The organism is Roseofilum sp. Guam (assembly GCF_017746735.1).
Lineage (GTDB): Bacteria > Cyanobacteriota > Cyanobacteriia > Cyanobacteriales > Desertifilaceae > Roseofilum > Roseofilum reptotaenium.
The window spans coordinates 1-57,671 of the sequence record NZ_JAGHZN010000013.1 but is presented as its reverse complement, the minus strand read 5'-3'; the positions used below and the strand labels follow the sequence as shown (position 1 = coordinate 57,671).

Annotated in this window: 52 protein-coding genes and 1 pseudogene (1 of these 53 running past the window's edge); 30 read left to right on the top strand and 23 right to left on the bottom strand. The window is 45.1% G+C overall.

Going from position 1 to position 57,671, the window contains the following annotated elements; genetic code table 11:
- Nucleotides 1-20, top strand: the 3' portion of a protein-coding gene (locus J7529_RS06525; protein WP_318728321.1) for a DUF423 domain-containing protein. 364 nt of this gene lie to the left of the window's left edge; 20 of the gene's 384 nt are visible here — the last part of the coding sequence; its start codon lies beyond the left edge, outside the window; it ends in the stop codon at nucleotides 18-20.
- Nucleotides 21-32: 12 nt separating this feature from the next.
- Here J7529_RS06525 and J7529_RS06520 read toward each other — a convergent pair whose 3' ends face one another.
- Together J7529_RS06520 and J7529_RS06515 are read right to left on the bottom strand one after the other, a co-directional pair.
- On the bottom strand, nucleotides 33-842 hold the full coding sequence (locus J7529_RS06520) for a hypothetical protein (RefSeq protein ID WP_318728320.1): 810 nt from the start codon (nucleotides 840-842) through the stop codon (nucleotides 33-35).
- Between the two features lie 99 nt (nucleotides 843-941).
- The gene (locus J7529_RS06515; protein WP_318728319.1) at nucleotides 942-1,817 is read right to left on the bottom strand and encodes a sulfotransferase domain-containing protein; all 876 of its coding nucleotides are present in this window, start codon (nucleotides 1,815-1,817) and stop codon (nucleotides 942-944) included.
- A 116-nt stretch (nucleotides 1,818-1,933) separates the two neighbouring features.
- On the opposite strand from J7529_RS06515, the gene J7529_RS06510 reads away from it, so the two are divergent.
- Nucleotides 1,934-2,653: a hypothetical protein gene (locus tag J7529_RS06510; protein ID WP_318728318.1), complete on the top strand. Its 720-nt coding sequence runs from the start codon at nucleotides 1,934-1,936 to the stop codon at nucleotides 2,651-2,653.
- Between the two features lie 18 nt (nucleotides 2,654-2,671).
- Here J7529_RS06510 and J7529_RS06505 read toward each other — a convergent pair whose 3' ends face one another.
- Nucleotides 2,672-3,403 (bottom strand): class I SAM-dependent methyltransferase, encoded by a 732-nt coding sequence (locus J7529_RS06505; protein ID WP_318728317.1) that lies wholly within the window; start codon nucleotides 3,401-3,403, stop codon nucleotides 2,672-2,674.
- A gap of 141 nt (nucleotides 3,404-3,544) precedes the next feature.
- Here J7529_RS06505 and J7529_RS06500 point away from each other — a divergent pair, with 141 nt between their 5' ends.
- The 4 genes from J7529_RS06500 (at nucleotide 3,545) to J7529_RS06485 (ending at nucleotide 8,214) form a co-directional block, all read left to right on the top strand.
- A complete protein-coding gene (locus tag J7529_RS06500; RefSeq protein WP_318728316.1) occupies nucleotides 3,545-4,375 on the top strand; it encodes a Uma2 family endonuclease in 831 nt (276 codons plus the stop codon).
- A gap of 149 nt (nucleotides 4,376-4,524) precedes the next feature.
- On the top strand, nucleotides 4,525-6,195 hold the full coding sequence (locus tag J7529_RS06495; RefSeq protein ID WP_318728315.1) for a CTP synthase: 1,671 nt from the start codon (nucleotides 4,525-4,527) through the stop codon (nucleotides 6,193-6,195).
- A 21-nt stretch (nucleotides 6,196-6,216) separates the two neighbouring features.
- Nucleotides 6,217-6,645, top strand: a complete 429-nt coding sequence (locus tag J7529_RS06490) for a hypothetical protein (RefSeq protein WP_271939920.1) — start codon at nucleotides 6,217-6,219, stop codon at nucleotides 6,643-6,645.
- A 333-nt stretch (nucleotides 6,646-6,978) separates the two neighbouring features.
- On the top strand, nucleotides 6,979-8,214 hold the full coding sequence (locus J7529_RS06485) for an FAD/NAD(P)-binding oxidoreductase (protein WP_318728314.1): 1,236 nt from the start codon (nucleotides 6,979-6,981) through the stop codon (nucleotides 8,212-8,214).
- Nucleotides 8,215-8,278: 64 nt separating this feature from the next.
- Here the strand turns inward: J7529_RS06485 and J7529_RS06480 are convergent, their stop codons facing one another.
- On the bottom strand, nucleotides 8,279-9,142 hold the full coding sequence (locus J7529_RS06480; RefSeq protein WP_271939922.1) for a hypothetical protein: 864 nt from the start codon (nucleotides 9,140-9,142) through the stop codon (nucleotides 8,279-8,281).
- A 366-nt stretch (nucleotides 9,143-9,508) separates the two neighbouring features.
- On the opposite strand from J7529_RS06480, the gene J7529_RS06475 reads away from it, so the two are divergent.
- Together J7529_RS06475 and J7529_RS06470 are read left to right on the top strand one after the other, a co-directional pair.
- Nucleotides 9,509-10,060: a Uma2 family endonuclease gene (locus J7529_RS06475; protein ID WP_318728313.1), complete on the top strand. Its 552-nt coding sequence runs from the start codon at nucleotides 9,509-9,511 to the stop codon at nucleotides 10,058-10,060.
- Between the two features lie 91 nt (nucleotides 10,061-10,151).
- A complete protein-coding gene (locus J7529_RS06470) occupies nucleotides 10,152-10,661 on the top strand; it encodes a 6-pyruvoyl trahydropterin synthase family protein (protein ID WP_318728312.1) in 510 nt (169 codons plus the stop codon).
- Between the two features lie 205 nt (nucleotides 10,662-10,866).
- On the opposite strand, the gene J7529_RS06465 is transcribed toward J7529_RS06470, so the two are convergent.
- The 5 genes from J7529_RS06465 to J7529_RS06445 form a co-directional block, all read right to left on the bottom strand.
- Nucleotides 10,867-11,580, bottom strand: a complete 714-nt coding sequence (locus J7529_RS06465; protein WP_318728311.1) for a rubrerythrin family protein — start codon at nucleotides 11,578-11,580, stop codon at nucleotides 10,867-10,869.
- Between the two features lie 31 nt (nucleotides 11,581-11,611).
- Nucleotides 11,612-12,214, bottom strand: coding sequence for a hypothetical protein (locus tag J7529_RS06460; RefSeq protein WP_318728310.1), 603 nt, complete (start codon nucleotides 12,212-12,214; stop codon nucleotides 11,612-11,614).
- A 442-nt stretch (nucleotides 12,215-12,656) separates the two neighbouring features.
- The gene (locus J7529_RS06455) at nucleotides 12,657-13,226 is read right to left on the bottom strand and encodes a cytochrome b (RefSeq protein WP_318728309.1); all 570 of its coding nucleotides are present in this window, start codon (nucleotides 13,224-13,226) and stop codon (nucleotides 12,657-12,659) included.
- A 37-nt stretch (nucleotides 13,227-13,263) separates the two neighbouring features.
- Nucleotides 13,264-15,228, bottom strand: a complete 1,965-nt coding sequence (locus tag J7529_RS06450) for an amidohydrolase (protein ID WP_318728308.1) — start codon at nucleotides 15,226-15,228, stop codon at nucleotides 13,264-13,266.
- Complete coding sequence (locus tag J7529_RS06445; RefSeq protein WP_318728307.1) at nucleotides 15,225-15,743, bottom strand: GNAT family N-acetyltransferase; 519 nt, start codon at nucleotides 15,741-15,743, stop codon at nucleotides 15,225-15,227. Before J7529_RS06445 ends, J7529_RS06450 begins: the two co-directional genes overlap by 4 nt.
- Nucleotides 15,744-15,819: 76 nt before the next feature.
- Here J7529_RS06445 and J7529_RS06440 point away from each other — a divergent pair, with 76 nt between their 5' ends.
- Nucleotides 15,820-16,197 (top strand): MGMT family protein, encoded by a 378-nt coding sequence (locus tag J7529_RS06440; RefSeq protein ID WP_318728306.1) that lies wholly within the window; start codon nucleotides 15,820-15,822, stop codon nucleotides 16,195-16,197.
- Between the two features lie 15 nt (nucleotides 16,198-16,212).
- Here the strand turns inward: J7529_RS06440 and J7529_RS06435 are convergent, their stop codons facing one another.
- A complete protein-coding gene (locus J7529_RS06435) occupies nucleotides 16,213-16,818 on the bottom strand; it encodes a nitroreductase family protein (protein ID WP_318728305.1) in 606 nt (201 codons plus the stop codon).
- A 61-nt stretch (nucleotides 16,819-16,879) separates the two neighbouring features.
- Nucleotides 16,880-17,506 (bottom strand): isochorismate family cysteine hydrolase YcaC, encoded by a 627-nt coding sequence (gene ycaC / locus J7529_RS06430; protein WP_318728304.1) that lies wholly within the window; start codon nucleotides 17,504-17,506, stop codon nucleotides 16,880-16,882.
- Between the two features lie 222 nt (nucleotides 17,507-17,728).
- Between ycaC and J7529_RS06425 the strand changes: the two genes are divergently transcribed.
- Nucleotides 17,729-18,658 (top strand): LysR family transcriptional regulator, encoded by a 930-nt coding sequence (locus J7529_RS06425; protein ID WP_318728303.1) that lies wholly within the window; start codon nucleotides 17,729-17,731, stop codon nucleotides 18,656-18,658.
- Here the strand turns inward: J7529_RS06425 and J7529_RS06420 are convergent.
- The 4 genes from J7529_RS06420 to J7529_RS06405 all read right to left on the bottom strand — a co-directional run bounded on the left by J7529_RS06420 (nucleotide 18,622) and on the right by J7529_RS06405 (nucleotide 22,553).
- Nucleotides 18,622-18,972 carry a cupin domain-containing protein gene (locus J7529_RS06420; RefSeq protein ID WP_318728302.1) on the bottom strand — a complete coding sequence of 117 codons (351 nt, stop codon included), beginning with the start codon at nucleotides 18,970-18,972 and terminating at the stop codon, nucleotides 18,622-18,624. The two genes, J7529_RS06425 and J7529_RS06420, sit on opposite strands and share 37 nt — an antisense overlap.
- A gap of 36 nt (nucleotides 18,973-19,008) precedes the next feature.
- Nucleotides 19,009-19,359, bottom strand: coding sequence for a hypothetical protein (locus tag J7529_RS06415; protein ID WP_318728301.1), 351 nt, complete (start codon nucleotides 19,357-19,359; stop codon nucleotides 19,009-19,011).
- An 86-nt stretch (nucleotides 19,360-19,445) separates the two neighbouring features.
- Nucleotides 19,446-20,045 (bottom strand): dephospho-CoA kinase, encoded by a 600-nt coding sequence (gene coaE / locus J7529_RS06410; RefSeq protein ID WP_318728300.1) that lies wholly within the window; start codon nucleotides 20,043-20,045, stop codon nucleotides 19,446-19,448.
- A gap of 99 nt (nucleotides 20,046-20,144) precedes the next feature.
- Nucleotides 20,145-22,553, bottom strand: a complete 2,409-nt coding sequence (locus tag J7529_RS06405; RefSeq protein ID WP_318728299.1) for a phosphoketolase family protein — start codon at nucleotides 22,551-22,553, stop codon at nucleotides 20,145-20,147.
- A gap of 351 nt (nucleotides 22,554-22,904) precedes the next feature.
- Here J7529_RS06405 and J7529_RS06400 point away from each other — a divergent pair, with 351 nt between their 5' ends.
- From J7529_RS06400 to J7529_RS06385, 4 genes and pseudogenes are all read left to right on the top strand, one after another.
- Nucleotides 22,905-23,318, top strand: coding sequence for a hypothetical protein (locus J7529_RS06400; protein ID WP_318728298.1), 414 nt, complete (start codon nucleotides 22,905-22,907; stop codon nucleotides 23,316-23,318).
- Nucleotides 23,319-23,582: 264 nt separating this feature from the next.
- Nucleotides 23,583-23,738, top strand: a pseudogene (locus tag J7529_RS06395) (histidine phosphatase family protein); the annotation flags it as partial.
- Between the two features lie 42 nt (nucleotides 23,739-23,780).
- On the top strand, nucleotides 23,781-25,901 hold the full coding sequence (gene pta / locus J7529_RS06390) for a phosphate acetyltransferase (protein ID WP_318728296.1): 2,121 nt from the start codon (nucleotides 23,781-23,783) through the stop codon (nucleotides 25,899-25,901).
- The gene (locus J7529_RS06385) at nucleotides 25,898-27,109 is read left to right on the top strand and encodes an acetate kinase (protein WP_318728295.1); all 1,212 of its coding nucleotides are present in this window, start codon (nucleotides 25,898-25,900) and stop codon (nucleotides 27,107-27,109) included. Before pta ends, J7529_RS06385 begins: the two co-directional genes overlap by 4 nt.
- A gap of 105 nt (nucleotides 27,110-27,214) precedes the next feature.
- On the opposite strand, the gene J7529_RS06380 is transcribed toward J7529_RS06385, so the two are convergent.
- A complete protein-coding gene (locus J7529_RS06380) occupies nucleotides 27,215-27,814 on the bottom strand; it encodes a metal-dependent hydrolase (protein ID WP_318728294.1) in 600 nt (199 codons plus the stop codon).
- Between the two features lie 238 nt (nucleotides 27,815-28,052).
- On the opposite strand from J7529_RS06380, the gene dacB reads away from it, so the two are divergent.
- Entirely contained in the window at nucleotides 28,053-29,504 is a 1,452-nt protein-coding gene (gene dacB, locus J7529_RS06375) for a D-alanyl-D-alanine carboxypeptidase/D-alanyl-D-alanine-endopeptidase (RefSeq protein WP_318728293.1), read from the top strand.
- Nucleotides 29,505-29,774: 270 nt separating this feature from the next.
- Here the strand turns inward: dacB and J7529_RS06370 are convergent, their stop codons facing one another.
- Nucleotides 29,775-31,379, bottom strand: coding sequence for a 2-isopropylmalate synthase (locus J7529_RS06370; RefSeq protein ID WP_413038824.1), 1,605 nt, complete (start codon nucleotides 31,377-31,379; stop codon nucleotides 29,775-29,777).
- Nucleotides 31,380-31,642: 263 nt separating this feature from the next.
- Between J7529_RS06370 and J7529_RS06365 the strand changes: the two genes are divergently transcribed.
- The 5 genes from J7529_RS06365 to J7529_RS06345 all read left to right on the top strand — a co-directional run bounded on the left by J7529_RS06365 (nucleotide 31,643) and on the right by J7529_RS06345 (nucleotide 41,413).
- Entirely contained in the window at nucleotides 31,643-32,830 is a 1,188-nt protein-coding gene (locus J7529_RS06365; protein WP_318728291.1) for a hypothetical protein, read from the top strand.
- Nucleotides 32,776-33,426, top strand: coding sequence for a GMC oxidoreductase (locus J7529_RS06360; protein ID WP_318728290.1), 651 nt, complete (start codon nucleotides 32,776-32,778; stop codon nucleotides 33,424-33,426). The genes J7529_RS06365 and J7529_RS06360 overlap by 55 nt, the downstream gene beginning before the upstream one ends.
- Nucleotides 33,427-33,604: 178 nt before the next feature.
- Nucleotides 33,605-34,489 carry a hypothetical protein gene (locus J7529_RS06355; protein WP_318728289.1) on the top strand — a complete coding sequence of 295 codons (885 nt, stop codon included), beginning with the start codon at nucleotides 33,605-33,607 and terminating at the stop codon, nucleotides 34,487-34,489.
- Nucleotides 34,490-34,525: 36 nt separating this feature from the next.
- A complete protein-coding gene (locus tag J7529_RS06350) occupies nucleotides 34,526-35,920 on the top strand; it encodes a hypothetical protein (RefSeq protein WP_318728288.1) in 1,395 nt (464 codons plus the stop codon).
- Between the two features lie 129 nt (nucleotides 35,921-36,049).
- Nucleotides 36,050-41,413, top strand: a complete 5,364-nt coding sequence (locus tag J7529_RS06345) for a protein kinase domain-containing protein (RefSeq protein WP_318728287.1) — start codon at nucleotides 36,050-36,052, stop codon at nucleotides 41,411-41,413.
- Nucleotides 41,414-41,514: 101 nt separating this feature from the next.
- Here J7529_RS06345 and J7529_RS06340 read toward each other — a convergent pair whose 3' ends face one another.
- Entirely contained in the window at nucleotides 41,515-42,030 is a 516-nt protein-coding gene (locus J7529_RS06340; protein WP_271939944.1) for an NYN domain-containing protein, read from the bottom strand.
- A 354-nt stretch (nucleotides 42,031-42,384) separates the two neighbouring features.
- Entirely contained in the window at nucleotides 42,385-43,242 is an 858-nt protein-coding gene (locus J7529_RS06335; protein WP_318728286.1) for a sulfurtransferase, read from the bottom strand.
- A 155-nt stretch (nucleotides 43,243-43,397) separates the two neighbouring features.
- Between J7529_RS06335 and J7529_RS06330 the strand changes: the two genes are divergently transcribed.
- Complete coding sequence (locus J7529_RS06330) at nucleotides 43,398-44,312, top strand: tRNA (5-methylaminomethyl-2-thiouridine)(34)-methyltransferase MnmD (RefSeq protein ID WP_318728285.1); 915 nt, start codon at nucleotides 43,398-43,400, stop codon at nucleotides 44,310-44,312.
- 36 nt (nucleotides 44,313-44,348) lie between these two features.
- Here J7529_RS06330 and J7529_RS06325 read toward each other — a convergent pair whose 3' ends face one another.
- The gene (locus J7529_RS06325) at nucleotides 44,349-45,278 is read right to left on the bottom strand and encodes a formylglycine-generating enzyme family protein (protein ID WP_318728284.1); all 930 of its coding nucleotides are present in this window, start codon (nucleotides 45,276-45,278) and stop codon (nucleotides 44,349-44,351) included.
- 144 nt (nucleotides 45,279-45,422) lie between these two features.
- Nucleotides 45,423-46,340, bottom strand: coding sequence for a CoB--CoM heterodisulfide reductase iron-sulfur subunit B family protein (locus tag J7529_RS06320; RefSeq protein ID WP_318728283.1), 918 nt, complete (start codon nucleotides 46,338-46,340; stop codon nucleotides 45,423-45,425).
- Nucleotides 46,341-46,619: 279 nt separating this feature from the next.
- Between J7529_RS06320 and J7529_RS06315 the strand changes: the two genes are divergently transcribed.
- The 7 genes from J7529_RS06315 (at nucleotide 46,620) to J7529_RS06285 (ending at nucleotide 53,769) form a co-directional block, all read left to right on the top strand.
- The gene (locus J7529_RS06315; RefSeq protein WP_271939948.1) at nucleotides 46,620-46,865 is read left to right on the top strand and encodes an acyl carrier protein; all 246 of its coding nucleotides are present in this window, start codon (nucleotides 46,620-46,622) and stop codon (nucleotides 46,863-46,865) included.
- A 107-nt stretch (nucleotides 46,866-46,972) separates the two neighbouring features.
- Nucleotides 46,973-48,232 carry a beta-ketoacyl-ACP synthase II gene (gene fabF, locus J7529_RS06310; RefSeq protein WP_271939949.1) on the top strand — a complete coding sequence of 420 codons (1,260 nt, stop codon included), beginning with the start codon at nucleotides 46,973-46,975 and terminating at the stop codon, nucleotides 48,230-48,232.
- Nucleotides 48,233-48,376: 144 nt separating this feature from the next.
- Complete coding sequence (tkt, locus tag J7529_RS06305; RefSeq protein WP_318728282.1) at nucleotides 48,377-50,380, top strand: transketolase; 2,004 nt, start codon at nucleotides 48,377-48,379, stop codon at nucleotides 50,378-50,380.
- Between the two features lie 148 nt (nucleotides 50,381-50,528).
- Nucleotides 50,529-50,711 (top strand): hypothetical protein, encoded by a 183-nt coding sequence (locus J7529_RS06300; RefSeq protein ID WP_271939951.1) that lies wholly within the window; start codon nucleotides 50,529-50,531, stop codon nucleotides 50,709-50,711.
- Nucleotides 50,712-50,958: 247 nt separating this feature from the next.
- Nucleotides 50,959-51,627 (top strand): Npun_F0813 family protein, encoded by a 669-nt coding sequence (locus J7529_RS06295; protein WP_271939952.1) that lies wholly within the window; start codon nucleotides 50,959-50,961, stop codon nucleotides 51,625-51,627.
- A 128-nt stretch (nucleotides 51,628-51,755) separates the two neighbouring features.
- Nucleotides 51,756-52,700, top strand: coding sequence for a hypothetical protein (locus J7529_RS06290; RefSeq protein WP_271939953.1), 945 nt, complete (start codon nucleotides 51,756-51,758; stop codon nucleotides 52,698-52,700).
- A 127-nt stretch (nucleotides 52,701-52,827) separates the two neighbouring features.
- A complete protein-coding gene (locus J7529_RS06285) occupies nucleotides 52,828-53,769 on the top strand; it encodes a hypothetical protein (RefSeq protein ID WP_318728281.1) in 942 nt (313 codons plus the stop codon).
- On the opposite strand, the gene J7529_RS06280 is transcribed toward J7529_RS06285, so the two are convergent.
- Entirely contained in the window at nucleotides 53,766-54,023 is a 258-nt protein-coding gene (locus J7529_RS06280) for a lipopolysaccharide assembly protein LapA domain-containing protein (protein WP_318719738.1), read from the bottom strand. The two genes, J7529_RS06285 and J7529_RS06280, sit on opposite strands and share 4 nt — an antisense overlap.
- A gap of 295 nt (nucleotides 54,024-54,318) precedes the next feature.
- Here J7529_RS06280 and J7529_RS06275 point away from each other — a divergent pair, with 295 nt between their 5' ends.
- Both J7529_RS06275 and J7529_RS06270 read left to right on the top strand, forming a co-directional pair.
- Nucleotides 54,319-54,531 carry a DUF2839 domain-containing protein gene (locus J7529_RS06275; RefSeq protein ID WP_413038823.1) on the top strand — a complete coding sequence of 71 codons (213 nt, stop codon included), beginning with the start codon at nucleotides 54,319-54,321 and terminating at the stop codon, nucleotides 54,529-54,531.
- A gap of 185 nt (nucleotides 54,532-54,716) precedes the next feature.
- Nucleotides 54,717-55,103 (top strand): DUF1815 family protein, encoded by a 387-nt coding sequence (locus J7529_RS06270; protein ID WP_271939957.1) that lies wholly within the window; start codon nucleotides 54,717-54,719, stop codon nucleotides 55,101-55,103.
- A gap of 340 nt (nucleotides 55,104-55,443) precedes the next feature.
- On the opposite strand, the gene ligA is transcribed toward J7529_RS06270, so the two are convergent.
- The gene (ligA, locus tag J7529_RS06265; RefSeq protein ID WP_318728279.1) at nucleotides 55,444-57,486 is read right to left on the bottom strand and encodes an NAD-dependent DNA ligase LigA; all 2,043 of its coding nucleotides are present in this window, start codon (nucleotides 57,484-57,486) and stop codon (nucleotides 55,444-55,446) included.
- Nucleotides 57,487-57,671 lie beyond the last annotated feature (185 nt).

Here is a 57,671-nt window from a genome sequence, read left to right as displayed (position 1 = left end):
GGATGAAAACGGCTGTTTAAACTCAAGATTAATTACTTAAACGTTACCGACACTTCCCCCAAACCCTCATATCGCGCTCGAATTATCATGGCCTCTTTTACCGGAGTTAAGGGGGTAATGGTTCCTAAAGATAACAAATCTCCCGGTTTTAAATCAATTCCAGCAGCTCTCAAATCTTCTTTTAGCCATAATACGGCTTGCAAGGGATGCCCTAATAAAGCGCTACTGCTCCCCTCCGATAACGTCTCTCCTTTGCCATTTTCCATGACTACCGCAATGGAGCCTAACCGCTTTTCCCATTCGGGAGTCCCTTCGAGTGCTACCGGTTCCCCCAAAACCCCTAACCTGGCTCCGGTATTGATAGCGACTAAGGCGGGGCCATTTAAGGGTATGGTGCGATCGTACATCAGATCGGGCAATTCAATAAAGGGAATGACAGCATCTAAACTCTCTAATACCTCTTGGGGAGTTTTCGCTTGATTGATCTTCGCATCTCCCACGCGCACCATCAAATCCGCTTCAAATACGCCACGAGCGCCAAAGTTGACTGGAACAGTTGCACCACTCGAGAGTAACATTTCTTTTAATAAAGTTCCCCGCAGAGGATGGGAAACCCCGAAGCGCTCCTGAGCCACAGGACTGGTTAAAGCGGCTTTATAGCCGACAATGGGCCCAAGTTGGGGAATGAGGGCTTGTACAAATTGTTGCTGAAATTGAGCAGCTTGTTCTAGAGTGCCATTGGGAGCGATCGCCGAAACTGGAGTATGATTCATATAATCTCTTACCAAGCGCTCTACAGAACTCGGCATCGAACGCACTTCAGCCCAGACACTGCCGGTCAAAAGGATGCTCCCAGAAAGTCCTGCTACTAATGCTTTCCTCGATCTCCACACCATTATCATCTTGTCCTGTTCAAAAATGAATTAATCAAGGTGACCTTATTATAATCCAGAAAATAAGGATAATTCCCAAAGGCTCAAAGCGGCTGTTCCTGCTGTTTTTTCTCGGAACTTTTTCATCAATCTATTCTGTTGATCGGCAGAAAAATGACGTTTCCAATCTCCAATTTTACCTTTACGGATAAAAGGAGTAAGTGTGTCCGGACGTTCACTAGACCAACGACTTTGATCTTTACTCATTTGACTAAAGCTGGCATGGTAAATTATAGCCTCTAAGGTTTGTTCTTGTTCAACTATCTTCCGATAATCAGGGCTAATAAAATCAGCCATCTTAATCACTGCCAATCGGGTATCTTCTTGAATGGATTCATAGGTGAGGAAAAGAAGGTTTTCTTCATCTTTACGATCGACCCAGGACAGCAAATGAGCGAAATAGTCTCCCCAGTCCACTTCTCCCTTCATAAAACACTCAAAAAAGCTATCAAATGTACCTTCAGCAAAATTATAATGTTTGATAAATCCTTGGGTATGGTAATAAAAAGAGACCACACAATCAAAGGGATTACGAGCAATATAAATGTATTTTGCTTCAGGATGGTGGGGAGTTAGATCGTAGGGAAAATGCGTTTTAATAAATCGGGGTTGAGGAGAATTTTTGACAAAATCTGCACCAAATTCTTCAAGGTGAGGAACTTCTCGATTAATTTGTTTGCCCACTGGGAAGGGTTGACCTTGATGACTTAACATCCATAGTATGTTCTGTACCCAAGTAGTACCACATTTGGGATAGGTAACAATAAAAGTATCCCCTTTTTGGGCTTTATAATTTAGGGCTGAATCAAAATTTTCGGGAGGGAATCCCATCGGTAAGCGAAAATTACGATGTAGGGTATAGCTTGGTTTTAAATTAGGAATCATAAGAGTTAGTTTATTAACAGAGTCAATGATTGAGAGAGTAAGTTGACAATAACATCTATTTCATTTACAATATTTCTCCATCTCTTCTGTCAGTAACACTTCTGGGTATAATCAACATGGTTTTAGTGCAAAAAGCATATCAAGATTTTTCTGACTATTCAAGGCAATCTTATAACAATTGGCAACAGCTTTTACAAAAGCAGTTAGTTAATATTGAAGGGAGAGCAACCTGCTATTTTATGGAAGGATTAAAGAGTATCTTACCTTTAATTCAAGATATTCCTAATATTACAGTATTATCTGACTTTTTGTACCAGTCTATTGGCTGGCAACTCTGGCCAGTTCAAGGACTCTTAGAACCTGGTATATTTTTTTATTTATTATCCCATCAATATTTCCCTGTAGCAACAGTTGTGCGATCGCAAACGGATTTTACTTATTCTCCAGTCCCCGATCTGTGGCATGATATTTTTGGGCATATTCCTTTACTGTTTTTCCCTCCTTATTCTAATTTAATACAAAAAACAAGTCAAAAATACTTAGATTACCCCAAATTCAAATCAGCTATCGGCAGTTTATTCTGGTATACAGTAGAGGCAGGAGTATGCAATGAAAATGGCGATCGCCGAGTGTATGGAGCTAGTCAGCTCTCTAGTATTGAAGAAATTGGCTATGCGGTAAGTCATCATCCTGTTGTTATCCCCTTTGACTTAGGTCAAGTCCTCAATTCTCCTGTACAAATTGATAAATTACAAGATTATATTTTTGAAATTCCTTCCTTAGACTACCTTAATAGCATTCCCGATCGACTCGATCAATACTTATCTTACCAATAGTTGTCCCTTAATTCCACTCTAGCGATCGGATGACTGCTTTTGATACGTTATAAAGTTACGACAACACTTACTCTGGTCAATCTCAAGACCTACCTCTTGGAATAATGATGGATAGAGAGTTTGCTTAAAAAATAGCATTGTTAACTCTTCTTGAGCTAATAGTTGTCCATCTTTCTCAAAAGAATAACATTTTTTATGAAGACGGTACTCTGGGTTATCTTCTATGGGTTCAATAACTTGGGAATACGTGATTCCTCCAGGCAACTTTTTAGCGAAGTTAACTCCCGGTTTTTGTCGATTCAGTAATATCAATCCGCCTTCTCGCAGATGATGAACAATATTGTGTAACCCTTGCAGATTCTGTTCATAATCAGATAAATGACTGGCTAGTTCTAATCGATCGCCCCAATCTAGAAATACCCATACTCCCCCATTAGAAAGCATGGCATCAAACGTCCTATTTAGCTCCATAGTCAGGGCATTCGCCTCTCTCAAATCAACCCGATCGCCTAGACGATTCTGGGCCAGCTTCAGCATAGATGTAGTAATATCAATACCTGTAAACTGACAGGTTTCGTCTAGGGCAATATACTCTTCTGCTAGTAGCCCTGTCCCAACACCTAACTCAAGAATTTGACAACCTCTACCAAGAACTGAATAAGCCTCCTCAGCCAGGCTAGTATAATCGTAATAACCAGAATTCATTAACAGATCATAATAGTTTGTAATTCCTGTATATTGGTTGTTCATTGATCAATCATCCTCATCCTTTCAGCCCAGATACTTTCTGTAGAGAGAATACCACAAGAGCAGCTCCTCACTCCCCATTCCCTATTCCCCATTCCCTAGTGCCCAGCGCTATGATGAAGATTATTTCAACAAGTGTGAATTATGTTTTCTGGCGATCGCACCCCACCTTGGCAAAACCCCTTACCTACCATGTACGATCTACCTAGTGAAAACCCGGAGGAACCCGGTTTGCCCGACGAATTCCATGACCTTCAACCCCACCTCTTAAGCCTCACGTGCAAACCCGCCGAATACTGGCCCGATCAATGCTTCACTGCCACCGATCTAAACTTGTACTATGACTCCCGCCATACCAACTGGTACAAACGTCCAGATTGGTTTTTAGTTCTAGATAATGCTCCCTCCGCCGACCAAGAAACGCTACGTTGGAGTTACGTCATCTGGCAAGAAGGAGTCATTCCCTACCTTGTTGTCGAACTGCTCTCTCCGGGAACCGAAGCAGAAGACTTAGGACGCACCCAGCGCAAAAGTGGCGAACCTCCCACCAAATGGCAAGTTTACGAACAAATCTTGCATATTCCCTATTATGTGGTTTATGACCGCTATCAAAACCGGTTGCGGGCATTTCGCTTACAAGGCGCTCGCTACCAAGAACAACTCCTTCCCGATCGCCGTATCTGGTTTAATGAGTTAGACCTAGGCTTAGGCCTATGGCAAGGTATCTATGACTATAGAGAAGGACTCTGGCTCCGGTGGTATGATGCCCAAGGAAACTGGATTCCCACTCCTAGTGAGCAGCTCCAAGAGAGGGATGAGGAGCTAGAACAACAACGCCAACGCGCTCAAGATGCTGAACAGGAGCTAGAGCAACAACGCCAACGCGCTCAAGACGCTGAACAGAAAGCCGAGCAACTTGCAGCCTATATCAAGTCTCTAGGACTCAACCCAGAAGACATCAACCCTCCAGATTAAGGATCGATAATAGATGCTGTTGTATAAGTGGGCAGAAAATAAATAGCAATGGAGTAATGCCTATTCCCTGACTTCTCGAAGAAGTCTAATGATCGAGCACGATGTGGCACAATAAATGGGAAGCGAAAGAATAGGGTAGAGTTCAGAACATGACCAAGTTCGTATTTGTCACAGGGGGTGTAGTTTCCAGTATTGGTAAAGGAATTCTCGCCGCCAGTTTAGGACGACTGCTCAAATCACGGGATTATTCTGTTTCTATCCTCAAACTTGATCCCTATATTAATGTAGACCCCGGCACGATGAGTCCTTTTCAGCATGGGGAAGTCTTCGTTACCGAAGATGGAGCAGAAACTGACCTAGATTTGGGACACTACGAGCGCTTTACCGATACCTCCATGTCTCGCCTCAATAGTGTTACCCAAGGCTCTATCTATCAAGCTGTGATTAATAAAGAGCGTCGGGGAGACTACCACGGGGGAACGGTACAAGTAATTCCCCACATTACCCATGAAATTAAAGAACGCATTCATCGTGTTGCTCGCAACTCTACCCCAGATGTGCTGATTACCGAAATTGGTGGAACAGTTGGTGATATTGAATCTCAACCCTTCTTAGAAGCGATTCGCCAATTCCGCAAAGATGTAGGGCGCAATCAGGTGCTCTATATCCATGTTACCCTCGTACCTTGGATTCCTTCGGCGGGAGAAATGAAGACGAAACCCACCCAGCACTCAGTGAAGGAATTGCGCTCGATTGGCATTCAACCTGATATTTTAGTCTGTCGGTGCGATCGCCCCCTACCCGACTCCCTAAAATCCAAAGTCTCTGAATTCTGTGATGTTCCCGTCGGATGTGTGATTCCCGCTCAAGATGTTAGTACCATCTACGAAGTACCCTTGAGAATGGAAGAAGAAGGATTAGCCACCCAAGTCATTGACTTATTGCGTTTAGAGCAACGTCCTCCCCAACTCCAGAAATGGCAAAGCCTCGTCGAGTGTCTCTCTAATTCTACTCGCTCCCTGGAAGTTGCGATCGTCGGTAAATATGTCCGCCTCACCGATGCCTATCTTTCCGTCATTGAAGCCCTACGCCACGCCGCCATCACCATTAACTCCCATGTTAATATTCACTGGGTCAACTCTGAAGACTTAGAAAAAGACGGAGCCGAAACCCATCTCCAAGGTATCCATGGCTTAGTTGTTCCTGGAGGCTTTGGCATTCGCGGTGTAGATGGCAAAATTAAAGCCGTTGAATATGCCCGTTTCCATCAAATTCCCTTTCTGGGATTATGTTTAGGAATGCAATGTTCCGTCATTGAGTGGGCGAGAAATATCGCCCAATTAAACCCTGCCCATAGTGCCGAATTTGAACCCCAAACGCCTAACCCCGTCATTAACCTATTACCCGAACAAGAAGATGTGGTGGACTTAGGCGGAACCATGCGTTTAGGACTGTATCCTTGCCGCATATTGCCCAATACCTTAGCTGCCCAACTCTATGAAAAAGAAGTGATTTATGAACGCCATCGACATCGCTATGAATTTAATAATGCCTATCGCAACCTTTTCTTGGAAACGGGATATGTGATCAGTGGAACTTCTCCCGATGGACGGTTAGTGGAAATTATTGAATATCCCCAACATCCGTTCTTTATTTCTTGTCAATTTCATCCTGAATTTCACTCTCGTCCTAGCCATCCCCATCCCCTATTTCAAGGGTTTATCAAAGCTGCCCAAGACTATACAGGAGAACCTTTGGGAACTTCAGAAATACAGGAAGATTTTACTCCTAAAACTCCACTTCCAGCCAATTTAGTATAAGCACGATCTGGAGGCAAACTGGTGGCATTCTGGGCTAAAATTCCATTTGAACGTCAAATCTATGTGATCGATTTAGACCGCATAGATACGTTTATTTGTGCCACAAATGGTAAAATTTCCTTTTGGTTACCCGATAGTCAAACGCCCATTGTCCTGACTCCCCAAGGGGAATTGGAAAGTTACTTGAAAGTTCAAAAGTATATTCATAACTGTTTAGAGAATCGGAAGGATAGAAATTGGCTCAAGTTCCACTATGAGCGCAATGACTATTTTATCAATTTGATTCAGATCAGTTTATTTGCTTATCATCCAGGGAATAAAAAGTTGACCTTTTGGTTGCCCAATAGTCAGACAGAAATTGTCCTCAATCCGAAATTTCATGAGCAAGCCTATCATGAAGTCATTGAGTATATTCGACAACAAACTCATTATTCTTTGGATGATGAATAAGCAATATAGCGCTTCGCGCTAGGCTTGCTTTGCAATAGCTTGTATGGCTTAGGTTCTAAGGCTTCAAGCTGTACCTCATAGAAATATAGACCTCTTGACATCAGTGAGCAGGAAATAAATAGTAATTCAGTCATCCTGTCTTCTTATGGTTATTCCTTCTAAAAAAAAGGTCTCTCAAACCTTAAGATACTCAAGTGGAAGAGAAAATTTTTTTCTCCCCTACAGCATTTTTCTTCTGTTGAGAGAGGTTCTTTATCTTTTCTTAAATTTTAATCCGACCAGACTAGGTTATTATAGTATGCTAAAAACTGTTTCAGCATAGATCGAGAAATTATGGTAAATTTAACCCATCATCAAATTGTAATTGTTGGCGGAGGTTCCGCAGGAATTACAGTAGCAGCCCAGCTCTTAAATGCAAACTCTAATTTAGATGTGGCGATTATTGAACCGTCAGAAAAGCATTATTATCAACCGGCTTGGACATTAGTCGGTGGTGGAGCATTTGCCGCAGAAGATACGGTCAAACCCGAAAAAGAATGTATTCCAGAAAAAGCAACTTGGATTAAAGCCTATTGTCAGGAATTTCAGCCCGATCAAAATCAAGTGGTTACCCAGGATGGAAGTGTGGTTTCTTATGATTATTTGGTGGCTTGTCCTGGGCTACAAATCCATTGGGATTGGGTGGAAGGGCTACCCGAAACATTAGGGAAAAATGGGGTTTGTAGTAATTATGCCTTTGAGCAAGCCCCCAAAACTTGGGAAATGATTCGCAATTTCAAGGGCGGTACCGCGATTTTTACTTATCCAGGTACGGCGATTAAATGCCCCGGTGCCCCCCAAAAGATTATGTATTTAGCCGATGAAGCGTTCCGGAAAAATGGGCTTCGCGATCGCTCTAAGATTATGTATTGCACGGCAACCGGTGGGATTTTTGGCGTTCCTGCCTATGCCAAACCGTTGATGGAAATTGTTAAGCGCAAAGATATTGAGATGCGGGTTAAATATAACCTGAAAGCTATTAAAACCGATCCCAAAGAGGCCATTTTTGAGGTGACGACAGATGAGGGTGTGGAGTCGGTGAGTATTCCTTTCGATCTCCTGCATGTCAGTCCACCAATGAGCGCTCCAGATTTTGTCAAGAATAGTCCTTTAGCGGGTACAGAAGGAGCAGCTAAAGGTTGGATCGATGTGAATAAGTTTACCCTCCAGCATAATCGCTATCCTAATGTGTTTGGCCTCGGTGATGCCTCGTCTCTGCCTACGTCCAAAACAGCGGCGGCTGTGCGTTCAGAAGCACCTGTACTGGTGCAAAATTTGTTGGCTCTGATGGAGTCTAAATCCCTGAATAATCAGTATGATGGTTATGCGTGTTGCCCCTTAGTGACGGGATATGGCAAGGTGATCTTCGCCGAGTTTGATTATGATAAAAATCCAAGTCCTACATTTCCCCTCGAACCAACGGAGGAACGCTATAGCATGTGGTTGCTTAAGCGCTACGGTTTGCCGTTCCTGTACTGGAATCGTATGCTCAAAGGTAAGAATTTTGAGCGATCGCTGCTAAAAAAATAGGTTATAACCACACATTTTGTAGGGGCGAAAAATTTTTCGCCCCTACATGCAGATTTTTCTATCTTCAATTACTGCGATCGGCCCAGATCTGAGCTGAATTTGCATTCTCACCATAAGTAATAACCCGCTCCTGAGCCGCTCCATAGTTTTCACTATCCTCTGGCACTTGAGCCATTAAATCCCGTGCTTGCTGCCATTGACTAGAAACCTCTTCCCATTCAGCACGGGTACTAGCCGTTTGCGCCAGTTCAGCAGCACTCATCGCTAGGTTAATCCCCTCTCTCCACGGATCGGTTGAAGCTGGGGGAACTGATGCCGGATTTGCAGGTGTGGCTTCCGGTTCTGTCGTTTCTGGTGGGCTTTCTACGGCTGTCTCAGGGGCTGCTGTGTCAGGGGCAATTTCCGGTGCAGTTGCAGGCAGGAGAGGAGCTGGAGCCGGACGTAGGAAAAACCACCAAACTGCGCCACCAATGACAGCAACAATAGGGATTGCCAACAAAGGCAAGAACTTCTTCGCCCCTGATTTCTTCTGCTCTCCAGATTCATCAAGCTCTGAGTCTAAAGGTTCCGCACCATCGAGATCGTTACCGTTATAAGAATTTAAATCCTCATCCGGATCGTCAAGGGCAAAATTGGGTAGCTCTTCCTCATCCTCTTTCCCTTGCAACAAGTCAATTGTATCGCTCCAACTCGGCTTTTTCGATCCAATTTGACGGCCGTAGATCTGTAGGGTTGGGAACGAGTCAATACCCATATTGAGGATTTCGTCATGAACGATCGCCACATATTCTTCCTGTTCGGGTATGTTTTCCCCTTCCAGGAGGATATGTAAACAGCCTTCTTTAACCAGTGCTTTGGCGGTAACCCCTTGGGGTTGTAAGACACTGTTGAGAGCATCGGTGATCTCTGCTGGATTAGGTTGTGCCATGGCGCTGAGTACCCTGAACCGGATGAATTTGGACAAGGAGGAGTGAGACAGACAATGGTGACTCAGGTTAAGTCTTCAATTCCTGGCCCATTACTATCTCGCGTCAATAGTAGCAGAGTTTGAGGCTCTGTGGGATTTTTTTGGCTTACAGGGTACTGAATATTTTATTCGAGATCAAGTGTTACAAGAGGCAATTGGATCAATCTCATACTGATATGACTACTATTTACCTAAGGAGAGGAATTCTAGACATAGCGGCTAAACAGGGTTTCGTTGACTACTCATTACCAGCGTACTAGGGATGAATCGCGCGATCTCCCAAAGCGCTATATTAGAATCCAACATCAAGCTCACACTATAAATTCTATGCCTAAATTAACCATCAAAGACTTAGAATATCTCCAAACCCAGCATCCCAACTATCGGATGGAATTAGTTCAAGGAGAAATTATCTTTATGAGTCCTTCGGGGTTAGAATCAGATGAAGTCGCTGCTGCTATTGTCGCTGAATTATCCCATTGGGTGAGACCGCGAAAATTAGGGCGAGTCATTGCCTCTAGTGGTGGATTTCGTTTACCCAATGCTGACGGAGATGTTCGCGCACCAGATGCTTCTTTTATCCTCGCTCAACGTTTACCTCGCACCACTGATAGTTATGCTGAATTAGTGCCAGATCTCATGTTTGAAGTTAAGTCGAAAACCGATAGTCTCACCAAATTGCGCGATAAAATTCAAGAATTTATAGCATTAGGAACTCAGGTAGGAGTATTGGTCGATCCAAGAACTCGTACCATGGAAGTTTATCGACTCAATCAAGACCCGATAACGTTAGGTGATGGAGATATTTTTACGGTTCCGGAATTGCTCCCTGGATGGGAATTACCGGTGGTCGAAATCTGGGCCCCGGAATTTGATTAAATGGAGCCGATCCCATTGTGACTGAGTATGTTATACTACGGGCTGATCTCTAGTCAGGCTGCATCTTGGTTTTTCGCTTTGATCTATCTGAATGGAGATCGTTTCTGTTTCTGAACCCATTGATAAACAGCCTAAATTGAAGTACCAATCGACAAAAGTTTTTGATGGATTTTCTACTTGCTTTCGACAGTGGCGATCGCAAGGTTCTCATTGTCATTTTTTACACGGTTATAGCGTCTCGTTTAAGGTTTGGTTTGAAGGAGAGCTAGATCACCATTGTTGGGTTTGGGATTTTGGTGGGATGAAAAGAGCCAGGACTCAAATTGATGGCATGAATCCGAAAGCATGGATGGAGTATATGTTTGATCATACGGTGATTGTAGCAGAAGATGACCCCTATTTACCGAGTTTTTATCAACTACAAGAACAGGGGGTGATTCAGCTTCGAGTGCTTCAAGCAGTCAGTGCAGAAAAGTTTGCTGAGTTGGTGTTGACTAAGCTTAATGAATTTGTGCAGACGGAAACTACAGGTAGAGTAAGAGTTAAGCGTGTTGAGTTTCGGGAACATGAACGAAATTCTGCTGTAGTGGAAAGTAATTAATGATTAATAATTACGGTGGACATCTAAATAATTGTGTACGTTATACTATCGCTAATGAACTTAACTGACAGTATTTTATCTGATTGTATGCATTAGAAAAAGATAGAGAAAAGAGAAGGGTCTCTCCTATACTCTTTCCTCTATTTTAGCACTCTAGCGCTACAATCAATCGCACCTAATGCCCTATTTTAGCTGAGACAGCCCACTACGCTGCGGCAGGTTCTTCATAGGGAATAAATAGCTTTTTCTGCGCTCCACAGATAGGGCAACTCCAATCATCGGGAATCGCAGAAAAGGGAATTCCGGGAGCAATTCCAGAATCAGGGTCGCCTTTTACTGGATCGTAGATCATCGAACATTGACGACAAATCCATTTTTGCGTCGCTTCATCATCGCTGGGGGCTTTTTTGGTTGCAGTTTGACCCTCTAAAACCTTGAGAGCATCCGTATATTGACGAGCGTGATGCTGTTCAATACTGGTGAGCAGGCCGAAATTGTGGGCTGCTTTACGGAAGATTTGAGCGTGTTCTTGGGATTCTTGGGTTTGAGCTTCAAATTCAGCTACTGCATCGCTGTCACGGTCTTCTCTGGCTGCTTGAGCAAACTCTGGATACATGGTGGTGTATTCGTAAGTTTCCCCTTCAATGGCTAGTTCTAAGCATCGGGAGGCGATCGCCTTTTTCTGCTCTTCTGTCAACGGTTCGGTATCATCGACTACTAGTTCGGGATGAATGAGGCGAAAATGGGCAAACGCATGTTCAGTTTCCTGATTTGCTGTTTCTCGAAAGAGTTTCGCCAATTCTGGCATCCCTAACTTTTTCGTCACTTCAGCAAAAAATAAATACTTACGGTTTGCCATTGACTCTCCACCAAAGGCAGCCTCGAGATTTTTAGCGGTGTTGTTATTGGATAAATCCATGGTTCACGTTTGTTTTTGTTTGAGCAGGTCATTATATCTTAGTAGAATGCAGCCATTTATGAAATAAACGGGTTAATCTCGGCATAACAACATAAGCCAATAAAACAACAACTAATCCGGTCATAATGGCTTGGCGGAGAAGAAAGTGCAGGGCAGATAAATGAGGGGTAACCAGATAACCCAAGATTGATGAACAGACAAAAACTCCCAGCCAAGTCACTAAGACTGTTTTATATTTTGGAGGAGGAGAAAATATGGTATTGGGGAGAGAAACCAGCGCTTCTAATCCGGTGAGAATCTGTACATTTTCTTGCTTTTCAGTCAGGGGTTTAGCGCGTTCAATCCATTCTTTTCGCTCTGGCGATCGCAGCCAGTGACAGAGATTGTGATAGCGATCGAAACGGAGAATAATCACATATTCCTTTCTCGAACCTGATTGAGGTCTGAGAATAGTTACCCCCTGATGACCCTCAAATTCTCTGGCCACTTCAGAAATGCCTTGCAACCACTCTTCATATCCAGATTCGCGACCTAGGCGAATATAATGGGAAATGACAGCGGTCACTTGTTGATTTTGATTATTTGGGTCATTCATACTTTCTGGGGGAGTGAGGGGATAGGGGGATTTAATCATAGGATTAAAAGGTGACAGCGCTTCGAGCTGTCATGAAGTACAGTAGCAACAATGAGCAAACCAATTTCTTAAATATTTCCGATCAATTAAGTCCAGGGCTACAGCCAGAAGAGTATCAATCATAGAGCGGGTAGTAGGAGAGAAATTAGAAATAAAAGACTTCAACTCTATCCTGGGTAATAGCTCCAACTAAAGTCACTTTTGACCCTCGATAAAAGAGTTTCATTTCCCTGAATCTTGTCCCTTTTTCTGAGCGCCCATAAGGGCAGCTTCCCCGTAGAAAAATAACTGTTTGATCTATAAAAATCCGGTTTTCTGGGTCTATATCTCTAATTTTCTCCCAATACTCCACTCTCAATTTTTGCACCCTTTCTGTCTCTGCTTGAGTACTATACCTCGTTAGTATGCATTGGTATCAAGCATTTAAGGATTTGATGCTATCCTACCTTGCCCTGCTGCCTTGCCGAAATCCCTGCCAGCGCCGCCAGGTTCCTCGTACATAATGCCATTGTTGGTAGGTGTGGTAGGTAACGAATAGCAAAAAACCATAAGATGACCAAAAGTGGAGCGCACGGCCCAACTCTACCCGGTCTTCATTGGGGGGAAACAAATCTGGAACCACCAGCCCGAATAATTTTACACCATTGGCTTGGAAAGAGTTGGAGAAGAAAAAACCAGTCAGGGGAACCCCCACCATCAAGATGTACAGGCTCAGGTGTAAAAGGGTCTTCTGCCACCATTTGGGAGTGGTTTTGGGAAAGCGCTTGGCATATTTTTTCCCCCAAACACGAACTAAGGTGATAACACGCCAAGCTAAGAGAATCAGAGAGATAATTGCGATCGATTTATGAAAGTCGTAGAGTCCATTACGACCAGGGAGATCTCGTGGCAAACGAGCCATGATTGGCCCAGTGCAAAACAAAATAAGATAACAGCCCGCCATCCACCAATGCACGCTCATTAAGTGTTGAAAAGCTGAAGTTTTTCGAGGTTTGTTTTGTTTTGTTGTCATGATCACATTTCTTTTCGATTTTAATTTTTAATTGATCTTAGTAGCAACAGGCGCAAGCTAGACCTCCCCAAAATTGAGATAGACTACCCGGTTGATTCAAAGAGAATAACTTTAAGTTGGGTCGTTTTGGTGAGTGAATACCTGAAGTCCACCTCTGCTCAGATGCAGGAATAACACTGATCCGAGAATCATTATGATATCCCCCAAAATATTTTACCGGAGACCAATCTGGACTAATAGGTAAGGGTGGAGGAGATAAGTTGCTAAATTCTTCACTACCATAAACGGGTTGACCATCGACAAGGGTTAACACGGATTCAAGATGTTTGATTCTCTCTTCGGGTACAGAGAAAAAATCTTCTGATAGGACGGCTAAATCTGCCAATTGGCCGGGCATAATTGCGCCTTTATTTCCCTCTTGATTGGAGAACCAAGCGGCAGCCGTGGTATATAACCTTAAAGCCTCCATGCGATCGAGACGGTTGGCTTCAGAATAAAGGGTTGTGCCGCCAACAGTTTTGCCAGCTACTAACCAATATAAACCGACCCAAGGATTGTAACTGGCGACTCGCGTGCCGTCTGTTCCCCCAGATACTGGCACATCCATCGCCATGATTTTTTTAATGGGAGGAGTACGATTAGCAGCCTGCACGCCATATCGGTCAAGAAAGTATTCGCCTTGATACGCCATCCGATGTTGAAAGGCAATGCCACCGCCTAACGCTTTGACTCGCTCAATATTGCGATCGCTAATCGTCTCTGCATGATCTAAAATCCAGTGCATTCCATTCAAGGGAATTTCGCGGTTCACTCTCTCAAATATATTTAAAAACCGCGAGATCGATTGATTATAGGTGGCATGGAGTCGGAATGGCCATTTATTAGCAGCCAGAAGTTGAATCACCTCTGTAAGTTCGGCTTCCATGTTGGGATTGAGATCGGGACGAGGTTCGGTAAAGTCTTCAAAATCTGCGGCTGAGAAGACTAACATTTCTCCTGCACCATTGAGGCGATAAAAATCGTCTCCTTGTCCCGGATTGGCAATGTTAATCCAGCGTTCAAAATCGGCTTTTTCTGCCCCTGGGTTTTGGGTAAACAGGTTATAAGCGACCCGAACGGTCATCAATCCTTCTTTGTGGAGGTGGTCAATGATTTGATAGTCATCGGGATAATTTTGTCCTCCACCACCGGCATCAATGACGCTGGTAATCCCCAAACGGTTCATTTCCCGCATGTAGTGACGACTGGAGTTGATTTGATCGTCTAAACTTAATAGGGGGCCTTGGGCGATCGTTGCATAAAGAATGGCCGCATTGGGTTTAGCAATCAGCATTCCTGTCGGATTACCATTGCGATCTTTTTCAATGACTGAACCGGGAGGGGGTGTAGTATTACGGTCTATCCCTAGAGCGCGTAATGCAGCCCCATTGAGCAGGGCACGATTGTATAGATTGAGAATAAATACGGGTACATCTCTCGATACCGCATTAACTTCTGCCAACGTCGGCATCCGGCGTTCAGCAAACTGAAATTCACTCCACCCACCAATCACCCGTACCCATTGAGGGGCAGGGGTTCTCGCGGCTTGTTCTTTGAGCATTCGCAGGGCATCCGCGAGGGAGGGCACACCATCCCAGCGCAGTTCCATGTTATAGTTTAAACCACCTCGAATCAAGTGAGTATGACTATCATTTAAGCCGGGAATGACCGTGCGACGATTCAGATTAATGGTTTGGGTGCGATCGCCGCGATAAGCCATCACTTCCTTTTCCGTACCCACTGCGAGAAAACGGTTACCCTTAATTGCGACAGCTTCAGCAAAGGAGCGGCGATCGTTTTGGGTAGCAATCCGGGCATTATAAAGAATTAGATCGGCTTTTTGACTCGTATCAGTAGGGTTTTGTCCCCACGATTTCCCTTTATCTAATAGATACGTCGAAAATCCTGCGGCTAAAGCCCATTTAAAAAAATCTCGTCGGTGGACTTTGTGGTATTGATTCATAATTGGTTGGTAATACTGTTAGATGACAGGTCAAGTTTGTTGTACATCACATAGGCATCAACAAAGCCTTGTGACGGGTGTAAAAATGCTTCTGGTAATGTCCCCACAATCTCGAAGCCCAGTTTCCGCCAGAGGCGAACAGCACTCGTATTTGTTGACACCACCAAGTTGTATTGCATCGCCCGAAATTCAAGTTTTATAGCTTCTGTCTGAGAGTGTTTGCACAGAGCAGAAGCGATGCCCTTCCCACGAGCTGCTTCTGCCACGATGTAGCCAGAATTGCAAACATGAGAACCCGGTCCGGGTTGATTCGCTTTTAGATAGTAAGTTCCCTGTATTAACCCATCTGAATTTTCTGCAACGCAGGTAACTACTGGCATTTCAACCCAAACTTTAAATGCCTCTTCTTCTGTAATATGAGTTGCAACGCTGTAGGTCTCACCTGCACGAAATACAGGCTCGATAATTTGCCAAGTTGCTGGCCAGTCAGCTTGTTCTAGAGGTCGAATAATCATCACGCATTAAGGGGATCGTTTTCAGAGGTTATTTTAGGCTGACCTTCCAGGGTTAGACAATCTCTTATCCATTACAATGCTTGGTGATTTGTGCTATATTGAATCAAATATTCAGGGCATTATTCAGAGCCAGATCAACAGTATGAAAAATCAAACGCCTAGTTTTCATCAAAAGTGCTATGAACTTTTAACAAAAATTCCCCAAGGTCAGGTCACAACCTATAAAGAAATCGCAAAAGCCCTTAATACTAAAGCCTATCGTGCCGTGGGAAATGCGATGGCTCGTAATGACAATCCGATTGTCATCCCTTGTCATAGAGTGGTCAAAAGCAATGGCGAAATTGGTAATTATCGTTTAGGAGTACCTCGTAAAAAGGAATTACTCCTAAACGAGGGCATTACGATCAAAAATAATCGGATCGAAAATTTGAGTGAAGTCCTTTATCAATTTTAAACCGATTCAAACGGTTTAGAACCTATTTTCGATCACCAATTCGCTCAACGGCAATTGTCCCGGTTTTGGCCAAGGTTCTTTAAATTTTTTACCAATGGCAACCATTGGCCCCATAACATGGTCTGCGGGTAAATGAATCAGTTCTGCAACTTTCTCAATGTCAAAGCCAATCATCGGGCAAGAATCATAACCCATTGCTTTAGCCGCCAACATCAAGGTTTGCATCGCCATACCAATCGAGCGTTGAGCCTCGTCCCGCTGTAGCCATTCCCGTCCCTCATGAAACGGCCCCATCCAACCTACTAATAAATCAGCCACTTCTTTGGGGGCATTTTGCCAATAGCGTTCGGGGGCTTTCTGCCAGGCTTTCATATCTGCTGTAAACAGAATTAGTAAAGAAGCATCTGTCATTTGTGCTTGATCATTACCTAACTCTTTGCGAATTTTTTCACGTAATTCGGGATCGCGAAGAATTACAAAACGCCAATGCTGAATATTAAAACTCGTTGGAGCTTGAATCATAGCTTCCAGAAGTTTTCCTTCTTCTTCTGGAGTCAGTTTATGATTGGGATCGAAACCTTTAATCGAACGACGTTGATAAATCGCCTGTAAAGTATCCATTGAGTCAAACTCCTCTTGATTGGTTTAATGCTTCACAAATTAATCTATTAGAATACTGGAATTACTGTTGTGTAGCAAAATAGCTGGTCATCAAATTTCGATAGTTGGGAATATACTTAGAGAGTAAAGCCCCCAAACCTTCAATATCATTGCGCCAGTCACGATGGAGTTCGCAGGCGACACTAAACCAATTCATCATTTGTACCCCAGCCCCTTGCATCCGCAATAATGCTGCATCTCGTACATCTTTGCTAAATGTACCCGATGCATCAGCTACCACAAAAACATCAAAGCCTTCTTCCAGGGCACTTAAAGCAGGAAACGTCACACAAACATCCGTCACAACTCCCGCCATAATCAGTTGTTTACGACCGGTATCTTTGATGGCTTTCACAAAGTTTTCATTATCCCAAGCATTAATTTGACCGGGACGAGCAATATAAGGGGAATTGGGATGAAATTCTTTAATTTCGGGAACTAAAGGGCCATTAGGGCCATTTTCAAAACTGGTGGTTAGGATGGTTGGAAGATTAAAGAAGTTCGCTGATTCTGCTAAAGCCAAAACATTATTCTTAAATTCATTGGGTGAATAATCTTGGACTAATGAGATTAAACCCGCTTGATGATCGATGAGTAAAACGACGGCATCATCTTTAGATAGACGTTTGTATTGATAAGAATCAGGCATGATTATTGATTACAGATTGAGACAACATAGCGGTGTTATCAAGCTAAATAACATTAGCTCGATCTTTACAAAGTAATGGGTCGTTAAGTGATTAATTAAGGGCTGCTACACAAGCAGATGAATTTTGTACCAGCCACCCTCATCATAAAATGGTTCTCTAAAAAAGACAATATAGTATTTTAGAGACACATTGTCTCTATTTTGTTTACAATTCAGGGTCTGATGGATAAGTTTGAAAGTATACATGCATTCACACAAGTCGTTGAAGAAGGTAGCTTTGCTGCGGCGGCGAGAAAAATGCAGCTCTCGCGTTCAGCAGTGAATAAGCTGGTGATTGCTTTAGAGAAGTATTTGGGAGTGCCATTGCTCTACCGTACAACGCGTCAAGTTACACTGACCGATAATGGTCAAGCATTTTATGAACGCTGTCTTGATATTCTTCATCGCTTAGAAGAAGCAGAATTCAGTATTTCTGAGCAACAGACTGAACCGAAAGGAAATCTGAAAATCAATGCTCCGATGTCTTTTGGCCTCTCCTTTTTAGGTGCGAAAATAGCTGAGTTTATGACTCAATACAAACAGGTTAAAATTCAATTGACGTTAGAAGATCGTTTTGTAGATCCGATCGCTGAAGGTTACGATCTGGTTATTCGCATCAGCTTACCTCTAAAATCTCCAAGTTTGATTGTTCACCCCATTGCCACTATTTCTCGCGTCATTTGTGCAGCCCCGAGTTACCTCAATAACAGAGGGATTCCGACTGAGATTGAAGACTTAAAACAACATTCGTGTATGCATTATGGATATTTGGCAACTGGGGAACGTTGGCCCTTCATTTATCAAGGAGAAGAAGGACTCATTTCTATTGATGGGGTCTTTTGTTCTAACAATGGAGAAGTTTTGCGAGATGCGGCTGTCAATGGATTGGGCATTGTAATGTTGCCCAACTTTATTGTCGAACAAGATTTAAGGAAAGGAAATTTACAGGTTCTCTTGTCGAACTATAAAGTTCCAGAATTGACGTTATATGTCGTGTATCCGGTAAGTTCGAGCATTTCTAAGAAGGTTAAGCTATTTACTCAATTTATGCAACAGGCATTGGATGAGGTTAAATATCAGGATTCAGAAACGGGAACTCTTAAGCCAAAATAGGTTACTACTAATTCCGTTGAACCGGTATTTCGTAATTCATGAATTTCTCCAACATCAATGGCAATGCAAGTGCCTGGAGAAAGGGCATACTCCTGGTTATCTACGGTAATAATCCCTGTGCCAGATTCAATAAAAAAGACTTCGCACATATCTTGATGGGCGTGACCATTCGCGACTTCTCCAGGGGGAAATTTGGCTTGGGAAAAGTTGGTTAAATGGGGTAAGTCCCCAATACGTAACATGACTTGTTTATGGATATTGGCATTATGCGAAACGCCTTCTTGGGGGATGTCGTTTAAGGTCGTGATTTTCATTAGGGAATAGGGAATAGGGAATGGGGAATAAACGCATTATGGTTCATCTAGAGGTTCAGACTCTAAGGACTTCGGTAAATTGCGGATGACCTCGGCTTGAAACCAAACCCTGAGAATAGTTTGTAACTGTACTCGACTAATATAGGGCCATCCTCCTTCGGTTTCCATGTCTCGCAGCAGGGTATACAAGGCTTGACGGTTATTGGGAAGGGAGTCTTGAAACCAGGTTTCTCGAATATAACGATGCATGTCTTCGAGACTGCGAAGGATAGCTAATAAGGTAACGGCATCCTTTTGATGTGTAGCTGCTAGGCTTTGTATCCGCTCTAGAGTGGCGTTGAGTTCCTGTTCCCAGGGTTGTAGAGTAGGGTCTAAATCCTTGTCCATCCGTGATTGAATTGTTTACCTATGTTAGGGTGATTGAATTATATTTTACTGTAACCGAAAACTGGCGATCGCCGCTATCCCATCGATTAAAAGTTGGATTGGAGGATTCGATCGATTTGTTGAAATAATTCGGACTCAGTGGAAGAGTTATCTAACAGGCGATCGCCTCGCTGGCATTTTTCAGGTAAGGGCATTTGAGAGTTGATTCTCATCTGCGCTTGTTCTAAAGTCAAGTGATTGCGGCGCATTAACCGTTCTATTTGTTGTGCTTCAGAACAGTAGACCACCCAAATCTCCTCAACTAGATCGGTCATCTGAGCTTCAAAGAGGAGGGGAATGGAGAAGACTAGGGTATCCTGGGGAGAGGATTGATTGAGGTCATGGTATAGGCGATCGCGCACATAAGGATGAATTTTCTCCTCTAACCATTGCCGCTCTACGGGGTTACTAAAGACAATTTCCCCTAACTGCTGACGATTTAATCCCCCTTCTGGTAACTCAATAGTCTTTCCATATCGTTGCACAATGCGTTGGAAAATCGGCGATTTCGGTTGCACCGCTTCTCGTGCATACCGATCGGCATCAAACACGGGTAAACCATAACGTTGTTCAAGATATCCAGTAACCGTACTTTTCCCAGTCGCAATTCCCCCCGTAATTCCAATTTGCGCTTGTTTTTGGCTCATCGTCGAGATTGTCCCTCTTATTCGTCATTTCCAATAAAAATGAAACATATAGAACAAGGAAGGAGCGAAAAGAATTTCGCCCCTATTCGTATTAAATGATTAATACGGCCATTTCCAGTTGACAATCTCTTCCCTATCAATGCCTTGTTCGCGGGCATATTGGAGGTTTTCGATAATGGCATTTTTCATCCGTTCTTTGACATAGGCAGCCGCAGAACCGAGTTTCGGCACGCGGTCAATTACATCAATTACGAGGTTAAAGCGATCGACTTGGTTATTGATCGCTAATTCCAGAGGGGTGTTAATGTTTCCTTTTTCTTTGTAGCCGCGAACATGAATCCGGTCTTGATTAGCGCGGCGATACACCAGTTTGTGGATTAACCAAGGATAACCATGGAAGTTGAACATTACAGGTTTATCAACGGTGAAAAGGCTGTTAAAGTCGCGATCGCTTAAACCATGGGGATGTTCTCCTTCTGACATCAGTTTAAACAAATCAACAACATTAATAAAGCGTACTTTAAGATCTGGGAATTCATCGCGCAAAATAGCAGTTGCAGCCAAAGATTCCATCGTCGGAATATCGCCACAGCAAGCCATAATCACATCCGGCATATCCGGGTCTTTGCCACAGTCATCATTACTGGCCCATTCCCAGATGCCAATCCCTTTGGTGCAATGTTTAACCGCATCCTCCATATTGAGATATTGCAGGTGCATTTGTTTATCCGAGATGATCACATTTACATAGTCAGTGCTACGTAAACAGTGGTCAGAAACCGAGAGTAAGCAGTTGGCATCGGGGGGGAAGTAAACGCGAACCACATCGGGACTTTTGTTGGTTACCAGGTCTACAAATCCAGGGTCTTGGTGGCTAAAACCGTTGTGATCTTGTCGCCAAACGAGGGAAGAGAGGAGAATATTTAAGGAAGATACGGAGGCCCGCCAGGGGACTTCATTTTTACAGATATCTAACCATTTGGCATGTTGGTTAAACATCGAATCCACTACATGGGCAAAGGCTTCGTAAGTATGGAAGAGTCCATGACGACCGGTCAGTAAGTAGCCTTCTAACCATCCTTGCAAGGTATGTTCGCTGAGGATTTCCATGACCCGACCATCCGTAGAGAGTTCGCTACCGTCGAGGTCTTCGGGAAGGAAGTCAGCCATCCAGACTTTTTTGCTCACTTCGTAGACCGGATGGAGACGGTTAGAAGCCGTTTCATCGGGGCCGAAGAGCCGGAAATTATTTGGGTTGTCGCGCATAACTTCCCGCAGAAAGTAGCCGAGGAATTTGGTATTTTCCACTTCCACAGTGCCCGGTTTGGGGATTTCTACAGCAAAGTTGCGGAAGTCTGGCATTTTTAGATCTTTGCGGAGGATGCCACCGTTAGCACTCGGGTTCGCACTCATGCGGCGATCGCCTTTTGGAGACAGTTCTTTTAATTCCGGAATCAGTTTGCCGTTCTCATCAAACAGTTCTTCCGGTTTATAGCTCTTCATCCACTCTTCCAACAAGCGCACATGCTCTGGGTTACTGTGCATTCCGCCCATAGGCACTTGGTGCGCTCTCCAAAAGCCTTCTACTTTGTGACCATTCACTTCTTTGGGCCCCGTCCAGCCTTTAGGAGTCCGCAGAATAATCATTGGCCAGCGGGGGCGTTTGGCTTTTCCTGTTCGACGAGCCTCTTCTTGAATTGCCCGAATATGGTTAATACAAGTTTCCATCGTTCCGGCCATCTTTTGGTGCATAATGGCTGGGTCATCACCTTCAACCACATAGGGGGTATACCCATAGCCGATAAACAAGCTTTCAAGTTCCTCTGCACTGATGCGAGAGAGAACAGTTGGGTTGGCAATTTTATAGCCGTTCAGGTTAAGAATAGGCAAAACCGCCCCATCCCGGATTGGGTTCAGGAATTTGTTTGAGTGCCAAGCTGTAGCCAGAGGGCCGGTTTCCGCTTCTCCATCTCCAACCACCACAGCCGCGATCAGGTCGGGGTTATCATACACTGTTCCGTAGGCATGGGAAACACTGTAACCGAGTTCTCCCCCTTCGTGGATAGAACCGGGAGTTTCTGGGGTACAATGACTGCCGATATGACCGGGGAACGAGAACTGCTTGAAGAATTTCTGCATCCCTTCTTCGTCTTCGCTTTTGTCTGGATAGACTTCAGAATAGGTTCCTTCCAGATAAACGGGGCCTAAAACTCCAGGGGCACCATGGCCGGGACCGGCTAGGTAGATTGCGTTGAGGTCATATTTGTTAATCAGCCGATTGAGGTGAACATAGCTGAAACTGAGGGCTGGGGACGCTCCCCAATGACCGAGGAGGCGGTATTTTATATGTTCGGGTTTAAGAGTTTCTTTTAGTAAGGGATTGTCTCGCAGATAGATCATACCTACAGCAAGATAATTACAAGCCCGCCAGTAGGCATCCATTTTTTTTAACTCATCGGGGGAGAGTGAATTTTCCTGGGGACTGAGTCTTTCAGGTGAAGCTACCATAAGTTCTAATCTATCTTAACGAAAGGGCCAAATGCTTGAAGTTGTGTCAATTTTGAGCCGTCACTTTTCAGTTCCAAGCCATGCTTCTGAACTTTTGGTATATTAAACTCCTTTACCAGCGAAATGTCCCCAGAGTCCAAAAATCTTAAGATTTCCTTTGGGTTCCCAGAGTGGCGTTTATCCCTCTTCTATCAACCCGCGCTATAGAACTCTAATGATATGGCTTTTGGAGAAACTTTAAGGTAAAATTAAAGTTATATATGCTATCTTAAATCTCCACATTATAAAGTCAAGAAAATTACCCTAAAAACACTTGCTACTGAAAGAGTCTTGCATTTTATTTTTGCCTTTATGGCATTAGATGAAGGTTTACAGATTCACGAAATTATGATTATCCCGGAAGTGGGCAAACATCTACCGGTTATCTTTTCTGCCGTTTGGGTGATTCCCTATGGCGTTGTCACTTTGGGATTAATCTATTATTTTTCTAAGTTGGTCAATCATTTACCAAGACAAATTAAAAGGATGGCGATCGCCTCGGGAATTCTTTACGTGTTCGGCGTTTTAGGTTTGGAAATGATGGGTAGTATCTGGATTGGAATTGCAGGAGGAATGCAAAACCTCGTCTATTCCTTGCTCGCTAGTACGGAAGAAATGCTGGAAGTGACGGGTTTAATCGTGCTGATCCATGCCTTACTGATTTATATTACAAAATACCATCGCCAGTCGATCGAGATTACCTTTGATATCCAAAGTCAAAAATAGTATACGAATCGATCCTTGATAGAGCAGGGTCTGGGAGAACCTGGTTAAGCGGATTTTCATAGAGAAATGATATTACAGGCCATCTTAAGGGAGATTTAACTTTATATTAATATCGAAAAATTAAGGAGTTTGGTAGTTTTAAACCAAGTCTCTCTTGCTAGAACATAATGGGAACAAGCATTCCATCTGTGACCCGTCTAATCCTATGAGCCTAACTTTATATTTTCTTAGACATGGAAAAACTACCTACAGTCAACAGGGAGGTTATTGGGGATTGATGGGGGACGATTTCGCGATCGCATTGCCATGCCAGTCGGTGGGGTGAGCATCGTAGAAATGCGCCCCCATGGCCCCTTATTACACCAATTAGCCGATCGCTCCCATCTAGAGAGCGCACTGCGATCGCGGCCTGGAACTTAGTATCCATTCTTTTTCTTTTGCAATATTTAAGGTGAGTAGACTATGGCCCATTCTTTATACGTTAGTACAACAGAAGTCGCCAGTGGAAAAGCTCTTGTTTCCTTAGGGGTAATTGAATGCTTATCCCGGAAAACGAGCAATATTGGATTTTTTCGGCCCATCATTCGTAAACCCGAAGTGGGGGATATTGATGATGATATTAAACTGATTCTCACCCATTTTAGGCTGAAACAATCTCCAGAAGATGCCTTTGGCTTATACTTGCAGGAAGCGACGGATTTACTGAGTCATCATCATTTAGATGACCTCTTGGATCGGATTATTGAGCGCTATAAACAATTAGAGAAGAAATATGATTTTGTAGTCTGTGAAGGTTCAGATTTTAAAGGTCAAGAAGCGGCTTTTGAATTCGATCTGAATGTAGAAATTGTCAAAAATTTAGGCTGTCCCGTCTTAATTGTGGGTAAAGCCAGCGATCGCACCCCAGAAGAAGCCATTAATTCCGTACAACTGCCCCTGGATGTGTATCGGGAAAAGGAATGCGATGTGGTTGGAGTGATTCTGAACTTAGCCCAACCCGATCAGGTGGATACGCTCAAAGCCAGTTTGGTGAAAGAGTTGGATTTGCCCGAGAGCTTAGTTTCAGTCATTCCCTACGACCGTCGGCTCAGTAGTCCTCGCATGCGGGATGTTGTGGAACAACTGAATGCTGAAGTCCTATATGGACATAAACGGCTCAATAACCTAGCCAATAAGTACGTGGTAGCCGCGATGCAAGTGCAACATGCCCTTGAGCGTTTAAAGGAGGGTAATTTAGCCATAACCCCTGGCGATCGCTCGGATGTTATTCTCGGTGTTGTACAGGCCGATCAATCCGTAAATTACCCTAACTTAGCGGGTTTGGTTCTTTCCTGTGGTATTCAACCGCACCGAGTGATTGCCAAACTCCTGGATGGTTTACCCGATCCACCGCCCATTTTGTGCGTCGAAAGTGATACCTATACGACGGCTTCAGCCATTCATGATCTACATATTTCCCTCACCTGTGGCGATCGCGAAAAAATCCATGTGGCGATAGAAACCTTTGATCGCTACGTTAACTTACAAGAACTAGAAGAGCGTATTGAAGGGGTAAAAACCAAGGGCATGACCCCGAAAATGTTTACTTACAACTTGGTACAACAGGCCAAAGCCCAAAAACGCCATATTGTTCTTCCGGAAGGCAACGATCCTCGGATATTGCAGGCGGCGAGTGTGCTGTTATCCCAAGGTTTAGTGAATATTACCCTCTTGGGTAGCCTCTCAAGCATTGAACAAACGCTGAAAAAACATAATATTCGCCTGGATTTAAACCAAGTCCAGATTATTAATCCTGCCATTAGTGAAAACTTCGATCACTATGCCGAAACCCTCTATGAATGCCGCAAACATAAAAATCTCAGCCTTGATATGGCTAAAGACTTAATCATGGATGTCTCCTACTTTGGTACACTCATGGTCTATAGTGGAGATGCCGATGGCATGGTTTCTGGAGCTGTCCACACTACCCAACATACCATTCGTCCTGCGCTGCAAATTATCAAAACTCAACCGGAGTGTTCTATTGTTTCCTCCGTCTTTCTGATGTGTTTAGAAGACCGGGTATTAGTGTACGGAGATTGTGCCGTGAATCCGAATCCCACGGCCGAAAAACTAGCAGAAATTGCCCTCTCTTCTGCTGATACTGCCAAACGATTCGGTATTGAACCCAGAGTGGCCTTACTCTCCTATTCTTCTGGAGAATCGGGTAAAGGGGAAGAAGTGGAAAAAGTGAGAAAAGCCACTCATTTAGCTCAACAAAAACGCCCTGATTTGAAAATTGAAGGGCCGATTCAATATGATGCTGCTGTCGATCCAGAGGTGGGTGCTCAAAAAATGCCCAATTCTGAGGTTGCGGGACAAGCAACTGTTTTAGTTTTCCCCGATTTAAATACCGGGAACAACACTTATAAAGCCGTCCAGCGGGAAACCGGAGCGATCGCGATCGGCCCGGTTTTGCAAGGTTTGCGTAAACCCGTCAATGACCTCAGTCGCGGCTGTACAGTTACTGACATTATCAATACCGTCACCATTACTGCCATCCAAACCCAAACCATTTGTCCTCTGAATTCCCCAAGCCCATGAAAATCCTGGTTTTAAACGCGGGTTCCAGCTCCCAAAAAAGCTGTTTATATGACATTACCGGAGACCAACTCCCGGCCCATCCTCCCCATCCCCTGTGGGAAGCGACCATTGACTGGACAGTGGCCACGGACTATGGGGTAATGAAAGTCAAGGCGAATGGGATCAAGCAGGAAACCAACTTATCCAGTGATGCGAAGGAAGAGGCGATCTCTAAACTCCTGCAAACCCTGGTGAGCGGAGACACCCAAGTTTTAGAGAGCCTCTCGGAGATTAATGCTGTCGGTCATCGGGTGGTGCATGGCGGAACGGAATATTCCGAAGCTACCCGCATCACCCCAGAAGTCCAAGCCACCATTACCCAACTCATCCCCCTGGCACCATCGCACAATCCAGCCAATTTGCAGGGGATAGAAGCTGTGGAGAGGGTCTTACCCGATGTGCCCCAGGTGGCGGTATTTGACACTGCTTTTCACAGCCAGATGCCCCCAGAAGCGGCGGTATACCCTATTCCCTATGAGTGGTTTGAGCAAGGAGTGCGGCGCTATGGCTTCCATGGAACCAGTCACCGCTATTGTGCCCTACGCACGGCTGAGTTAATGGAAAAACCCCTAGAGTCGTTGAAGATGATTACCTGTCATTTGGGCAATGGCTGTTCCTTGGCTGCGGTGAAAGATGGTATTAGTGTCAATACCACCATGGGATTTACGCCTTTAGAGGGACTGATGATGGGAACCCGGAGCGGTTCGATTGATCCGGCGATCATCTTCTATCTAATGCGCGATCGCGGTTTTGATGTCAATAGCATTGACCGAATGCTGAATAAAGAATCCGGTTTTAAAGGGGTTTCCGGACTCTCTGCGGATCTGCGAACCATTCTACATGCGATGAATGAGAAGAATGAACGAGCAACATTAGCCTTCGATCTCTATATTCATCGTCTGCGGAGTGCGATCGGTCAAATGTTAGCTAGCTTGGGCGGATTAGATGTTCTGGTCTTTACCGCAGGGGTAGGCGAGAATTCAGTAGATGTGCGTCACAGAGCCTGTGAAGGCTTTGAGTTTTTGGGATTAACGTTAGATGTAGAGAAAAATATGAACTCTCCCATGGATACGGATATTACTACTCCAGATTCTGCCGTGCGTGTTTATGTCATTCATACGGAAGAAGATTGGGCGATCGCCCGTCAAACCTGGCAATGTTTGCGATAAACCCTTCGGCAGGGAAGAAACCCGGTTTCTACTGAAGTTGAGGCAATCAACCAGAAGATTGGCAAGAAACCCGGTTTCTAATCCCCTAGCGAGGAATTGCTCTATTTATCGAACCAATGAAAATGCCCAAATCATAAAGCCACCAGATATCGCAAGCAACCCAGAAATTTTATAAATATTATCAGTCAAAGCTTCTCGTTTTTTAACCCCTAGATAAATACTAAGAAATAAAGGAATTAAGACTCCCAGTTCAATGAACAGGTTTTTGTATAAGTAATAATTCGTCAATGAAAGGAGTCCTGCACTGGGCAATATCCCAAAAGGAAGTTTAAATAGATACCTGCTAAAGGGCCAAAATAAAGGAATACCCAGCACGCCCACAAATAAATCTAAAATCGGATTAGAGAGTCCAGCACTAATGACTTGAAGACTTCGACTTTTTAAACCTTTGCCCCTTAATCCCCAAATCCATAGCATCACAAAGGTTAGAATGGGCAGGAAGAGAGCAAAGGTTAACGAGTGAGTCACTCGGAGCTGATCGTGGGCGGATGGATGTAAAAAGGGGATAAAATGGTCTAAGTCGGGTACTAATGCTAAAGTAACTAGCCAAGCTAACCATACAACGCGATGTCCTAGAGACTGGTTCGGTTTATCGCAAGCATAAATGGTGAATGCTGCTAAACTATGACCTACAAAAGAAGACATAATATCACATCTGGAAAATCAACTTTAATATCGTAGGTTGGGTGAGCGACAGTGTAAACTAACACTCTATATCATCTACTATACCTTGGTCTCTAACGGGTTATTCCCAACCCTTCGCCAGGGAAGAAACCGGGTTTCTAGCAGCCCACAGGGGAGGACGGGTTTATAGAATCGATCGCTTTGTCTCCTAAACTTGGGTGAACCCGCCCCTACTTCATCTATTTCGAGTCAATGCCAAATGTTTAAAATTTACCTCAAACAAATTACAATTACTTTCCTGATCTTATTTCTCAATCCATTAATTGCCCTGGGTCAAGAAACAACATCAAAAAATTGCCCTTCCGACCTAAGTAATACTATTAACGCTGTAATAAATCGCCCAATATTTCGTCGCTCTCGGTGGGGGATTTTAGTCGAGACCTTATCTGGAAAAAATAGAATCTACAGCCAAGATGCTGAATATTACTTTATTCCTGCTTCTACTTCCAAGCTATTAACAACCGCAGCAGTGTTACAAAAATTCAGACCTCAATTTAGGATTAGAACGTCTATTTATGGTGATGAAAACGGAAATATATATGTGGTTGGCAGAGGCGATCCTAGTTTAACCGAAACTGAACTTAAGAAATTAGCTGAACAACTCAAAAAACGAGGCATAACCAGTATAAATCAGCTTATTGCGGATAATAGTTATTTTCAGGGAACAGCCATTAATTCTAATTGGGAATGGGAAGATGTTCAAGCGGGTTATGGAGCACCCATTAATAGTTTGATTTTGAATCAAAATTCTATAGATTTAATTTTGTCTCCCCAAGGTTTAGGTCAACCTTTGAACGTAACGTTTGTCGATCCAGAGCAACGTGAAAGATGGCAAATAGAAAATAACTCTGTCACAGTTGCAACGAATGAAAAAGAATTTGTACAAGTAGGACGAAGTTTTACTCAACCCATAATTCGTATATCGGGGCAACTCCAAGTGGGTTCAGTATCGGAACCGGTTTATCTAGCAGTTGCCGAACCTATGGATAATTTTTTAAATAAATTTCGTCAGGTTTTAGAGTCAGAAGAAATTAGGGTTTCTCGAATAGTCGAAAAATCCCAAACGACCTCGAATTTAAGCTTAACTGAATTAGCTTTTGTTGAGTCTCCTACAGTGGGAGAATTGATAGAAGAAGTGAATAAAGAAAGTAACAATGTTTATGCAGAAGCGTTGTTACGTCAACTGGGTGCGAGAAGTGATTTGGCTCCTCATAATGATACGTTATCAAAAAGCTTGGAGGAGGCAAAATTAATTTTAACTCGGTTAGGAGTTACTCCCAATAGTTTTAGGTTAAATGATGGTTCTGGATTATCTCGTCATAATTTAGTCAGTCCGGAATCTTTGGTACAAACTCTCAGAATAATGGCTAATTCTCCTTGGGCAGATCTCTATCAAAATTCTTTGCCGATTGCTGGTGTAAGTGGAACTTTAAGTTGGCGTTTTAGAAATAGCTTGGCTGAGGGAAATGTACAAGCAAAAACAGGAGCATTAAGTGGAGTTGTATCTTTGGCAGGATATATACAACCTCCCGATTTTGAACCCTTGGTTTTTAGCATTATGGTTAATCAATCTGATTTGAAAACCCAAGAGGTAAGAACTGCTATTGATGAAATTGTTTTGCTTTTGACTCAGTTGAAATATTGTGGTTAAATTAAAATAGCTTTGAGCAAATATTTTTGAGTTCGAGTGATCCAAAGATATTCAATACCGTCTCTATCAGGTTATTCCGAACCCTTCGCCAAGGAAGAAACCCGATTTCTAGCGGCCATTGGGGGAGGGCGGGTTTACAGAATTGATGGCTTTATCTGCTAAACTTGGCTGTTTCGGAACCCTTGATATCCAAGATAGTATCTACAAAACAATGATATTTCTGAACGGATAAGGAGGAACATCAAAATTCCTCCTTATCCAGACCGTTAATTAAACTACAGCGGTTTCATGTTGTGCATGAAGACGTTCTTTTTTCAACGCTTCCGAAAGACGGTTGAGTGCGTTGACATAAGCTTGAGCAGACGCGACTACAATATCCGTATTCGCCGCATGACCCGAGTATACCCGGTCTTCATGTTGGACGCGGATGGTGACTTCTCCGATCGCATCTATTCCTGCTGTCACCGACTGTACCGAGAACTCAATCAACTTATTCGGCACATTAATTACCCGATTAATCGCCTTATAAATGGCATCCACCGGCCCGGTACCGATCGCCGCATCAGTTAGCTCTTCTCCGTCGGGAGTCCGCACGGTTACCGTTGCCGTCGGTTGCGCGCGATCGCCACAGGAGACTTGCACCAACTCTAAACGGAAGAAGTCTGGTGCTTGTTGAATCTCATCATTAACAATCGCCTCGATATCCCAGTCGCTGATCTCCTTTTTCTTATCAGCTAACTCCTTAAAGCGCACAAACGCCTTATTTAAATCGGTGTCCGACAACTCAAAGCCCAACTCTTGTAGACGGTTACCGAAGGCATGACGGCCTGAATGTTTACCCAGTACAATCTGGTTTTCACTCAAGCCAATGGACTCGGCATCCATAATTTCATAGGTGAGCTTATTCTTCAGAACCCCATCCTGGTGAATTCCCGATTCATGGGCAAAAGCATTCGCACCGACAATCGCCTTATTCGGCTGCACCAACATCCCAGTTAGATTGGACACCAATCGCGAAGTCTTATAAATTTGCTTCGTATCGATCTGGGTCAAAGGTTCTGTGGACTCTGGAGCGCGGCCAAAGAAGGGATTATAATACTGACGGCGCACATGCAGAGCCATCACTAACTCTTCCAATGCCGCATTTCCTGCCCGCTCTCCAATGCCATTAATGGTACATTCGAGTTGACGAGCGCCATTTTCCACGGCTGACAAGAAGTTTGCCACTGCCAAACCTAAATCATTATGACCGTGAACCGAAATAATCGCCTGGTCAATATTGGGTACATTCTCCTTAATACCGCGAATTAAGGCTCCAAACTCGGCTGGAGTCGTATAGCCAACGGTATCCGGGATGTTAACTGTGGTTGCCCCAGCAGCGATCGCCGCCTCCAAAATCTGATACAAGAACTCCGGATCGGAACGTCCCGCATCCTCTGGCGAAAACTCCACATCATCCACAAACGACTTTGCATAAGCCACCATTTCCGGTGCAATTTTTAGCACCTCTTCCCGGCTCTTCTTCAACTTATATTGCAGATGGATATCCGAAGTGGCAATAAACGTATGAATGCGAGGTTTAGCTGCTGGTTTCACTGCCTCCCCTGCGGCCTTGATATCCTCGCGAGTCGCTCTGGCTAACCCGCAAATGGTTGGCCCGGTTTCGGTTCCCACCGTAGCGGCAATCTTCTGCACCGCATCAAAATCTCCTGGACTTGCAAACGGAAAACCAGCCTCAATCACATCTACTCCGAGACGGGCCAGTTGTTTCGCGATCGCCAGTTTTTCATCGCCATTCAGGGTTGCCCCTGGACATTGTTCGCCGTCGCGGAGAGTGGTATCAAAGATTATGATACGGTCGTGTTGAGGTTGCATATTCATACAAGCTATTCGACAAAAACAGATTCATATTATTCTAGCCCAAATTCTAGTTCTGAGTATATTGAAGCGATCGCCTGAAACTTTAGATATTGGAGAATTTCAGTTCTTGAAAATCCGGAAAGATAAATCCGTCAGAACGATCGCGCCTCCAATGTATTCGGTAAAATTTTTTTGAGCAGAGGACTAGGCGCGATCGGGGCCACCCGGAAAAATTTGGCCCTAGATTGTCGCCCAACAAACCCTAAGCAGAGAACGCCATGACTTCAGAAGAATCCGACCTGAAACTCTACGACCTGATTATTATCGGTTCTGGCAACGGTGCCTGCGCTTTCTTGAGCCATTATCTGGCTCAATCAAAGAACAACAATTCCCAGGTGCTAGTTCTGGAACGGGGGGATAGCTTCTTTAACACCAGCGACATCACCCACCAAATTAACTGGACTAAATCCTACGCTGAGGGCAATATTTTTAAATTGCATAATGCCCTAACTCCCGACGGGAAACCGATCATTTCTGGCTGGGCTTGCACTATGGGTGGGGGCGGCTCCATTAATTACACCATGATTCACGAGTCGTCGAGGTGGCTGGCGGAGCATCTCGGCCATAACGAATCCTACTGGGACGAACTCAAGGCCGAGCTAAACGCCAAGTTTGAGCGCCCCGACCCCTCTATTAACGAAACCCCGGTCACTCAGCATATTCTTGATGCTGGTGAAGTTGCTGGCTTTCAAGCCCCCAACCCTGGTCACCGCATTGAGAATATTCCCAGCTATCAGGATTACCAAAGCTACTCCGATCGCCAAGCCAAGCAGCTCTACCAGTTTCCCACCCAGTTCAACCCCTTTGGTCAACGTACCCATAGCGGTGTCTCAATTGTCGATTGGGACGACCCTCGCCTGGAACTTAAGACCCGTTGCCAGATGGAATCTCTGGAATTTGCCCCGATTGACTCTCCCGAAGCTGACGGCTCATTAGCCCAATGCGTGGCTGTGCAGGCGAGATTTCTTGATCGCGACCAGACCGATCTCATTCGCATTCCCCTGACCACCGGGGGTAAAGTCATCCTCTGTGCCGGTGCAGCCAGTCCCCGCCTCTTAATGCCCTATCGCCAAACGTTGCAGAATGAGGCGATCGGCCAGCAGGCCAGCAGGCCAGCGACCATATCGTCCTGCCCCTGGGAATTTATCTGCTCGACAAAGACCGGAAAGTCTCCCCCAAGGATGTCTATGGGCCAGTCTTTGCTACCACAGTTGGGCAGCCCGAGGAGAGCGAGCCGGGAACCGCGACAGTCTGTTGCTTTGACTTTTTTACGGGGAATTTTGAGAAGCTCTGGTACATTGTCTCTCACCTTTATCTGGCATTTTTGCTGCCCAATTGCCTCAAGCACGTCGTGCTGCGTACCCCCTGGCTGTTTGCAGTCGTTAAAAATACCGTGCGGATTTTGATTTCTATCCTCAACTTTTTCATCAATCTGGGGGCGGGGATTATAGACCTGCTCAATGGCAGACCTTGGGCTGCCGAGAAAATCGAGCTAATTACGGCGATCGTCAAATACAACCCAGCTTGCACCGGAGAATACGAGGATAAGGATTCTCGCATTACCCTGGACTTCTTTGCAGAAGAAGAAGTCCAGAAAACCCAGAAACGCTTCAACCAGGACAAAACCGTAGCTAAAACAGTCATTGCCCAGCAGTTGCCCTTGATGGAGCAATTGGGCAGGAAGCCACCGGGCATTGTGCAGTTTATATTCCGCTGCCTTACCAAAATTCCTTTTACTCAAGAACAGGTCGATCGCTATGTGGAAGCCTACAGCAAGCGGTTCTTGCTCTCCGAGCAGCATATGGCGGGAGGCTGTTTGTTCGGTAGCGCTCTGGACTTGGGAGAAAGCGATCGCACCCAAACCGGCAAAGTTAAAGGCTCCAGCAACCTGCATGTAGCGGATCTATCTGCCGTGCCCCTGCCTCGCATTAGCCCTCAGATGACCGCTTATTTGGTCGGGTTTCATGTGGCCAAGCAGCTTTACCCAGACAGCTCCAGCTAAACCCTCTACGGGAAACTTAGGGCGATCGCAGAGTTAATATGAGGCTTGCTATATTAGTAGCAACAGAATCATTGCTATCGCAGAGAAAGAGTCGGTTAGGACTCCCGTTCAATACTGAAACCTAGCTACCATAACCTATTCCCCATTCCCTAGCGCGCAGCGCTATACAAAACCTCCCATGACAAAAGAAACCGACTTGCCGGTACAGGAATCGGACGATAAGCTGTTGAACTCCCAGTTCCAACGCATCGCCGTGTTTTTCGCGATCTCCTTTATTGGATTCGGCTATATTTTAAGTACACTTGCTGAGATAGCGAGTCCTTTAGATGACCGTACCTGTATTACGGGGCCTTGGAAACTTGCCTTGATCTTGACCCATGTCTTGGCCTTTGTCCTTATCCCTCTGGCTATGAAAATCTTCTACCAGGCATTAACGGCCTTGCAACAGTCCAAAAGTGCAATTTTTGCCTCCCAACTGGGCTTATCATTCATCATGGTCTCAATCGCCTCAGAAATTGGTTGGCATGTGACTCAGTGTTGGTACTACCAAGATCAATTCACAATGCTGAATTTCATGTTTTATTTCTTCCTGCTTTCAGCCTTTGCCCTATGGAGCGACGGACTAGCTATTAGCAATACTTGGGTCACTCAACTGCTCAATATTGTCTTCGCAGTGAGTTTATTAATCGTTTCAATTCTGTATCCCCTAGGTAGTATAGCCGAAGCTCACCATGACCCTAACGCTACTCTCTACAAAATTCCCATCTACATTGCTCTGACCTTGATTTTTAGCGTGCTAACCTATCGTGGCTACAAACTCCTTGAAGATTGGCGGATTATTTTCTTCCCCATTTTCTCAGTAGGAGTCAATTTGTTTTTCGTGTTTTTACTGCAAAAATATGGTGGTGACCCCTATCACGACCCTCACGTCACCGCCAACGCCCTATTTCATATTTTGCATGACTTGGCGGGAACGGAGACGGGGGTTGCAATCTTTACCGGGCTGGTTTATCTCAAAGGACGTGCGGCCTTATCGGGTGAAGACCGGAATAAGCCTGCATAAGCCGACCCTATAAAACTAAGTAAGTAGGTGATAATAATGTCGATATCTTCATCTCAAGATTCGAGCTGCCCGAACGTACCGCCAGAGGATGGCTATTATGTATATCAACACGGTAGCCATGCCGATGGCACTTTTATCCGAGTGTATGTCCCGGAAGCTGCTGAAAATTCCGAGACCAAGCTGAAGGTCATCCTCTATTTACATGGATTTGCCCTCTGTATGCCCTCCTTTTATGAAGAACACCTCGTTCAGTTAGTGAAGAAGGGATATATTGTCTTTTTCCCGGATTTTCAACGCAGTTTTTATCCCAATACCCCACCGCAAGCCCCTACCCCAACTCGACCGACCCTCAAGCATTTGCAAATTTGGCGGTCTCTTGGCAAAGAGTTGTCAGCTATATCGGAGGAGGACTCTTTACCAACCCATAAGATTAACTCTTTGTTTAGAGACGAAGGGAGCGATGCGGATTTAGAATCTGGAATGTCTGAATTCAGCGTGAGCGCTGCCAAATTAAAGTTGGTGGTTCTACCGATCTTAATTATCCTGACAATCTTGAGCGTTCTCAGTTGGTTTCAGCGGGAGTATGGGAAGAACTTAATCCATCTTTTATCTACGGTGGCGTTAAGTTTAGCCTATAAACCGACAGAATGGCTGGATGAAGCGATCTCCCTCACGGAAGATGCGTGGAACGATCTGCGCCAGCAGGAGCGCTATTCCCATTGGCAAGAGGAAAAGCTGGATGCCTTTGCCTTTGGTCATTCCTTGGGAGGGCTACTTGCCCTGAGCCTGCCCTGGCATCTTAAGGACAAGCCCAACCATCCATTTTTTCCCCAAAAAATCGTAACGGCAGATCCGGCGGCAAATACGGAGATGGGGATTCCAAAATGTGCTATTTGGATCTTGAAGTTATTTGGCTCTCCCTTCACAGAGGAACCTATTCTGATTAAGAATACCGGCGAAAGTCTGACAGAACCTGTAGCAATTTTGCATGGCGGAGCCGATAAGTTGGTTCCGCCTAGCCAATGGGTTGCGGCTTCCGGGGATAAGGGTTCTAATTATGATGCGATCGCCAGTAAGGAAAAGGCCATTTACTTCTCCTATTCCAACCCTGATAAGCAACCTCCACTGAAGGCATTCCACAACCAAGCGGTTACCTGTACGGAATACTATGGTGATGCTCTGTTCAAAAACTTCGGTGGTGTCAAAAAAGGAGCGAATGCCTATAACTGTCAATATATTTGGCCTGGTGTTGACAAGATTTTCAACGGTACGGCCACACCAGAAAATCTTCGATCACATCTCAAAACCGATGATTTTCAGGTAGAGACAACTCCGCCTCAAGATTCCGGCAAACTCTGGAAAAGGCTTGCGTGGATTTTGGGGGCTATTCTATTGCTTAGATTGGGGTATTGGATCTACGGGATAGTCTAAAGCCACAGTCTAGTCGATTCAATTCAACAAGATTGATACAATCATGATTGGTCTATTGTAGGGGCGAACGGCCGTTCGCCCCTACAGATATTGATTTTAAAATAAAACATATATCTGTCTTTAGTTATTATGGTCACTCTTACTGGATACGAGAACTTAATTCTCATTCACAATAGTGATAACTCGCAAGTGTATCGCGCTCGAAGAATCAGCGATCGCCAACCGGTCATCATCAAAGTTCTCAACCGAGACTATCCCACCTCAGAGCAGATTCGACGCTACAAACAAGAATATCAGCTTATTAACCAGTTAGCCTCTCCCAAGATTGTCAAAGCTTATAGCCTTGAAAAATGGCAAAGAAGCGTGGCGATGGTTCTGGAAGATTTTGGAGCAATTTCCCTGAAACAATGGCTGCAAGAGCGTAAGCTAGTTTCTCTGGAGGAATTTTTATGGCTGGCGATCGCCATTACCGAGAGCTTGGGAGAAATTCACTCAAAACATATTATTCACAAAGATATTAATCCAGCCAATATTGTGCTAAATACCGAGACCAAAGAAGTGAAAATCATTGATTTTGGTATATCTACCCAACTGAGTCGAGAAAATCCAACCCTAAAAAATCCCAACGTTTTAGAGGGAACCTTGGCTTATATTTCCCCGGAACAGACCGGTCGAATGAATCGCAGTTTAGACTATCATACGGATTTTTATTCCTTGGGAGTCACTTTTTATGAACTGTTAACCGGGAAATTACCCTTTATCGTTGAAGATGCCTTGGAATTAGTTCATTGTCATATTGCTAAAATGCCCGAGGTATTAGGGAATGGGCAACGGGTAACAGAGAACGGGGAAGAAATTCCGCCAATTCTGGCAGATATCGTTTTAAAATTGATGGCGAAGAATGCCGAAGAACGCTATCAGAGTGCCGAGGGATTGCAAGCTGATTTAGAAGAATGCCGCCGACAATTAAAAGAGACAGGAAATATTTTCCCCTTCCCCCTAGCTCAAAAAGATATTGCTGCTCGCTTTCAGATTCCTCAAAAGATCTACGGACGTGAAGCAGAAACCACGACTTTGCTCAAAGCGTTCGAGCGAGTAGCTGAGACAGGAACAGTCGAACTGATGTTGGTCGCGGGTTACTCCGGTATTGGCAAATCCTCTCTAGTACAGGAACTCTACAAGCCCATCACTGCACATCGGGGCTATTTTATTGCCGGGAAATTCGATCAATTTCAACGCAATATTCCCTATTCAGCCCTGGTTGCTGCTTTTGGCTCCCTGGTGGAGCAATTATTGGGAGAAACTGAGGCTCGGTTGCAAGTCTGGCAAGAAAAAATCTTGAAGGCGCTGGGAAATAACGGACAAGTTATTATTGATGTGATTCCTGAAGTGGAACTAATTGTTGGCAAGCAACCAAGTGTGCCCACCCTAGGGGCCAATGAAGCCCAAAATCGCTTTAATCTGGTTTTTGGAAACTTTATCCACGTTTTCTGCGATAAAGAGCATCCTTTGACTCTCTTCCTCGACGACTTGCAATGGGCGGATTTGGCAACCTTGCAACTGATGGAGCGGATGTTACTTGAAGCGCAAACCGAATATCTCTTGCTGTTAGGTGCTTATCGGGATAATGAAGTTTCTGCCGGTCATCCTTTGACAATATCCCTGGCCAAACTCCAGCAAAACAAGAGCGAGGAGATCGCACAGGTTACTTTAAACCCTTTGCCCCTCGACCAAATTGCTGCTTTAATCGGCGATACTCTCCAGCAAACGTCTCAAGCTGTTAGCGACTTGGCTCAGTTAACGCTAGAAAAAACTGGGGGAAATCCTTTCTTCATCAATGAGTTTTTACAAGCATTGTATGACGAAGACTTGTTCCAATTCGATCGACAAGGGAGATATTGGCAATGGGATCTGGCCGCGATCGCGGCGAGGGGCTTCACCGATAATATCGTAGAATTGATGGTAGAGAAACTGCAAAAATTACCTCCATCGAGTCAAGACATTTTATCCCTAGCTGCTTGTTGCGGTGCAGAATTTGACTTAGAGCTTTTGACCTGGGTCTGCGAGCGATCGCCTCAAGAAACCTTCGATCTGCTAAAAATAGCACTCGATCGCGGCTTCATCTTGCCTCTGTCAGAACTGGATGAAAACCTGTTGATTAAGTCCTATAAGTTCGGTCACGATCGCATCCAACAGGCCGCTTATGCTCTGATTCCAGACGCTAGAAAAGAATCACTTCATTACCAGATCGGACGAACTCTGCTCCAAAACATACCTTCAGAAGACAGAGAAGAGAACATTTTTGAGCTAGTCGGCCAATTAAATGATGCAACGGCTTTAATCACCAAGCAAAAAGAACGGGACGAACTTGCCGAACTGAATCTCGTGGCCTGTCGCAAAGCCAAGGATGCTAACGCCTATCAAGCGGCTAGCGAGTATGCCAACACCGGATTATTGTTGCTAGGTGAAACCGGTTGGCAGCGGCAATATGAAATAACTCTAGCATTCCACGAACTCGCGGCTCAATTGGCTTCGCTATGCGGCGATCTTGAGGCGATGGAAACGTTTATTGAACTCGTGATTGCCCGGGCAAAACAAATCCTAGAAAAGGTTAAGGTTTATCGGATCGCGATCGTCTCAAAAGTCTCTCAAAATAAACTTAAAGAAGCTATTGCCATAGCCCGACAATTACTGCAACAGTTAGGGGTTACTTTCCCTGAAACTCCGACCGAGAATGATATTCAAAAGGCACTTGCAGAAATTGGAGAAATAATTGGGGCAAGAAAAACTGAAGACTTAGTTAACCTGCCAATTATGACCGATCGGGAAAAGATCGCCATTATGGAGGTGATTAATAGTATTATATCAGCGGCTCATATTTCTTCTCCTCTCTTATTGCCATTACTGATTTCCTTATCAGTCAAGCTATCGATTCAATATGGCAATACATCGACCTCAGCTTATGCTTATGCCTACTATGGTGCGCTATCTTGTATTCGCCTCCAAGATGTCGATACAGGGGTAAAGTTGGGTCAGTTGGCACTACAGATCGTATCAAAACTGGATGAAAAGGTCATAACGGCTAAAGTCTTATGCATAATCGTTTTTTCTGTACTACACCGCAAATTTCATACTAAACAAACCCTATCCCTAATGCAGGAGGCTTATACATCAGCTAGCGAATTTGGCCAATTAGAAGATATCGGATATGCGGCTCACAATTTTTGTCTCAATGCTTTCTGGTGCGGTCAGTCCCTTAATACATTGAATCATGAAGCGAGTGCCTACTGTCTGACTTTGGTGCAACTGAATCAATCAATAACCGCGAATTACTGTCGAATCCATTGGCAAACCCTTTTGAATTTGCTGGGGTTTGCAGATGATCCAACTAGTTTGTCTGGAGAGGCTTTTCAAGAAGCAGAATTTGTGCCTAGACTCATCGCTACCCAGGACTTGCTTGGCTTGTTTATGCTCTATTTATACAAGCTAATGCTTTGCTACTTATTTGAGGAAATAGAATTAGCTCAAAGTGCTGTTCAGGAAGTAAAGTGCTATTTAATGGCTAGCTCTGGAACCGTTGGCGAACCTGCTTTTCTATTCTATGCTTCTTTAACCGCGATCGCTGCTTTGAATTCGGAATTCGAGGAGGAAATATCAGAAGGACTCCAACAAGTTGAACAAAACCAAACAGAACTGCAACAGCAATGGGCACATTATGCTCCCATGAACTACCAACATAAGGTGGATTTAGTAGAAGCGGAAAAATGCCGAATATTAGGGAAAAAAGCAGAGGCGATCGAGCTATACAACAAGGCGATCTCTGGAGCCAAAGAAAACGAATACATCCAAGAAGAAGCTTTAGCCAACGAACTGGCTGCCAAATTTTATCTAGATTGGGGTCAGGCAATCGCTGCTCGCGCTCACATAATGGAGGCTCATTACTGCTACTCTCATTGGGGAGCAACAGCGAAGGTAAAGCACCTGGAACAGATGGAAGTAAGCTATGCTGATACGCTTTGGGGCGCTTCGACTAAAGTTAACCGCTTAAACTACCAGTATTCAACTTTATTCACTGCTTTACCCAAACAGGATTCCGGTTTTTCTGAGATCCAAACCCAAACATCTAGTGAAAAAAATCTGCATAAAACCTTAGATATAGAAACCGTATTTAAGGCGAATAGGATAATTTCGGGAGAGATTGTCTTAGATAAATTGCTCGTCGATTTGATGAAAATTATCCTCCAAAATGCTGGGGCACAAACGGGCTGTTTGATGATGGTCGATCGAGGAAGTTTAGTGATTCAAGCCTGGGGAAATATTAACTCTGAAGAGATTAGGGTGCTTCAAGAATTGCCTGTAGAAGAATCGACTTTAGTTTGCCATGCTATTGTCAACTATGTGGCAAGAACCCAGGAAAGTGTGGTATTGAATGATGCGTCACATTCTGGAGCGTTCACTCAGGATAGTTACATTCAAACCCATCAGCCTCAATCAATTCTCTGTGTGCCTCTGGTTAATCAAGGTAACTTAATCAGTATTGTTTATCTAGAAAACAACTTAACAATTGGGGCTTTCACAGATGAACGAGTTAATATAGTACAGGTGATTTCCGGACAGGCGGCGATCGCCCTAGAAAATGCATATTTATACCGAAATCTAGAGCAGAAAGTTGCAGAAAGAACAGCAGAGCTGGCTTTAGCTAATGCGGAGATTAAAACCTTAAATGAACAATTAACCTCGGAAAACCGACGCTTAAGTTCCGAGTTGGATGTGGCGAAAAAGATTCAACAGATGGTATTGCCAAAAATTACGGAATTAGAAGGTATTGAAGATTTAGAAATCGCTGGCTATATGGAACCGGCTGATGAAGTAGGAGGCGATTATTACGATATCTTAAATGAAGGGGATCGGATCAAAATTAGTATTGGGGATGTAACCGGTCATGGTTTAGAAAGTGGGGTGTTAATGCTTATGGCTCAAACAGTAGTGAGAACGCTACAAAATATGCATGAAAGCAATGCCATCCACTTTTTAGAAATTGTTAACCAAACCCTCTGCCAAAACTTAGAGCGCATGAACTCGAATAAAAATATGAGTTTGGCAATTCTCAATTATCAAAAGGGTTTAATTAAACTGAGTGGACAACATGAAGAAATTATCGTGGTGCGAGCGAATGGAGAATTAGAGTTAATTGATACTCTAGATTTAGGGTTTCCAATGGGTTTAGATTGGCACATCAGTGACTTTATCCATGAACAGGAGTTGGTCTTAAATCGAGATGATGTGCTAATCTTATACACGGATGGAATTACGGAAGCAGAAAATCTAGACAACCAACAGTACGGACTAGAACAGTTAACTCAATTGGCACAACAACACGGTCAACATTCAGCCTCTCAAATTCGCGATCGGATTATTGAGGATGTGCGCGAGTTCATTGGAGAACAGAAGGTCTTTGATGATATTACGTTGGTGGTCTTAAAACAACGATAAACTTTAGGTTGGCTAGATTTCCTCAAAAATCTAGCGATCTGTCTATTATCTGCCCAGAAATCAAAGGATAAAATCGGGTTTTCTTTATCCAGTAACCAGTACTATAAATCCGTTTTCTCGATTAACGGTCGAATATCATTAAGGTCAATATAGCGATCCGTCGCATTACGCAGTTCCCTAGCAATCATGCCTTCCGTCGATACGACTGTAATATGGGTACTTTTGGAACGCAGTAACTCAATTGCTCGCTCAAAGTCCCCATCCCCACTAAATAAAATTACCCGGTCATATTGCTCGACCGTATTAAACATATCAATAACAATTTCTATATCTAAATTTGCTTTTTGGGAATACCGACCTGAATGGTCATCATAATATTCCTTAAGGATTTTTGTCCGTACGGTATAACCTAAACTAATTAAGGCATCTCGAAATCCTCTTTGATCTTGAGGGTCTTTAATTCCTGTATACCAAAAGGCATTGGCGAGATCCATTTCTTCTTTGCCTGCAAAGTATTCTAAAACCCGTTTTGGATCGAAAAACCAGCCATTTTTTTGTTGAGCATAGAACATATTGTTTCCATCAACAAAGATCGATACACGATTTTTATATCCCATAAAATGTTCTTCCTAGACTATTTGAGGTGCATACGAGGTCATTAACGGTCGGCAAAGTCGCTAACCGTTCCAACAAAAAACCCACCCCATCCAATTGGGCCGTTTAGGCCTATTTGGGGGGGCACTATTGAGCGCTAAAGTAGAAAATTCAGGAGAAATTTAGACCTGAAAATGGAGTCAATAGAATTGAGGGTAAAAATTGAGTTGTAAGGGTTTTAATAGAAAAAACAAAGCGATAAAGTCGCCTAAAAATCATACAAGAATAACGAGACAGAATCGATTAGAGAAGGGTCTCTAATCCGATTTAGATCTCTAAATTCTGCTTCTATTATGACAGAAAGTCTTAGCTTTTGCTCAAGAGTTAGGAAATTCTGTGGCAATGGGGTGTTGGGGATAAGAACACCAATCACTCCAACTGCCAGCATAGAGTTTTTCTTGGGGTCTTCCAGCTAGAGCTAAGGAAAATAAGTTAACACAAGCCGTGACTCCAGAACCACAATATACCCAGAATTCTGAATCGACAGGATAGTCTTGCCATCGAGCTTTGTGGTAGTCTACGGATTGCGTCCATCCTGATTCAGTCGTAATCTCTTGCCATGGGTAATTCATTGCGCCAGGAATATGACCGGCTACCGGATCGATGGGTTCAGTTTTGCCGATGTATCGGTCATAGGCTCTGGAGTCTACCAGAGTCACATCCGATCGTTCTCCTAATTGCTTAATCGCTTCACAATCAACAACCCAACTGGATTGAATCTGAGGTATAAATTTTCCGGGCTGTTTTGCTACACCGGGTTCACGACTGGTCAAATATCCGGCTTCTTGCCAGCCTCTCCAACCCCCATCTAAAATTGCAACTTGTTCGTGGCCTAGATAGCGCAGTAGCCACCAACAGCGGGAGGAAAATGCCATACGGGAGTTATCATAGGCAACAACTAACGTCTCCTCGGATTTAACCCCTAATTGAGAGAGTTTGGCTGCCAATGCGTCTGGATCGGGCAACGGATGGCGACCACCATGGGTTTGTACGGGACTGGATAAGTCTTCATTCAGCTGGAGATAAAAGGCTCCAGGAATATGCCCCGCTTCGTATTCTTGTTGCCCTTGTTGCGGGTTGGCAAGGGAGAAGCGGCAATCAATAATGATGATTTGAGGGTCTTCTAGGTGTTCAGATAACCATTGTGGAGTAACGAGAAGGGAGGGAAAGGTCATATCAATTAAACATTAAAACTTAAAAATGGGTTTGGGGTAAGTTTACTCGTCACGAGGGCAATGTTCAATTTACCGCGATCGCGGATTCTCCAGCAAGAGGCTCAGGCCGTTGAGGTGATAGCCTATTTCCTATTGCTATTCGTGCCTATTCCCTGATGGATCAAATAACGCCTTTTACCCCTCAACCCACTGGTGATGGATCGTGGACATTCTTTTCCCCGGAATTTGGGGAACTGTTTCATTCCCACCACGGAGCGAAGCAGGAAGCGAAAAAGAAGTTTGTGGAACCGACTCGACTGGCGGAGCGCTCCCTCAAAGGTGAGGTCAGTTTGCTCGATATCTGCTATGGACTGGGCTACAATAGCGCCAGCGCCCTCGAAACTCTGTGGTCGGTCAATCCCCAGTGTCAGGTGAGTTGGGTGGGATTAGAACTGGATAAACGGGTGGCAGAAACGGCGATCGCCCATCAATTTCACGCAAACTGGCCCCATCCCATTAACACCCTTTTGCCCCAACTGGCCAGCACTGGAGAAGCTACTACGCCCCAATTTACCGGCACACTCCACATCGGTGATGCTCGCCAAACCCTAGCCTCTGTCATTGCCCAAGGCTTCCAAGCGGATGCTATCTTTCTCGATCCTTTCTCTCCTCCCACCTGTCCCCAACTCTGGACAGTAGACTTTCTGAACTTAGTCGCCCAAGTCCTCAAACCCGATGGCTACTTAGCGACTTACTCCTGTGCAGCTTCGGTTCGCGCTGCTCTGAAATTAGCCGGATTTCAGATCGGAACGACCTCCCCAGTGGGCAGAAAATCACCCGGAACCTTAGCCCGATTTGGCTCTAACGATCTGATGCCCTTATCCGAGCAAGAAGAGGAACATCTGCAAACTCGCGCCGCCATTCCCTATCGAGATCCTACCTTAACCGATACGGCTGAAGTGATTCAACAGCGCCGAAAACAGGAGCAACAAACCCGTACCCTAGAGCCAAGTTCTCACTGGAAAAAGCGTTGGAGGCTAATGAATAAAGTGAATTTCTCAAAAAAATCGACTTGCCACAGGCAAGAATAAGGTCAAGGGTAAAAGGGTAAATAGAGCAGAGGGCAATTAGTCTTGGGAGGGGAGATGGACAACACGCAGCCCGATACTGAAGTCCTGATTGCCGGGATAGTCGCTGCTCCGAACAGCAGAGCGACAACCCCAAGGGTCGATGTCCCAAGAACCACCACGTACAATTCTTTGGCGATCGCTCTCCAATAAATTGACTAAAAAATCATTATAGAAATGATAGCAATTATCATTCTGTTCTTTGTCCCATACTAAACCGTCTTCTGGCGCTCCTTCATAATTCTCATAGCAGGGATCTGCACACCATTCGTCAACATTGCCGTGCATATCATATAGGCCAAACTCATTGGTCATCTTAAAATAACCAACAATAGTTGTTTCTTCTCGATACTCTCCTTCTGGCCCTTCACCATAAGTGTAGTCACCATCATAATTAGCAATCTCTGTCGTTAGGGTTTCTCCAAAGTGGAATGGGGTTATCACTCCACCGCGACAGGCATATTCCCATTGAGCTTCTGAGGGGAGGACATACCGTTTCTTGGTGTATTGAGATAAGCGGGCACAAAACTCTACCGCATCTTTCCACGATACTTTCTCTACTGGTCGATGGTCTCCTTTGAAATACGATGGGTCAGGATTGAGTTCTTGTTCAATTGTTGGGATGTTGTTGACTATTGCCCTCCACTGCGCTTGAGTGATGGCATAGCGCCCCATCCAGAAACCAGAGAGATAAACTTTGTGCTGTGGCCCTTCATTATCGTAGCGATCTAATTCATCCTCTGGTGAACCCATGGTAAAGGTTCCTGGAGGGATTTGGACTAACTCTAGCTTCACTCCCTCTGGTAGTTGTTCAATCACTCCAGAAAACTCTTGTTTGCACTTGCGAATCACCCATTGATTTCTGTCGCGGCGCTCTACAGTACCGATATCAGAGGTAAAGGTTATCGGCGCACTTAGGTGGTTTTCCACTTTAATAAATCCCGATTGATCCCCTCGTATATCATTGAGTATACCTTGATTCTGGAAGTTATTAATATATAGAAAAACGGAGAATGACAAAAGAGGAATAATCCAGATGAGTCATCAAGCCTAATCTGGATTATTACACTGTAGCTACAATAAGCCCAATTTCTCTAAGACAGGTTCTGTCGAAACCACATGGCGCTCTAACCCCAAGTCTTGGGGAGAAAGTCCCAGAGCCAAACCCACTAACTGGGGTAAATGGAGGACGGGTAAACCCAAAGGTTGCTCAACCACCCGCGCAACTTCCGGTTGCCGGGAATCCAGATTCAGGTGACAGAGGGGACAGGGAGTGACTAAACAATCGGCTCCAGCGGCGATCGCCTCTTGCAAATGCCCCCCTGCCATCTTAAACGACTCCGTCGTCGCATAGCTAGAAATCGGCCAACCACAGCATTGAGTCCTGCCTCGATAATAAACCGGACTCGCCCCCACAGCCTCAAACAAGTTTTCCATTGACCGGGGATCGTGGGGATTTTCCCAAGTCGTGTCCTGTCCGCGCAACAGATAACAGCCATAGAACGCCGCACAATTTAAGCCCTTTAGGGAACGACTCACCCGCTTCTGAATCGCCTCTAAACCATAATCAGCCACCAGTACCCAGAGTAAATGCTTCACTTGAGTTGAACCTTGGTATGGGCTACATCCCTGTTGTTTGAGCAACCCATTGACCTGTTCCAAGTAATCTGGATTCTCCTCTTGAGAGTGCTTTAATCGCTCATCCACATGGCCAATCACGCCCTGACAAGTGCTACAATGGGTCAGAAGAGGTAAATTAAGTTCTTCTGCCAAAGCAATATTCCGGGCATTTACCGTATCTTCTAAGAGTTGCGAATCTTCCTTAAACGTGCCCGAACCACAACAAGAAGCCTTTTTGAGTTCCAACAAATCAATGCCTAATGCTTTGGCAACTTCTCCCGTTGATTGGTATAACTCTCGACAAGCTCCCTGGGCAACACAGCCAGGAAAATAAGCATATTTCAGGGAGGAGGAGAGGGATGATGTAACCATGGGCTGTTCTCTATTCACACAACACAAGACCTTTAACACTGTATCGCTCTGGCAACCGACTAGGGTAATCTTCATCTAAAGTTAAGGTCTAACCTCAAGGTAAGAGCCGTCATAATCGAGATCTCAGAAGGTTACCCCAGCTAACCTAGAGGCCCATCTTCAAAACTCGCTGCAAAATTACCTGCAAAGTAACCCTTTCCGATAAGATCAAAAAATGCTTAGAATGATAAGTTGCACAGTAAACCAGTTAAGCCAATTTATTAAGGAAGAAATTAAGCCATGTCAGAGACAACATTCGACAGAGTCCAAAAAATCGTTGCCGACCAGCTCGGAGTAGAAGCGGAAAAAGTCAAACTAGAAGCCAGCTTTACTGAAGATCTAGGTGCTGACTCTCTCGATACCGTAGAGCTAGTTATGGCTCTAGAGGAAGAGTTTAATCTTGAAATCCCCGATGATGCCGCCGAGAAAATTGAGACCGTCAAAAACGCTGTAGACTATATCGAAAAGCAAGGAACCCCTGCCTAAATCTGACTTTTATTGATCGCTAACTTTGTCTTTCGTCCTTTGTCCTTTGTCCAGATGGCAATCGACGAATGGCAAATGACGAATGACGCAAGTTTTAAGAAAAACCCATGACACATTTGGAACAAAAACGGGTAGTTGTGACCGGACTCGGAGCAATCACCCCCATAGGCAATACGCTAAAAGACTATTGGGACGCACTACTACAGGGCAAAAGTGGAATTGGGCCGATTACCCATTTTGATTCGTCTAACCATGCTTGTCAGATTGCGGGAGAGGTGAAGAACTTCGATCCCCATGAGTATCTAGGGCAGAAAGAAGCGAAACGGATGGATCGCTTTGCCCAATTTGCTGTCTGTGCAAGTCAACAAACCCTTGAAGACGCTCAGTTTGAAATTACCGATTTGAATGCTCATCAAGTGGGTGTGATTATTGGTACAGGAGTAGGTGGAATCAAAGTTTTGGAAGATCAACAAGAAACTTACTTGACAAAAGGCGCGAAGAAATGTAGTGCTTTCATGATTCCGATGATGATTGCCAATATGGCAGCCGGATTAACAGCTATTAAAACAGGGGCTAAGGGGCCGAACTCTTGTACCGTAACCGCTTGTGCTGCCGGTTCCCATGCCATTGGAGATGCCTTTAGACTGATCCAACAAGGATATGCAAAGGTCATGATTTGTGGAGGTGCAGAAGCAGCCGTCACGCCTTTGTCAGTCGCTGGATTTGCTAGTGCCAAAGCTTTATCTACTCGCAATGATGACCCCAGTCGAGCTTCTCGTCCCTTTGATCGAGACCGAGACGGGTTTGTGTTGGGAGAAGGGACAGGGATTTTGTTACTCGAAGAACTCGAACATGCTCTCCAGCGTAAAGCCAGAATTTATGCAGAAATGGTCGGTTATGGGATGACCTGTGATGCCTACCATATGACCAAACCAGTTCCTGGAGGGGAAGGAGCCGCTAGGGCAATTTCCTTAGCCTTAAAAGATGCTGGGATTACACCCGATCAAGTCAGTTATATTAACGCCCATGGAACGAGTACCTCCGCTAACGATCCCACAGAAACTCAAGCGGTAAAAACGGTACTCGGCAAAAGGGCTTATGAAATCGCCATGAGTTCGACTAAATCCATGACGGGACACTTATTGGGAGGTTCAGGAGGTATAGAAGCCGTAGCTACGGTAAAAACGATCGCCGAAGATCATGTACCGCCAACTCTGAATTTAGATAACCCAGACGAAGAACATGGATGTGACCTCGACTATGTCCCCAATGAATCTCGGAAAATGCCCGTAGAGGTGGCTCTATCTAACTCCTTTGGCTTTGGAGGTCATAACGTGACCCTGGTCTTCCGCAAATATCGTTCCTAAACCTTGCACATAACCTCAATTGATTGCCCATCGATCCCCCTAATGGGAACATGGATGTAGAGCATGGGCTAATCCTAAGATCTTGAGATTAGGAGAGGTCTAATTTGTCCAGCCTCTGTACAACAGTATAACCAGCAAAGAACTATGGCCGTTGCAACCCAATCCGTTGAACAACTCTGTATTAACTCGATCCGCTTTCTAGCTATTGATGCCGTTGAGAAAGCCAAATCTGGTCACCCTGGCTTACCCATGGGAGCGGCTCCCATGGCGTTTGTGCTGTGGGATCAATTTATGCGGTTTAATCCTAAAAATCCTCATTGGGTCAACCGCGATCGCTTTGTCCTATCGGCGGGTCATGGGTGTATGCTTCAGTATGCCCTATTGCACTTGACCGGTTACGATCAAGTGACCCTAGAAAGCTTACAACAATTCCGCCAATGGGGTTCAATTACTCCCGGACATCCGGAAAACTTTGAGACCGAAGGCGTAGAAGTTACTACTGGCCCCCTAGGACAAGGGATTGCCAATGGAGTCGGTTTGGCCATGGCTGAAGCTCACTTAGGAGCTAAATTTAATAAGCCAGACGCTAAACTGATTGACCATTACACTTATGTAATTCTAGGTGATGGTTGTAACATGGAAGGGGTGTCAGGTGAAGCCTGTTCCCTGGCTGGACACTTAGGACTGGGCAAACTGATTGCTCTCTATGATGATAACCACATCTCCATTGATGGTCATACCAATATCTCCTTCACCGAAGATGTGGGCAAACGATTTGAAGCCTATGGTTGGCATGTACAGCACGTTCCCGAGGGAAATACCGGTCTAGATGCGATCGCCGCTGCTATCCAAGCCGCTAAAGACGTAACCGATAAACCCTCACTGATTAAAGTCACCACCACCATTGGTTACGGTTCTCCTAACAAAGCCAATACCCACGGAGTCCATGGAGCAGCTCTAGGAGGAGATGAAGTCCAAGCAACCCGCGACCATTTAGGTTGGACTTATCCTCCCTTTGAACTGCCCCCAGAAGCCCTCGAACGCTTCCGTCAAGCCATTGACAAAGGGGCAAGTGCTGAAGCCGAATGGAACCAAACCTTAGCCACCTACAAAACAAAATATCCAGCAGACGCAGCCGAATTCGAGCGCATCACCTCCGGAACTCTACCCGAAGGTTGGGCCGATGCACTGCCGAGTTATACCCCAGATGATGGGGGAATGGCCACTCGTAAGCACAGCTATACCGTTCTCAATGCCCTCGCTCCCGTACTCCCTGAACTAATCGGGGGTTCGGCGGACTTGGCTCCTTCCAATTTAACCCTCATGAAGGTCTCTGGAGACTTCCAAAAAGGCAAATACGAGAACCGTAACCTGCGCTTTGGAGTACGCGAACATGGAATGGGAGCCATCTGTAATGGGATTGTTCTACACAAAACAGGCTTAATATCCTACGGTGCAACCTTCCTAGTCTTCACCGACTATATGCGAGCAGCCATTCGCCTATCAGCCCTCTCAGAAGCCGGAGTCATTTGGGTGATGACCCACGACTCGATTGCCCTAGGAGAAGATGGTCCAACCCACCAACCCGTGGAAACGATTTCCTCCCTACGAGCGATTCCTAACCTGTTGGTCATGCGTCCAGCAGACGGGAATGAAGTCTCTGGAGCTTACAAAGTCGCCATTGAAAACCGTAACCGTCCGACTTTGTTAGCCCTCACTCGTCAAACTGTCCCTAATCTTCAGGGCAGTGGCATTGACCAAGTGAGCAAGGGTGGATATGTACTATCCGACTGTGAAGGGACTCCCGATCTAATCCTCATTGGTACAGGGAGCGAAGTATCTTTGTGCGTGAAAGCGGCTGAACAACTGAGCGCTGAAGGTAAAAAAGTGCGCGTCGTTTCTCTGCCGTGTTGGAAACTCTTTGATGAGCAAGATGAAGCTTATCGCGAATCTGTATTACCGAAAGCCGTGACCAAACGGTTGGCTGTTGAAGCGGGAACGAGCTTTGGTTGGCATCGCTATCTATCCTCAGAAAGCGATATGGTCAGCATTGACCGATTTGGAGTGTCCTCTCCTGGCGGTACAGCTATGGAAAAATTTGGCTTTACTGTTGATCATGTGGTCGCTCGGGCCAAAGCTCTACTCTAGAGCCAATGACCGGTTAAACCCAGTCTAATCTTCGATCAGGAAGAAGGAGATACTCTCTTCTTTCTTCCTGGTTTCCCTATTTGCCTATCCTCTTATTGCCTATTGCCCTTTGCCCTCCAACTCTTGAGCAAGAATCAGGATAAAAAGAATGCCACAAGCAACCTGGGGGCTGCTCCTCAAAGTTCTATCCTCCTCTGTCCTTATTTCTTTTGCCATTAAGTATGGTGGAAGTTGGCTTCCCCTGGCAGCTAACCCCATAAGCGCCCTAACGTTAATTCTTTTGCCCACCCTGGTGATGTTGGCCCTATTTGCCTGGCGAGGCCTCCCTTAAATACTTTTATTATCCTGATTTTGTGCGAATGAAGAATAAGCCGGTATTCTAGAATTAGAGCGAATTATCCATGCAGATTATAATTCGTACTTAAATCTCTGTGCGATCGCTCAAACCGGTAGTCAAGGCTTTGATCTAGCTCCGGAATTAGCAAAAATCTGCCCCAGGAGGGAATTTCTCTCAGACCGTCTCGCTCAACGGCCTTTACCCATCCTCTTCCTCTGATCGGAGTCAACTAGCAGCGCCCATGTTTATTCTCAAACGGCAGGATGTTGAACTTTCCAAAATTCAGCACCCCAGCGCAGAACAACCCATCCCCATCCTTACCTATCAGGGACAAACCTATCGCCTGCTCAAAGTATTTGAAGCCCATCAAGCAGAAGAAGCCAAAGCCCTGTGGCGAGATTTAATTGACAATAAAGGGAAAGTCTCTGTATTGCTCCAAGAACCAGAACGTCATAGCGTTTGGGGTAAAATTCGCCTCGATCAAGGTGAAGAAGGCTCAAGTTCCGATCAGGCTCTGCCGTTCCTGTTCACTCAAGGTGTTTTTTTAATGGCTCAAGCGGTGGTGATCGATATTGAAGACCTGTTGGGGCCCAAACAAGCCAAAGCATTTGAAAAAAGTCTGACTCAAGTCTTTCAACAATGGAATTTACCCCATGCTGGCTCGGAGGAAACCATTGTACAACTGATCAGCGTTGACCCTCTAGAAGATGGGTTCCCCACTAACGCTTGGAAAGAAGTCGATCTGAGTAATTTTTTGCGGGAAGTGCATCGCTTAGGCAAAGACTACTTTGGCAACACCAGTTTTGCTGTAGGTGCAATGGAAGTCTTAGACGATTTGTCCGATAGCGATCGCCAATCTTTCGTAGACTGGTTAAGACAATCGGGATTAGCAAAACTTTGGAAAGAGTAATTGACTTTCATCTGCTATCTGCCCATAATCTTCCCAATTTCCCCTAAGATGTCAATAATACCTTAAACCTGCTAACGTTGTGGTTTATCTCCAGCGGCTAACACCTGTCATGAGTTCAGGGAATTTCTATGAGTAGTTCTGCCCAAAAATCATCAAAATCTATCTTTACCACCCAATCCATCGTTTTAGCTGGAATCACTTGGGGAATCCTGTCCCTATTGTTTTTCCTCCTCTTCAGTGCTAACCCGCCCAACTGGTACTCTCCCTTAACCTACATTTTTGGATTCGTTAGCAACCTCGCAGCAGCTTTCCTGTGTTTTAGAAACTGGAAAAGTCCTCAAATTGTTAGCGGTCGGAGTGTTTGGTTAGGTATCGGACTAGGAATGTTCTTCTACTTCCTGGGAGATATCTTGTTTGGCATATGGGAACTGGTCTTTAACCAAAACCCTGCGGTGTCCCCTGGAGATCTCTTCTATCTCATTTCCTATATCTGTCTCTCGGTGGGCTTATTTTTAGCCGTAACTACCAGACGGCTTAATTTAGAACCGAAGCAATGGCTGATTGTGGCAGGAATTTTTCTCACGTCAACATTACTAGCAGTTTGGCTATCCCTACCTACAGGCGTAGATGCTGAGGCCACATCGGCTGAATCGGGAGCAACTCAAACTCAAGTAGAAGTTGCAGCAGCGCCAGCAGAAACGCCAGAAAACCAGAATGTCCCAGAAATAGTGCTTAAACTTGAAGAAAGCCTTCAACCCCTAGAAAGTGTTGTCACTCTGCTTTACACGATTTTGGATGTACTGCTCTTAATTGCCGCCAGTACGGTATTACTGGCCTTCTGGGGGGGAAGAACCTCTCAATCTTGGCGGATGATTGCTGCGGCTGCCTTTTCCCTCTATATTGCCGATATGTGGTTTAAATATGCGATCGCTCGCGTACCGGACTACGAAAGTGGTGGACTCCTAGAAATTTTTTGGATCTTTAGCCCTATTCTATTTGGGATTGGTGCAGCCCTAGAATTTGACTTGTCTACTCGCTCAACTCGTCGTAGTCGCAGACGAGGCTCGAATTAATTCAATCAAGTTCTATACAAATTTAGTTTCCTTTCTAGCCATTGATTGGGTATTGTGGAAAAGAGATCATTTTTACAAGTAACGACTTGGTGTTCTCTTGCTGTCTTGTCTACGGTGAAGTAGTCTTATGTCTCCAAGAAAACTAACAGAATCTGAAAAAGTCGATATCATTAAAACCTATCGTGAGACAGTAGAGACCACTTCAACTTTGGCAACTCGCTACAGTGTTAGTAATTCTACGATTAGTCGCTTACTTAAGGCCCGTCTGCCAGCCGCCGAATATGAAAATTTGGTGCAGCAAAAACGTGCTGCTGCGGGTAAAGGTAAAATGCCAAGTGTCTCAAATGTGAGTGAACCGGAGTCCCCTAAAGCTTCTCAACCTGAAGTGCAACAGGTCGATCTTCGTTTGGCTACTCCTGCTTCGGATGCAAAAGTTGATGCGGATGAGCAAGAGGATTTATCTTTGGAGAGCAAACCGAAAAAAGTGCGATCGCGTTTAAATGCAGTAACGGATAGCTCTGAGAAAGTCATCCACCCTTCCATACCTGGTTTGAATCTGGTTAGCTCCGATCTGGATACGGAGAATGGTGAGGAAGATGAGCAGGAATACTATGCCCAAGCGAGTACCTTACGAGAGTTGCTGGGAGAAGATTTAGATGAGGAAGATCTCGATGAGGATGAGGATGAAGATTACCTGGATGATGATTATTATGAGAGCGCTCGGTTAGCTATCCCTGGAGGTATTCCGGCTAAAGTGGAGGTTCTGCCTCTCTCAGAAGCAGCTTTGCCCAGAATTTGTTATTTGGTAATTGATCGGGGAGCAGAGTTGATTACTCGTCCGTTGAAGGAATTTGCACAGTTGGGCCAAATTCCTTCTGCTGAGGTGAGTGAGCGGACGTTACCAGTGTTTGATAATCATCGGGTAGCGCGCCGATTTTCTCGCCGTAGTCAGAGGGTGATTAAGGTTCCCGATAGCCGCATGTTACCGAAGACTCGTCCCTATTTGTACGCGAAGGGGATTACACGGTTGTTGTTTGATGGCCAGGTGTATTCTTTAGATCAGAATTAATCCCATCTGGAAGGGTCTAGATCTTGTGGTTCAGAGAAGGGGGAGGTCTTGTTGCTCCCCCAAGGGAGAATGAGAAGACCAGCAAGAAGTCCAAGAGATGCACTAAAGGCTAAGAGGATGCCTACCGGGATCTGTACGGACTCAAAAAGCAGGAATTTGAGGGATACAGGGGTGGCATTCTGGACGGAGAGAATGGCGATCGCACTAATCCAAACACTCAGCAGTAGGGTTAGACTCAGATGACGGGCTATCATAACTAGAAAAAATAACTCAGGGTAGCATCTGAACGGATTATATAGCGCTGGGCGCTGGTAATGAGGATTCGTCAGAGGTTAAGGGGAGGAATAGGGAATAGGGAATAGGGAATAGGGAATAGGCGATAGAAAATGTCGTAATATCCTGGGCACTGCCATATCTTGACGATCAAGTGGGGAAATATCGCAAAACGTATCGTTTTTTATTGTTTTGTCAACACAGTGGCACGAATCTCTAAGGACAGGCTATTATCAGGATCTAGGTTTAGTTAATTGGTTATTGCGCGAATCAGTTATGGGTGAAGCGAAACGCCGTAAAGCTGCTCTAGGAGAACAGTATGGCCAGGAAAAGACCATCTTACCCTGGTTACCGATTACCCAACCACAAGCCGACCGGTTTGTCAAGTGGACAAGCACTGGAGCTTGGATTGGCATTGGGGTCATGATTGCAGTATGGGTGATAGTTCGGTTTATTGGCCCCGGTTTTGGCTGGTGGCAAGTGAACTAATCATTCGAGGGAAAACCCAAGTGTATCTCAGAATACGGTTTACCCAAGAAAATGCTCTTATGGTTAAGCGGAGTCCATTCGCGAGAACGTTGGTTAATCCCTAGATCAATTCTAAGAAATCTGAGAAAATTCTTAAGAAATTATAAAACCGTCTAGAATAGTGTGGTGAGTGGAGGAAAATAAAGGTGTTTATCCGATTAGCACACCAACATAGACAATTTGTCCAGGATCTGGTCATGAGCCTTCAGGCGTTGGCTGTTGTTCTGGAGCGCCAAGGGTATTTAGCCTCGTGCTATACCTGTGGAGATCAAATGAATAGCGCATCCTTTATGGTGAGCTTAGGAGATAACCATCTGATTCGGTTTTTGGTTTCTGATTATGGGATTACCTGGACAGAAATGCGCGATGACCGAGAGCTGATGAAACTCGAAGGTGCAGAGGCGATCGCTCAACTGCAAGAGTTAGCCAATCTAGCGAAACGGGATAAACTGCCCGAAGACCCCCCGTTAACGGGTGCGGTTCCTCAAAAGGCAAAGTCTTCTGGCATGAAGGTTCTTCCCAGAGTAGGATAAGAAAATAATTGGTTCTATGATTGAGCGTACTGGTGGATTTTCTGCCAGGATGTTCCTTGTGCGCTTCAGTTGATGGGTAGAAAACTAAAGAGTTTGCTGCTTGTCTCTTCATTGCAGGGGACTAGGGTATAGTGACCCTAAAATCTGCATCCTTGAGATAGACTCAACTTCTATAGCAGTGAAAGAGTTGATCAGGACAGTGAGGTTATGGTTTGAGGCAATAGGCAATAGAAAATGTCCTAACTCTCCCTCTCTCTGCTATGATGCGATTTCTCTTTAAGCCTGCTATTTATCGATCATTGGGAGATAATTGGCTTAGATCCAATTACTAAGGGCATATTCAGATAGAAATGGGATCATCTAGCAAGTCTAATAGCTGTGCTTCTGTTAGTTGGGTGATGTTTAGTCCTTGTGCCTTGGTTAACTTGGAGCCAGGGTTATCGCCAACAACCACATAATGGGTTTTGGCACTGACAGAACTGCTGACTTTCCCCCCTGCTGCTTCAATACGGGTTTTGGCTTGCGATCGCGTTAAAGTAGGCAGTGTCCCCGTCAGCACAAAGGTTTTGCCGGTGAGAGAAGGAGATGGTAGGGGCGAAAAATCTTTTGCCCCTACAGCAGAGAGGGATAACCCGAGTTCTTGCAACCGTTGGATGAGGGTTTGATTTTCGGGAAGTTGGAACCATTCAGCGATCGCCGCGCTCATTTCTGAACCAATTCCATATACGCTCTCTAAGTCGCTCTCTGTAGCTTGGGCGAGTTGTTCGATGGAAGGAAAGGCGTTACATAAGAGTTTGGCATTCGTGGCTCCCACATGGCGAATGCCGATCGCATACAAGATACAATGCCAAGGGCGCGTTTTGGAAGCGGCGATCGCTTGGACGAGCTTTTGGGCAGATCTCTGAGCCATACGGTCTAGTTGCATTAAATCATCAATCGTTAATTCGTACAAGTCTGGGAGCGATCGCACCAACTGTTGCTCGACCAATTGCGCTGCTAGTTTTTCCCCCAAGCCATCAATATCCAGGGCATCCCGACGCACGGCATGGATGAGAGCGCCGCGCAGAATGCCGGGACAGGAAGGATTGATACACCGTAGCACAGCTTCGGTCTCCAGTCGCACGACCAGTGAGTTGCACTCAGGGCAAAGGGTGGGAATTTCGTAGCGAGTGGCTCCAGGGGGGCGCAATTCCGGTAAAACGCGCACGACTTCGGGTATGATTTCCCCCGCTTTGCGGACGATTGCCGTATCGCCAATACAGAGATCGAGTTCAGCGATGCGATCTCGGTTGTGCAACGTAGCACGTTTGACCGTGGTTCCCGCCAGTTGGATGGGTTCGAGTTCGGCTACGGGGGTGAGCGCTCCTGTTCTCCCTACCTGCACCGTCACGGATTTAACGACTGTGGGCAACTCTTCGGCGGGATATTTGAGGGCGATCGCCCAGCGGGGGAATTTGTGCGTAAAGCCGAGTTGGGTTTGCAACGCTAGAGGGTTGAGTTTCACCACCACGCCATCGGTGAGATAGGGGAGTTGGTGGCGATCAGTTTCCCAGCGCGTATAATATTGTTCCACTTCGGCTAAAGACGGGCAGAGGGTGCGATTGGGATTGACCTTAAATCCCCAACCTGAGAGCCATTTTAGGGCTTCCCACTGGCTTTGGGGCAAATTTGAGGTTTCCGGCAAATGAAGGGTGTAGGCGAAGAAATCTAAGTGGCGAGCGGCGACAATTCGGGGGTCGAGTTGGCGCAGGGTTCCGGCGGCGGCATTGCGGGGGTTGGCGAAGGGGGGTTCGCCCGCTTCCGTGCGTTCCTGATTGAGACGGGCAAACACTTCTAGACTCAGAAATGCTTCGCCCCGCACTTCGACGCGCTCCGGGATGGCTTCCCCGGTTAAGCGCAGGGGAATGGAGCGAATAGTTTTCACATTGGGGGTAATGTCTTCTCCGATGGTGCCATTGCCACGGGTTGCGCCACGCACGAGTATCCCATTTTCGTAGGTTAGGGCTAAGGCAGAGCCATCAATTTTCAGTTCGCAGATATATTCGGGCGGGGTTTCGGAGGCAATAGAACCCGCGTGGCGCATCCATCGGTCTTGCCATTGGCGAAACTCGGCCAGGTTAAAGGCATTTTCCAGACTGTAGAGGGGAACATGATGCTCGACAGAGGTAAACTGCTGTGCGGGGCGATCTCCCACACGCTGGGTGGGACTCTCCGGTACAATCAGGTCAGGATATTGGGTTTCCAGCTCTTGGAGTTGGCGATAGAGGCGGTCATAAACACTATCCTCCATAATCGGATTATCGAGAACATAATATGCATAACTGGCCGTTTGCAACTGTTCCCGCAGCCGAGTCACCTGTTGCACAATTTCCGCAGAAGCCACAACACCTTACCCCATTGAGCGATGATATTTTAATTCTAAAGGAGAGGCATAGGGGATGGGAGTGAAAAGTCCCTCTCCCGTGGAAGCCAGAAGCCGGGTTTCTCCCAGCAATACCTTGGCCAAAACCGGGTAGGGTGGTTTAAGGCTGATTTTTGGCGATCGTGAAACGATGGAGAGCCAGCTCG

Bases quoted from the DNA above. Each gene is read 5' to 3' on its own strand.
- tkt (WP_318728282.1), top strand. From the start codon at position 48,377: ATGGCCGTTGCAACCCAATCCGTTGAACAACTCTGTATTAACTCGATC.
- J7529_RS06475 (WP_318728313.1), top strand. From the start codon at position 9,509: ATGCCTAAATTAACCATCAAAGACTTAGAATATCTCCAAACCCAGCAT.
- J7529_RS06495 (WP_318728315.1), top strand. From the start codon at position 4,525: ATGACCAAGTTCGTATTTGTCACAGGGGGTGTAGTTTCCAGTATTGGT.
- J7529_RS06330 (WP_318728285.1), top strand. From the start codon at position 43,398: ATGGATCAAATAACGCCTTTTACCCCTCAACCCACTGGTGATGGATCG.
- J7529_RS06345 (WP_318728287.1), top strand. From the start codon at position 36,050: ATGGTCACTCTTACTGGATACGAGAACTTAATTCTCATTCACAATAGT.
- J7529_RS06510 (WP_318728318.1), top strand. From the start codon at position 1,934: ATGGTTTTAGTGCAAAAAGCATATCAAGATTTTTCTGACTATTCAAGG.
- J7529_RS06455 (WP_318728309.1), bottom strand. From the start codon at position 13,226: ATGACAACAAAACAAAACAAACCTCGAAAAACTTCAGCTTTTCAACAC.
- J7529_RS06365 (WP_318728291.1), top strand. From the start codon at position 31,643: ATGACTTCAGAAGAATCCGACCTGAAACTCTACGACCTGATTATTATC.
- J7529_RS06285 (WP_318728281.1), top strand. From the start codon at position 52,828: ATGTCTCCAAGAAAACTAACAGAATCTGAAAAAGTCGATATCATTAAA.
- dacB (WP_318728293.1), top strand. From the start codon at position 28,053: ATGTTTAAAATTTACCTCAAACAAATTACAATTACTTTCCTGATCTTA.
- J7529_RS06380 (WP_318728294.1), bottom strand. From the start codon at position 27,814: ATGTCTTCTTTTGTAGGTCATAGTTTAGCAGCATTCACCATTTATGCT.
- J7529_RS06500 (WP_318728316.1), top strand. From the start codon at position 3,545: ATGTTTTCTGGCGATCGCACCCCACCTTGGCAAAACCCCTTACCTACC.
- J7529_RS06315 (WP_271939948.1), top strand. From the start codon at position 46,620: ATGTCAGAGACAACATTCGACAGAGTCCAAAAAATCGTTGCCGACCAG.
- J7529_RS06300 (WP_271939951.1), top strand. From the start codon at position 50,529: ATGCCACAAGCAACCTGGGGGCTGCTCCTCAAAGTTCTATCCTCCTCT.
- J7529_RS06450 (WP_318728308.1), bottom strand. From the start codon at position 15,228: ATGAATCAATACCACAAAGTCCACCGACGAGATTTTTTTAAATGGGCT.
- J7529_RS06355 (WP_318728289.1), top strand. From the start codon at position 33,605: ATGACAAAAGAAACCGACTTGCCGGTACAGGAATCGGACGATAAGCTG.
- fabF (WP_271939949.1), top strand. From the start codon at position 46,973: ATGACACATTTGGAACAAAAACGGGTAGTTGTGACCGGACTCGGAGCA.
- J7529_RS06425 (WP_318728303.1), top strand. From the start codon at position 17,729: ATGGATAAGTTTGAAAGTATACATGCATTCACACAAGTCGTTGAAGAA.
- J7529_RS06400 (WP_318728298.1), top strand. From the start codon at position 22,905: ATGGCATTAGATGAAGGTTTACAGATTCACGAAATTATGATTATCCCG.
- ycaC (WP_318728304.1), bottom strand. From the start codon at position 17,506: ATGCCTGATTCTTATCAATACAAACGTCTATCTAAAGATGATGCCGTC.
- J7529_RS06445 (WP_318728307.1), bottom strand. From the start codon at position 15,743: ATGATTATTCGACCTCTAGAACAAGCTGACTGGCCAGCAACTTGGCAA.
- J7529_RS06480 (WP_271939922.1), bottom strand. From the start codon at position 9,142: ATGGCACAACCTAATCCAGCAGAGATCACCGATGCTCTCAACAGTGTC.
- J7529_RS06420 (WP_318728302.1), bottom strand. From the start codon at position 18,972: ATGAAAATCACGACCTTAAACGACATCCCCCAAGAAGGCGTTTCGCAT.
- J7529_RS06350 (WP_318728288.1), top strand. From the start codon at position 34,526: ATGTCGATATCTTCATCTCAAGATTCGAGCTGCCCGAACGTACCGCCA.
- J7529_RS06385 (WP_318728295.1), top strand. From the start codon at position 25,898: ATGAAAATCCTGGTTTTAAACGCGGGTTCCAGCTCCCAAAAAAGCTGT.
- J7529_RS06440 (WP_318728306.1), top strand. From the start codon at position 15,820: ATGCTTGGTGATTTGTGCTATATTGAATCAAATATTCAGGGCATTATT.
- J7529_RS06460 (WP_318728310.1), bottom strand. From the start codon at position 12,214: ATGATTAAATCCCCCTATCCCCTCACTCCCCCAGAAAGTATGAATGAC.
- J7529_RS06505 (WP_318728317.1), bottom strand. From the start codon at position 3,403: ATGAACAACCAATATACAGGAATTACAAACTATTATGATCTGTTAATG.
- J7529_RS06415 (WP_318728301.1), bottom strand. From the start codon at position 19,359: ATGGACAAGGATTTAGACCCTACTCTACAACCCTGGGAACAGGAACTC.
- J7529_RS06435 (WP_318728305.1), bottom strand. From the start codon at position 16,818: ATGGATACTTTACAGGCGATTTATCAACGTCGTTCGATTAAAGGTTTC.
- J7529_RS06295 (WP_271939952.1), top strand. From the start codon at position 50,959: ATGTTTATTCTCAAACGGCAGGATGTTGAACTTTCCAAAATTCAGCAC.
- J7529_RS06470 (WP_318728312.1), top strand. From the start codon at position 10,152: ATGGAGATCGTTTCTGTTTCTGAACCCATTGATAAACAGCCTAAATTG.
- J7529_RS06290 (WP_271939953.1), top strand. From the start codon at position 51,756: ATGAGTAGTTCTGCCCAAAAATCATCAAAATCTATCTTTACCACCCAA.
- coaE (WP_318728300.1), bottom strand. From the start codon at position 20,045: ATGAGCCAAAAACAAGCGCAAATTGGAATTACGGGGGGAATTGCGACT.
- J7529_RS06340 (WP_271939944.1), bottom strand. From the start codon at position 42,030: ATGGGATATAAAAATCGTGTATCGATCTTTGTTGATGGAAACAATATG.
- J7529_RS06280 (WP_318719738.1), bottom strand. From the start codon at position 54,023: ATGATAGCCCGTCATCTGAGTCTAACCCTACTGCTGAGTGTTTGGATT.
- J7529_RS06515 (WP_318728319.1), bottom strand. From the start codon at position 1,817: ATGATTCCTAATTTAAAACCAAGCTATACCCTACATCGTAATTTTCGC.
- J7529_RS06465 (WP_318728311.1), bottom strand. From the start codon at position 11,580: ATGGATTTATCCAATAACAACACCGCTAAAAATCTCGAGGCTGCCTTT.
- J7529_RS06320 (WP_318728283.1), bottom strand. From the start codon at position 46,340: ATGGTTACATCATCCCTCTCCTCCTCCCTGAAATATGCTTATTTTCCT.
- J7529_RS06370 (WP_413038824.1), bottom strand. From the start codon at position 31,379: ATGCAACCTCAACACGACCGTATCATAATCTTTGATACCACTCTCCGC.
- pta (WP_318728296.1), top strand. From the start codon at position 23,781: ATGGCCCATTCTTTATACGTTAGTACAACAGAAGTCGCCAGTGGAAAA.
- J7529_RS06405 (WP_318728299.1), bottom strand. From the start codon at position 22,553: ATGGTAGCTTCACCTGAAAGACTCAGTCCCCAGGAAAATTCACTCTCC.
- J7529_RS06485 (WP_318728314.1), top strand. From the start codon at position 6,979: ATGGTAAATTTAACCCATCATCAAATTGTAATTGTTGGCGGAGGTTCC.
- J7529_RS06275 (WP_413038823.1), top strand. From the start codon at position 54,319: ATGGGTGAAGCGAAACGCCGTAAAGCTGCTCTAGGAGAACAGTATGGC.
- J7529_RS06335 (WP_318728286.1), bottom strand. From the start codon at position 43,242: ATGACCTTTCCCTCCCTTCTCGTTACTCCACAATGGTTATCTGAACAC.